The organism is Alteromonas sp. MmMcT2-5 (assembly GCF_022348315.1).
Taxonomy (GTDB): Bacteria; Pseudomonadota; Gammaproteobacteria; order Enterobacterales; family Alteromonadaceae; genus Alteromonas; species Alteromonas macleodii.
In genome coordinates, this window is the sequence record NZ_JAKRFB010000019.1 from 1 (window position 1) to 57,671 (window position 57,671).

The following is a 57,671-nucleotide window of genomic DNA, read 5'->3' on the forward strand; positions in this document are numbered from 1 at the left end:
ACAAACGACCTGACAGGTATTACCCCAGAGTAGTGAGGAAAAGACCGACTAAATACCCCACAAAGAAAAATGCCAGTCAGCTTAACTGACTGGCATTAGACTTAACGTCGGCTTTTTAATTCTTGTTCATGTAGAAGGGTTAGTTGAACATATCAACTAACGGGGAAACTTCTACTTAGCGCTAAATTACAAGATAAAGCGCGACAGATCTTCGTTATCTACCAAGGTTTCTAGGTGGCTGTTAACGTAGTCTGCATCAATCACGAATGACTCACCGCTCTTTTCAGAGGCGTCAAACGAGATGTCTTCCATAAGGCGCTCTAGCACGGTGTGCAAACGGCGGGCACCAATATTTTCAGTGCGCTCATTCACCTGCCATGCCGCTTCGGCTATACGCTGAATACCAGAATCGTCGAAACTAATATCCACGCCTTCTGTCTTCATTAGCGCAATGTACTGGTGAGTTAATGACGCATTCGGCTCGGTAAGAATGCGCTTGAAGTCACCGACTTTAAGGGCAGATAGCTCAACGCGAATTGGAAGACGCCCCTGAAGCTCTGGAATAAGGTCAGACGGCTTGCTCATTTGGAATGCGCCCGAAGCGATAAACAAGATATGGTCAGTTTTAACCATGCCGTGTTTTGTCGATACCGTTGAACCTTCCACAAGTGGAAGCAAGTCACGCTGAACACCTTCGCGAGACACATCGGCCGACGAGTTGCCCTCACGCTTACAGATTTTGTCAATTTCGTCGATAAACACAATACCGTGCTGCTCTACCGACTCAATGGCTTTTTCTTTCAAATCTTCTTGATTCACAAGGCGTGCAGCCTCTTCTTCAATAAGTAGTTTGAACGCTTCTTTAATTTTCAGCTTCTTCTTTTTCTTTTGCGAACCCGACAAGTTCTGGAACATGCCCTGAAGCTGATTGGTCATTTCTTCCATACCTGGAGGCGCCATAATTTCTACGCCCACCTGCGGAAGTGCCACATCAATTTCAATTTCTTTGTCGTCTAAGTCGCCCTGACGAAGCTTTTTACGAAATGCTTGGCGCGTACCGCGATCTTCAACGTTTTCCTTATTACCCCATGCATCTTCTGGTGGAGGCAGCAAAACGTCTAAAATGCGCTCTTCCGCAGCTTCTTCTGCGCGGAATTTCACCTTTTTCATTTCATTTTCTTTCGTCATCTTCACCGCAATATCAGCAAGATCACGAATGATGGTCTCAACTTCTTTACCTACATAGCCCACTTCAGTGAACTTAGTCGCTTCAACTTTAATGAACGGCGCGTTAGCAAGTTTTGCTAAACGGCGGGCTATTTCAGTTTTACCCACACCCGTAGGGCCAATCATCAAAATATTTTTTGGCGTAACTTCTTGGCGCAGCTCAGGTTCAAGCTGCATACGACGCCAGCGATTTCGAAGTGCAATAGATACAGCGCGCTTGGCATCTTGTTGACCAATAATATGTCGGTCTAACTCGTGAACAATTTCTCTTGGTGTCATTTCAGACATGAATAAACCCTTTTCTAACAGCGCTTGCTGTACTCAAATTCATACGAGCGACAGCAAGCCGATAACAGCACTCAGCTATTACTTAGTAATCTAGTACATCAACCGTTTGGCTATGGTTAGTGAATACGCAAATATCACCCGCTATGGTCAGTGCTTTTTCAGCAATTTCTTTCGCGCTTAGCTCTGTATTTTCAAGTAGTGCAGTAGCTGCAGCTTGCGCGTAGTTACCACCAGAGCCAATCGCAATAAGATCTTGTTCTGGCTGCACCACATCACCGTTACCGGTAATGATAAACGATGCGGTTTCGTCTGCTACGGCAAGCAATGCCTCTAGTTTGCGAAGCGCCCTGTCAGTCCGCCAGTCTTTGGCAAGCTCTACCGCCGCTTTGGTCAAATGGCCTTGGTGGGCTTCAAGCTTTGCTTCAAAGCGCTCAAACAGCGTAAATGCGTCGGCCGTGCCACCAGCAAAGCCCGCTAAAATCTTGTCGTGGTATAAACGGCGCACTTTGCGCGCATTACCTTTCATTACGGTGTTACCCAGTGATACCTGTCCGTCACCGGCCATAACCACTTGATTCCCACGTCGTACAGATACAATCGTTGTCACGTTAATTCCCCGTTTAGCTGGGCGCCGCTGCGTTTTTCGTCTAGCAAAGGCAGCAGCGTTCAAATTCAATAACAAATAAGTGGGGGAAGGCTTTGTAATTTCAAGGGTAAGACAAAAGAATGTGCGCTCAGAGCTGCCTACTATATGGGCTTAGCGTGTTCGCTAGTGTATTGAATACACCATTTATTGAGTGCATACTCTCGCCAACACACTCTATGGCCAAGTGAAATAATGCCTAGGTGATAGAGCACAGATAAAGTAGCAAAAATGAAGACGCTACATAATGGTTTTAAAGGAGTGGTAGTGAAGTATCAGGGAAGAATTCAACAGTGGGATGATGCTAAAGGTTATGGTTTTGTAGAACCTAACGGTGGAGGCACGCGCGCGTTTACTCATATCAAAGCGTTTAAACAACGCTCTAGGCGCCCTGTTAATGGCGACATTATTGTTTATGAAGTTGAGCAGGATAGAAATGGTAATCACCGCGCCTGCAACATCAGCTTACTCAAGGATCACAAAGCAAAACGTTTACGCGCCAATAAGCCAACCTCGCAAAGAAAACGTAACGTTATCGTACTGAGTATTTTCTCCGGTGCACTTGCGTTATTTACATTGTCAGGTCGGCTACCGTTTATAGTACCTATCGTTTATGGCGCGGTAAGTTTGCTTACCATACTGTTTTACGGCATAGACAAATCGGCTGCAAAAAAGGAAAAACGGCGAGTTTCAGAAGCAAAACTGCATATATTAAGCCTATTGGGAGGTTGGCCTGGCGCATTGCTTGCCCAGCAGATGTTTAAGCACAAGCGTAGTAAATCGTCATTTATGAGAGTTTATTGGGTAACGGTTTTGGTTAATCTCATTTTGCTTGGGCTAATTGCATTTGAAGTGATTAGTACGCAGGAATTCATGGTTGAAATTTAGCGAAATCGATACCCTTCAATGTCAAAACCAAAACCACTTTCGGAGCCCTTAACATACACCCATCCTTTATTTGGTAAGCGTTTGTGCTCACTTTGATTTAAGCATAATCGCCCATCTGACAAGGTACCGCTCTCTTTTAACAACAGTGAGTGTCGACAGTGTTTAGAGCCGCTGCCTTTTTCATAAGCAAATTTCAGTTCCGTTTCTTGTTTTTCAGACGCTAAGTGAAGCGTGTAGGGCAATGCCCTATCAATAAAATTCCAAGTAAAAATAAGCCCCAAAAACGGCATGGTGAAAATTGTTACTTTTCCACGCCAATCTTTCATCACAAATTGCGCTTGTCGTTTATCGATGGAAATAGACAGGTAATAAAAGGCACAATAAACAAAAGTAAATAAAACAATGGCCCATGTTGAATTATTTAGCCATGCGTTAATCACGATAAAGTTGGTGAATGCCGATACAATCAAAGCGCCAATAAGTACTAAAAAAGCGCCGTTACTGATACGTGTTATTGGATGAAGCTCAGACCACTTAGGTCGAGTAAAATGCTCATCTTGATGGGCGCTATCCGTATCATTCTCAGGTGGCAGCGTTGCCCGCTTAGCAGCGAGCTCATTTTTTGCTGCCTGATAGCGTTCTGGAAAGGCCTGCTTATCAATATTTTCCAGAACGTCCTCAAGCTCTTCTACGCTATAAGCGGCGTAATTGGGTTGCTCGGTGATGGCAATACTCATTGATACTTCCTTGTAAACGCATTCTTTCTCTACGCGCTATTTCAGCGCCATATGCACCGCATTAAGTGTTACCTACAATAAACTGCTACAAATTCCAGTACCAAATTTGGCATGTCGCAATGTTCACTTTACGCAGACTGTGCTTGGCTTTTTCTGCATCACGCTTAGACTCGTAAGGGCCCAGAATAACGCGGAACCAATCGCCGTTGCTGCCAGTGCTGTGTCTGATAAGCGCCTCTAAACCTTGGAATGCAATTTTGGCTTTCATCTCTTCAGCCTGCGCGCGGGTTCTAAACGAGGCGCACTGCATTAAATAGCGTTTGTCAGATTTTTCTTGCTCTTTGACCTCAACTTCTACTTCATATCCTGGAAGGGTCTTAATGTACTCCCATTCTTCTTCAGGAAGCTCAGGTAACGTCTCTTCTGTAGGAGCTACAGGTCGTGAAGCTTGTGTATCCACGTCGTCTTCTACATTGTCTTTTATTGACCACAAAAATGCACCAAAGCCAATCACCAATGCGAATACGCCAACAAGGCGCACAATAGGAAGTTTTCCAGAAACCGGGGCGTTAGATTGCGCATTTGATTGAGCGCTTCTGGCCGGTTTTCTACCTTTACCAGCAGGCTTCTTTTTTTGAGGAGAGCGTCCACGAGAGACATAATCGCGTTGAGCCATAGTCGGCAATATTCCTACTTGTTATCGTTGTTTGTATGCGTAAGAAAACGTCATATACCAAATCTTTATGAAGCAGCAGCTTTCCTGCACTTCAATCCTGCAGAAATTTTAACGTATTGCTACCCAACAAGCTAACTGAAATCGGTAGGATCAATATCTATCGACCACCTTACCTTCATTGCCTGTGGCAACGCCTGTAAAAATGGCAGCGCCAAACGCAGCGCATTGTGAAGCGGCGCACGCTTTTCATGACTGCATACCAGCATAAACCGAAACCTGCCTTGCCGCTTTTCAATCAAACAAGGAAACGGGCCATTTAACGCAATAGCATGCTGCTGGTGAAATACTTGCTTGCTGTCTTGTAAAAAGCGATAGGCCAAACTGCTGTCGGTCGCTTCTGCGCGAATGACAAACTGGCTAATAAAAGGGGGAAGCCCTGCCGCTTTTCGCTCCATTAAAGCGTGTCTGGCGAAATGCCCATAGCCGTTATGTACTAAATCTTGTAGCAAAGGATGGTGGGGATTGTGAGTTTGCAGCCACATTTCACCGGGTTTACTAGCGCGCCCTGCTCTTCCTGCAAGCTGAGTTACAAGCTGAGCGAGCTTTTCTGGTGCTCTAAAATCGGCACTAAAAAGTGCGCCATCACAATCTAGCACCGCCACTAAGGTTACATGCGGAAAATGGTGACCTTTTGATAGTATTTGGGTACCTACCAGCAGCTGGTACTCTTGGCGGTTTATTGCTTCTAGCGTCTGGTGCAGTTTGTCTTTGCCCCGCACGGTATCGCTGTCTATTCGTACCTGCTTAACACCGGGAAATAAGCTTGCAAGACCTTGCTCGACTTGCTCGGTGCCCGTACCCGCCGTAACTAATTCATTGTGATGGCACGCTTCGCAGTTTGATGGCATTGAGCGCATGCTGCCGCAGTGATGACACTGCAAACGGTTCTGCGCTTTATGCACCGTATACGGGCGGTCACAACGCTTACACATGACGGTTTCGCCGCAGTGATGGCAAAGCAGCGCTGGCGCATAGCCTCTGCGATTCACAAACACCAATACCTGATTTCCCGCGTTGATATGCTGGCGCATTATCGTTAGCAAGCCTTGCGAAATACCGTAGTGAATGGGTTGGTCACGCGCGTCCAACACATGCTGATACGTGCTTTTCGCCCCTCCCGCTCGCTTAGTTAACTGCAAATGGGCATAGCGACCGCTTAGCGCATTATTAAGTGTTTCGAGTGCGGGCGTGGCGCTGCCTAATAAAAGAGGAATATTGTGCTGCTTAGCCCGCATGGCTGCTAGGTCACGGGCGTGATAGCGAAGTCCATCTTGTTGTTTAAAAGACTCGTCGTGCTCTTCATCCACAATCAGCATGCCGGGGTTGTGCAGCGGCGTGAAAATAGCCGAGCGGGTACCGATGATTATCCCGAGTTCACCAGCTCTTGCTCGCTGCCACACCTGTAGCCGTTCTTTATCAGAAAGCTGAGAGTGTAAAACGCCCACTGCAATACCAAAGCGCTTTTCAAAACGTGACACCGTTTGCGGCGTAAGCCCAATTTCTGGCACAAGTATAAGCACTTGTTTTCCGTCGCGCAGTAAGGGTTCGATGGCTTGAAGGTACACTTCCGTTTTACCGCTACCGGTAACCCCTTCAAGCAAACTTACAGCGAAATTGCCCTGCTGACGATTAAGTGCGGCAATGGCAACCGACTGCTCAGTATCTGGAATTGGCTTTTCAGACACCGATAACGAGGCAAGCCAACTGCCTGACTTAAATTCAGGCGCGACTTCTTCAATGCTTATCAATGACTTTTCGACAAGTGCTTTGACCGCAGGTGCGCCATACTGCTTGCGCGCTTGGGACGCTAATAAGGCACCACCGGCCAGTGCAGTAAAACAGGCTTGTTGTTTAGGCGCCCGCGATAACGTGTCTGCAGTCGTTTGCTTACCTTCTTCGGTAAGCATTAGCATGTCTTGAGGTGTTGGCGCTGCTGACTCGCCTTTGCGCAATAAAACAGGCAGCATGGCGTGCAGCACTTCACCCGGCGCATGATGATAGTACTGCCACAGCCATTGGGCCATTTTCAGCAACACCTCGTCTATAATGGGGGTATCGTCCAGTACCGACTCAATGGCTTTTAGCTTGTTGGAGTTTTCAATGTCGCTTTCAGGTTTGTGTAGGGTTTCAACAACTACGCCCACAAGTTTGCGCGGACCGAAAGGCACAACCACTCTTACACCCGCACTTAGTGCGTTATCGTGGGTATACGTGAAAAGTTGGCGCAGCGGCACTGGCACGGCAACTTGGATAAAGGCCATTGCGAAGGTTCTACCTTATTTGACGATTGTTACAGCGCGTAATGCGCTTACTAAGCTTCTTATGTTGAAACTAATTATACTGAGGCTTCTTGCAGACCTATACGTTACAGCAGTTTGCGCTGCTAACAGCTAGCTACACATTTTGCTATTGGCGCATGATTTTGCCACTAGAGCATCTGGCCCAGCCTTGAAAGACAAATATTTAAACATACTTTACAGGTAAGCATAAAAGGAATGTTTTTTGTTTGGCCTTTTTATACGGCTACCTTTTTATACGGCTACCTTGTCTAGCTCTCTTGTTTAGCATTTGGCCAAAAACCGCTTGATCAAGGCCCTGCCATCCTTTATTATGCGCCGCTCTTTTGCGATAGGCTGTTCTTTGAACGACTTATCATTTGAATTAAGTAACGTATGGTGTGCGACTTCGGGTTGTATAGCGATACGGCCTTATTATGTGAGGTAACCCAATGAAACAAGATATCCACCCAAAATACGAAGAAATCACAGCAACTTGCTCATGTGGTAACGTAATGAACATTCGTTCTACGCTTGGTAAAGACATCAACCTAGACGTATGTTCTTCATGTCACCCATTCTACACTGGTAAGCAACGTAACGTTGACACTGGTGGTCGTGTTGATCGCTTCAAGAAGCGTTTCGGTGCATTGGGCAAAAAGTAAGCCTGATATCGAGTTCGAAAAAAGCGCCTTTATGGCGCTTTTTTATTGCTTAAAATTCACGCTTCACACAAATAAGGTGTGCCAAACAGCGCTTTACCGCCGTTATCCTACGTCAGGCCAGTACCTAGCCAGTGTATCAAGCCCTGCAATTCGCCTTTCTAAAAACGTTTTTAGCTTAATTTACAACATCCAGCGTGACCTGAACTCAGTGAAGGTTTTTAACCTTAGATAAATACCTATCCCAATTGCCGCCACTCACTTTTTTACATTGTTCTTCGCTATCAAAATAAATACCAACGGGTGCTGACTTAATTGACGCCAAAGCAATATTCACTTGGCTTATGAAGTCTATATCCCAACCATTAGTCAACGCCCGCTGCTTCTCCTGCTCAGTATTAAACACGGCAATCACTTGCGGCGCTCTCCAATGCCCTACGTGAGTTAGCCAAACAAAACCATTATTGGTAGATTTTACGCTTTCGCACACATCGGTTAGCACGGTTATTAGTTTTCTTTCTGTCATATCCTCGCCTTCAGCGCGAATTTTGAGTGGGCTTTCACAGGATTTTATCAGAAATATTGGATGGAGAATTAACGAGGTGTCTCCCTGCGTTCTATTTTCCTGATTTGGGTTTCTGTCCAATGCATTTATGAGAACGTAGATCCCTTTGATAGCTTTGTTTTTATCCTCCACACAATAGACCTACAGAATGGCATAACAAGTCAAAATAAATAGTATGAATGGCAATTATAGCCCCATTTTACTGGTCTAATTAGTATGCCTAACCTACATTGGTATATGAGAATTCTGATCAGATATGTACACAGTGATTGGCTGTGTTAGAGTTGCGATCGGCACTTTGATAGTGAGCATTAATTCTGTGAATAATGCATTACTTTCAAGACTTGTGGCGCTTTTGGGTACATAAACCTGAGGCTTGTATCCATTAAGGTATGTGAACAAAATCAGTAAAGGTTAACGCCTAGTCTGCTTTTTCCACATGCCACCTTAGGGCGTATTGATGATTGCTGTAAAACAAAGATCAACAAGCCCTAGTGCTAACAACTATTTATAATCACTTTTGTCATTACTTGGTTGTAACGCGCTTACGTTTATCTACCTATAACTATAACGACAATAAAATAGCGACAGAGCGTGAACGAAAACACCGATGAACCCTACATCTAAGGATACCTTTTTACATGTCAGATTTTAGACAACGCGCACTCGACTATCACGCCAAACCCACACCTGGAAAAATCCGCGTAGAGTTATCTAAACCAGCCGACAGCGTCGATGACCTTGCTCTTGCCTATAGCCCAGGCGTTGCCGAGCCGGTCAGAGAAATTGCTGAAGATGCAGATAACGCCTATAAGTACACGGGTAAAGGAAACCTGGTTGCCGTTATCAGTAACGGAACCGCGATTTTAGGGTTGGGTAACCTAGGCCCACTGGCATCGAAACCTGTTATGGAAGGTAAAGCCCTTCTGTTTAAACGCTTTGCTGGCCTGGATGCCATTGACATTGAAGTGAAGCATCGTACGACCGAAGAGTTCATTAATACGGTAGCGAATATCGCCGACACATTTGGCGGCATTAACTTAGAAGACATTAAAGCGCCTGAATGCTTTGAGATTGAACAAGAGCTAATTAAGCGCTGTAAAATTCCGGTATTTCATGATGATCAGCACGGTACCGCTATTGTAACTGCAGCGGGCATGCTTAATGCTCTGGAAATTCAGGGTAAAAGCATAGAGAGCGCTAAAATTGTGTGTATGGGTGCCGGTGCGGCAGCGGTCGCTTGTATGGAACTGCTTATAAAGTGTGGTGCCCAGCGTGAGCGTATTTATATGCTAGACAGAAAAGGCGTTATCCATACTCGTCGCGAAGACTTAACTGAGCACAAAAAGCTATTTGCTAACAATACTGACAAGCGTACGCTTGAAGATGTAATGGAAGGTGCGGATATTTTTGTTGGTGTGTCAGGACCGGATGTTTTACCACCAGAAACACTGGCCTTGATGGCTGAAAACCCAATTGTATTTGCATGTTCTAACCCAGACCCTGAGATAAAGCCTGAACTTGCTCACGAAGTACGTAAAGATCTTATTATGGCTACCGGACGCTCGGACTACCCTAACCAGGTTAACAACGTACTGTGTTTCCCGTTTATTTTCCGTGGAGCACTAGATGTTCGTGCAACGGCTATTAACGATGAAATGAAAGTAGCGGCAGTAGAAGCCCTTCGTGCTATCACGAAAGAGCCTGTACCAGAAGAAGTACTAGCTGCCAGTAAGAGTACTAGTCTGACATTTGGTAAGGAGTACATTATTCCTAAACCTATGGACCCGCGTTTATGCGAGCGTATTGCTACCGCCGTATCTAAGGCTGCGATTGAATCTGGCGTTGCACGCGTGCCTGAAAGCCCAGAAGAATAAAATTCTGGCGCATAAGGCAAAAAAAATGGAGGGGCTAGTGCTCAACCTTTATATTTGCTAAAAAGTGCGCTTCGAGAATACAAGTACATAAAAAACGGCGCCGTGTTGTAGGTTACCAACTAGCAATAACTTACAACAAAGCGCCGTTTCTCTTTAATACCAAATATCAGTCGTCTTCCGACACATCGTTTTCGAAGCTTGGATCAATGCCCATTTCTTCCATAATGCGTCTTGCTTCAGCCGGTACGCGATTGGGATTGTCTTTGCGCAGGTCATCATCGTTAGGCAATGGTTGACCGGTAAACGCATGCAAAAATGCTTCGCACAACAGTTCTGAATTAGTGGCGTGACGCAGATTATTGATTTGGCGGCGAGTACGCTCATCAGTAAGCGCCTTAAGCACATTAATAGGTATAGAGACAGTGACTTTCTTTACCTGTTCGCTCTTCTTGCCATGCTCTGCGTAGGGGTGAATATATTTACCGTTCCATTCTGCCATTGTACTAACTCGGTCTACTCTTTTTTATGTTATGAAGAGAAATTCTAAACAAGTTCACGAAAAGGTCAATTGAGCAGTGTAAACCTCTTGACGTCTAGACATATATTCTTTAATTTAGACGTCTAAACGTCTATAAGAATACATTTTTGAGAGAAAAAGCCATGGTTTCTTACGCACAAGGTATCGATGCATTAAACCAGTCCCTGTCGGAACTGCGTGATATTGATGTATCTTTTGAATTCTTTCCGCCTAAAACGGAAGCCATGGAACAGACCCTGTGGAAGTCAGTTGAACGTCTCGCGCCACTAAAGCCAAGCTACATGTCGGTAACCTACGGCGCGAATAGCGGTGAGCGTGACAGAACCCACGACGTTGTAAAACGCATTCAGCAGCAAACCGGTGTAGCAGCTGTTCCTCACTTGACCTGTGTTGATGCTAGCCGAGATGAACTTAAACAAATTGCTAAAGACTACTGGGATTCAGGCATTCGCCGTATTGTTGCGCTTCGTGGCGATTTACCGCCAGGAGTAGAAAAGACAGAGATGTATGCCTCTGATCTTGTTGCCTTGCTAAAAGACGTTGCCGATTTTGATATTTCTGTTGCTGCCTATCCAGAGAAGCACCCTGAAGCACCAAATGCGCAGTTTGATTTACTAAACCTTAAGCGCAAAGCAGAAGCAGGTGCCACAGAAGCGATAACCCAGTTCTTTTTCGATACGAGTGTGTACCTTCGATTTAGAGACCGTGCAGCCGCAGCGGGTGTCGACTTAGATATCGTTCCGGGTATTTTGCCGGTAACCAACTACCAAACACTGGTGAAATTTGCGGGGTTCACAAATGTTCATGTGCCGGGATGGTTACACAAAATGTTCGACGGCCTTGATGCCGACGACCAAGCTACCCGTAATCTTATAGGCGCTAACATTGCTATGGACCAAGTTAAAGTACTCGCTAAAGAAGGGGTAAAACACTTCCATTTCTATACTTTGAACCGTAGTGAATTGAGCTACGCCATCTGCCACATGCTCGGCGTGCGTTCAGGCGCTTAATAAATAACGACAATCAGGACCGTGCTTACGTTGTTTAATGAAGTACTCCACAAAAGGCGCAGTCAATGCGCCTTTGTTGTATAAAGCCTGCATTAAACTTTGCCACCAAGGCCGCCCGCAGTTACCATCTGATATAACATGTAATGAACTATCGATGCTTTATAACAGTACGCATAGATAAAACCGCGCTGTTTACCATTTACACGGTATCGTCAGGAGAAATTGAGTGGATTTAGACAAGGTTAAAGCCTTATATAACAATGTTACTCCTCAGGTTAGAGATCTCTTTAACATCTTCATAAAGCGCTGTAGAGAAGACAATATTACTATCTCTGCTGGGCACTTAGCCTATGTAACTTTATTATCTTTAGTACCATTTATCATGGTGACCTTTACCATTATGTCGGCTTTTCCTGCCTTCGCATCTGTGAGAAGCAAGCTCGAACATTTTGTTTTTAGCAACTTTGTTCCCACCGCCAGTGATGTGGTGCATAAATACATGACCGATTTTGTAGGCAATGCCTCACAAATGAGTGCTATTGGTATTTTGTCGCTGCTGCTCGTTGCGTTAATGCTTATATCAAACGTAGATAAAACCCTGAATAGAATTTGGCGTACGCAAAGTGACAGACCTATTGTGTATACCTTTGCTATTTACTGGATGGTGATCACTCTTGGTCCAATGTTAATCGGGTCCAGTGTGGTGGTCAGTTCTTATTTAACTGGATTAGCGGCATTCACCGAAGAATACACACCAGGTCTTGGTACCTTCTTACTCAGTCTTGTACCAAGCGGCGCAGCCATGCTTGCTTTCACCATTTTATACATGGTGGTTCCTAATAGAAGAGTCTTTGCTCGTCACGCACTGGTTGGCGCTATCGTGGCTACTATCGCTTTTGAAATTACCAAGTCAGGCTTTGCGCTTTATGTTACGAACTTTCCTTCGTACGAACTTATTTACGGCGCGCTTGCGGTGGTACCTATTCTGTTTTTATGGGTGTATTTGTCGTGGGTAATTGTGCTGTTTGGTGCTGAATTTACCTGCAGCCTAGGTGAAGCGTTTGAAAACAGAAAAGCAGAAAACGAACCCCGCAAGGTACCTCAAGAATAATCAGCCCTACAGGTTTAAAATAAAGAAGGGAGCTTCTCGCTTCCTTTCTATTTATTACTGCTTAAAAGCTAGTTTTTCATTGAAGAAATAAACGCATCAGACTCGGCAATAGCAGAATTCATTTGTCTGATAAGCTGAGCGACGTTGTTCTCAATGGTAGAGAGCTCGCCCTGCAGCGCGCCTATCGCGCTGGCATTTAAGTTATGTTTCAAGTACAGCACATTATCTTGAAGCGCGCTTAATACCGGCGGCATTTTACTTTCCGCTTTGCGCATAGCCGTCATTAGTGAAGAGTAACGACGCTTAGTTTCGCGAAGCTTCGCCGCACTATCCCGCTTCAGCGATGCGTTCTCATACTTCTCTAACTCTTCAGACCATTCATCGAATAAAGCCTCAGCTACACTTTCCACCTTGTCTATACGTGAACTCACTTCTTCCGAGGCGGCAACACTATCTTCGTACTGACCGTTTAATCGATTGTAAACATCTTCAAGCTCACCGCCATCAAATGCAACGGCCGCGCTGAATGCCTCAAGCGCCGAATTAAACTGCTCTTGAGCGTCCTCTTGTGATTCTTTCGCGTTTTCAACGCGGTCTACTAAGATATCACGCTTTTCAACGCCCACCTTTTCCCATGCTGCGTAATATGCAGACTGACACCCACTAAGGGCAAGGATAGCAACAAATGCTGATGCAAGTAGCTTCATGCGGTTACTCCACCTCTAAAGCGCGCTGCGCTTATAATACTGATTAAATGCAAAATGGCACCTAATGGCCAGAATACGATAGCAAGAACGACGGTCGCAGCTAGGGCATAACAGACGCCTACGGTAATGAAATAGAACAGCGCGCCCAGTATTCTGCCTTGAACCAAATGACCTAAACCAGGAATAAAGAAGTTACAAATTGCGGCGATTACATTACCGCCCGATCCTTGACCTGCCATATAAACCTCCTCGCATTTATGACTATAATATGATTAGCTAGCACGTAATGACACTTGTTCTATAGTATACACTTAAGATTTATCGCTTATTTTACAAGCATAAACAGCGTTAAAGCAGTCAGCACGCAACCGTTTGTATAACAATAAACTAAACTAAAACAGGCACTCACACAACGCGCAGAAACAAAATGAAACGACTTTACCCCGATGTTACCTACTATGAAAATGGATTTATCGAAGTGGGAAGTGGGCATTCGCTTTACTTCGAGCAAAGTGGTAATCCAAACGGCATCCCTGTGCTCTTTATTCACGGAGGCCCAGGTGCAGGCTTACCCCCTAATTACAAATGCTTTTTTGACAGCAATAAGTATCGCATTATCGGCTATGAGCAACGTGGTTGCGGCCGCTCTACGCCTATCGCTGACACGCTAAACAACGACACATGGTCGAATGTTGAAGATATCGAAGCATTACGTACACACCTTTCAATTCCAAAATTTCTCTTGTTTGGCGGTTCGTGGGGTTCGACACTCGCCCTGCTCTACGCGTTAAAGTACACGCCGCGAGTGACAGGACTCATTGTACGTGGCGTATTTTTAGCTCGACAGGAAGACAGGGATTGGTTTTTATCGCCAAATGGCTGTGCAGCTCAATTATTTCCCGAGTATTACCGGAAATTTACAAAAGATGTGCCTAAGCCTGTGACCTCTAATTCAGTGTGTGATTTCTATAGTGCAATGGTGCGTTCTAGCAATGATGTACTAAGACATTCAGCGCTTAAAAGATGGTACCAATGGGAAGAGAGACTTTCTCGTATAACGCTACCACCTGGTGTGGGTGACTCGACAACTAATTACCCTATGCAGCTGGTCACCTGTTTAGCCACATTGGAATGCCATTTCCTATCTAACCAATGCTTCCTAGACGAAAACTATATTCTTGAAAACATTAGCAAAATAAGTCATATTCCTGGAACAATTGTACATGGTCGTTACGACATGATCTGCAAAACAGAAGCGGCGGAGGCACTTCACAAAGCGTGGCCTCAAAGTCAGCTACAAATTATCCCCGACGCGGGGCACAGTACTTCCGAGCCTAGTATAGGTTACGCACTCTGCCGTGCTACCCGCGACATGTCTCGCTTTATTCAGGAGTCGTCAAAGTGATAGGACTAATTCAACGCGTATCGGAAGCCAATGTCACCGTTGCCGGTAATGTTATCGGCGAAATTGGTAAAGGCATGCTGGTGCTCTTGGGTGTAGAGAAAGAAGACGGTGACGCGGAGATTGAGAAACTAGCAAATAAGCTCTGTCGATATCGCATGTTCAGTGACGAAGACGGAAAAATGAATCTAAATGTTGAGCAAGTGGGAGGCGAAATACTGGTGGTCTCTCAGTTCACACTCGTAGCCGATACGCAGAAAGGTAATCGTCCTGGTTTTTCACGCGGCGCATCGCCAGAACACGGCCAAGCCATTTATGAAAAGTTCGTTCAGTCTCTAAAAAATAAAGGTATGGTGGTGGCCACTGGCGAGTTCGGCGCTGATATGCAAGTAGGCCTAATTAATGACGGCCCCGTCACCTTTCAATTTAGCGTTTAGCGGGTAAAATCGTACGCTTCGTCAGCATCCCAAACTTGCTTACATAATTAAGCTTGTACCGCATGTATTCTTACGTTTAAATACTCGTTCATTCATTTAAGAAGGCCGGTTTATTGTGTACAAGGTAGTCACACCAAAAAGCGATGCCGAGTTTGAAGCCTATTTTCATTTTCGGTGGGAACACTTACGCCAGCCATGGAATTTCCCTCCAGGCTCTGAAAAAGACGAATATGAACAAGTCGCAGAGCACCGTATTATTACTAACCGAAATGGCGAAATTGTAGCTTGCGGCCGTGTGCATTTGAACACAGCCGAAGAGGCACAAATTCGTCATATTGCGGTTCACCCAGGCCATCAACGCAAGGGCTTAGGCCAAATGATCATGGCCGCACTAGAAAACGTTGCGAAAGACTTGGGCGCCGAGCGCGCTGTAACGAACAGCCGCGAAATATCTATCGACTTTTTTAGCGCATGTGGCTTTGAAGTTGAGCGTGAAGCGCCTAACGAGCTAGGCATGCTTAAACGTCAACAAATGGTCAAGAAGTTCACTGAAAACAACACATTGGTACTTCACCCTAAGTGGTGTAAATCGCTGCAAGAGACATGGTCTGAGACCATTCCCATTACCGAGCACATGGGAATTAAGCTTTACCAGTACACAGGCCGCACGCTTGAAACCCGTGCATCATTAAACAAAAACATCAATATTCACGGCACTATGTTTGCTGGCAGTATTTTTTCTTTAGCTACACTAACTGGCTGGGGCATGATTTACTTGCAGCTTAAAGAGCGTGGATTAGACGGTGACATTGTATTGGGCGATGGTGATATTCATTACCATAAACCCATCACGATGAAGCCAAGGGCAATCTGTAATATTGAAACCTTGTCTGGAAAGTTCAAGCCGCTAGAGAACGACAACAAGGCAAGGTTTGAGCTGAGTGTGGCAATTTTAGATGGCGACACCCCTGTGGCGGAATTTGAAGGGGTATTCTACGTACTTCCTCCCTCTAAAAATGAAGAAGAGTAGCGTTACGGATTAGCGATCATCACTAATTCGTACGAGCCGTCATTAAGAACAAAAATCCACTCATAAAAAAAGCGCCGTTAAGGCGCTTTTTTCGTCGTTAAGCTATTTGTAAGCTATGCACTGCGTGTACTACGCGACCATAGCTGCTTGAAGCTTTTTCATCGCGTTCTTTTCAATTTGACGAACACGCTCTGCAGAAACCTGATATTTATCAGCTAAGTCTTGCAGAGTAATCTTGTTGTCTGCTAACCAACGAGTTTCGATGATATCTTGGCTACGCTCGTCTAGCGTTTTAATCGCTGAGTACAAGCGCTTGCTCGCCGCTGTATCCCAGTCGTTGTTGATTACGTCAGTTTCAACATCTGAAGATTTGTCTTCTAAATACTGAACTGGCGCAAAATTGCCTGTTTCATCTTCGTCCGCAGTTAAATCGAACGCTTGGTCTTGAGAACTCATACGCGCTTCCATTTGAAGCACTTCTTTTGTACTCACGCCCAATTCGTTCGCTACCGTTTGCACTTCGTCATGAGTAAACCAACCAAGACGCTTCTTCGCCTTACGAAGGTTAAAGAATAGTTTGCGCTGCGCTTTGGTTGTCGCAACTTTCACTATTCGCCAGTTTTTAAGTACAAACTCATGAATTTCAGCTTTGATCCAATGTACCGCGAAAGAAACCAAACGCACGCCCACGGTTGGGTCGAAACGCTTAACGGCTTTCATCAGACCGATGTTACCTTCTTGAATTAAGTCGGCTTGTGGTAAGCCATAACCTGAGTAAGATTTTGCAATGTGCACAACAAAACGAAGATGTGACATTACTAGCTTACGAGCGGCTTGTAAGTCTTCGTCTTCGCGAAGGCGCACTGCCAACTCGCGCTCTTCCTCAGCGCTAAGCATATCAATGCTGCTTACAGCTTGGATGTAGCCTTCAATGCTACCGCTGTGTGGCACTGACAGGGCCATAGATTGCAAATTGTTGCTCATTGTTCACCTCATTTATTGCCGCTTCATATTAGCAAAGTAACCGAAGCTGCGCGAGACCTAATTAAGATATGAAGCCTAACCGATATGTAGGTATAGTGACTATTTCTACAATATCAAGACCTAAATAAAGAAAAAAAGTTCAACTCTTAAGCTTGCGGTCCATTTACGAAAGCATTCACCGCAAACACTAAGCCTAGACTATCGACTTCACATCGAATGACACGCTGCATTTTCTGGCGTCGTGCCTTTGGGTCGGTCATTTAACCACTACATCATTATACTTTAATTACACATACCAAAGTGAAGGCTAATCTCACTGGTATGAAATCCAACGCTTATTAATTACACGCTAGTTACCCGAAACATAAGATTTCCACTATCTCTAAGATAAGTCAGCGAGGTGCCTACGCGTCAATACAGTATGTAAACCTTGTATATGTCATCTTATACCTTGCTTTTCTGGCTGGAAACTGAAAATAATAGATTGAATTAATCGATTTTGCACTACAACCGCTGTACAGCATTTTCCAGACAACAATTATAAGAGACTGGAGGGGAAATACTTAAGGAAAGGAGTAAGGCAAGTGAAGCAAAGAGGATCTTGATGTTTGCTTACGTCGCTAGACAGCCAATATTTAATGTAAACAGAGAAGTTTACGCCTACGAACTACTTTTTCGTGTTGGAGAAGATAACTGCTTTCCCGATATACCTCCTGACGAGGCTACCTCGAAAATTCTTACCTCTACCCATTTAAGCTTAGGTATTGAAGAGATAACCGGAGATAAGAAAGCCTTCATTAACTTTCACCGCGACACACTTATGTTTCGTTTTCCGACCTCTCTGGATGCAAGCAAAGTGGTCATTGAGATTGTAGAAACCGTTGACGTTGATGATGCGCTGGTAGCCGCTTGCAAACATATTCGAGGTCTTGGCTATCCTATTGCTCTTGACGACTACGACATGAAAGGGAAGTGGGAAGCATTCATTCCATTTACCAGCATAGTCAAAATTGACATTACAGAGATCCCCCACGACAAAATTCCCGCCCTTGTCGAACGCTTCAAATCGAACAAAATACAGTTGGTTGCAGAAAAAATTGAGACCTATGAAGAATTCAATAAATTCAAAGATATGGGTTTCGACTATTTCCAAGGATACTTTCTAGCTAAACCCGAAATCGTAAGGCACAGAAAGTTAGGGCCCAGCAGCCTAACCATGATGGAGTTACTTACGCTAAGTAGCCAGGCAAAGCTTAATTTCGATGAAGTAAACAAAATCATTGAACGAGATCCCTCGCTTACCTACTTGCTGCTGCGGTTTATCAACAATCCTCTGGTCAACAAGCGATATAAAATAACTTCACTTAAACACGCGTTAACCTTTATGGGCGAAGTAGAAGTGAAGAAGTTCATATCATTGCTGGCTCTTGCAAACCTAAGCGATGGTCAACCTACTGAGCTAATGCAAATGGCGCTTGTTCGCGCTAAGTTCTGTGAACTGGTCTACACCCAGCTTAAAGATGCCGATGACCCGTTAAAAGGTTTTCTTACTGGCCTGCTTTCTTTGCTTGATGCCATGATGGAACAGCGAATTGACGATTTGGTCAGCAAGGTTCCAATTAGTGACGACGTTAAAGATGCCCTGTGCGGTAGCCCTGGTATGCTTCGCAACTGTCTGACACTGTCACAATTCTTTGAAAGAGCTAAATGGACGGGCATTCAGCAATTCGCAACAAAGTATGGTGTTAAACAGAGTCTTCTGCATAGTTATTACAACGAAGCGATAAAGTGGGCTAAATACATTCATAAGGCCGCTTTGAACGACAACTAAGCCTACGATTACGCCAGTTGATGTGAAATTAATCGTTGAATAGTTGTTAGATTGCGCTTACATATCATAGACTAGGGTCAGTTCTTTTGGATGACACATTAAAGAACACCTAACCTTAGCGTGTGACGTAGCGCTAGCTAAGCCTCTAAATATAACAATAAAAATAACCTTAACCGTGTTGTATCAGGAATAGATTATGTTCGCGTTTATAGCTCGCCAGCCTATTTTAGATAAAAGCAAAAGTGTTTTCGCCTATGAGCTTCTGTTCAGAGATGGCAAGTCTGGTGCTTATCCGGAACATAACGAAGAGAAAGCTAAGTATATTTCTGAGCACTTCCATCCACTTGGGCTTGATGATATCAGCGGCGAAAAAACGTCTTTTATCACGTTCTCGTCAGATACAATTATTTCCCGCTTTCCTACATCGCTGAACCCTGAGTCGGTAGTGGTTGAACTGGCTGAACCAACCGACAACACCAGCGGCCTATTCGAAGCATGCCAGCACATAAAGCAACTTGGCTTTAAGCTAGCTATCGATGACCCTATGATGGTGGGTTCAAAACACGACATATTTCCTCTTATCGATATTGTGAAAGTCGATGTGACAAAAACCCGCTTTGAAACCATTGAAAAGCACATTCCGCGCTATCACGATGCGAACGTGCAATTAGTGGCGGAACAGGTTGATACACAAGATAATTTTTCAACGTGCGTAGATTTGGGTTTCGACTTCTTCCAGGGTTATTTTTTCTCGCAACCGGAAGCACGTATTCTACGACAGCTTCCAGCGTCTAAAATGAACATTGTTGATTTGATGGGCGAAAGCTCTAGCAGCGACTTTGACATAGACCGTATCAGCCAAATTATAGAGCGAGACGCCACCTTAAGCTTCTTATTGCTGAAGTTTATCAATAACCCCACTATTAATAAGCGTTACAAAATTACATCACTAAAGCACGCGCTTAATTACATGGGTGAAGTAGAGATTAAGAAATTCATCGCTTTGTTAAGTTTAACGAACTTAGGCGATGAAAAGCCCCTTGAAATCATTCATATGTCTTTAGTTCGCGCTAAGTTTTTCGACTTACTTGCTGAGCGTAGAGGTCTTAGAAATAATCCGCCCATCTCCTTTTTGGTTGGTTTATTTTCGCTTCTTGAAGGGTTACTTGATCAGTCTATGACAGACATTGTAAAGCAGCTGCCGCTTTCCGATGAGGTTAACGATGCACTACTTGGCAAGAACTTAGAAATGAACAGCTATATGACTTTGGTTCGCGCCTTTGAAAGCGCCCTTTGGATGAATGTCATAAAACAAGCTAAAGTGCTTAATATTGACCAGAAGCAGCTGCATATGCTGTATAACCAAGCCATCATTTGGGGCAATGGAGTGCGCAGCGCTATCTCCTCACACTATCCCCGTGCGATAGCTTAAGTACAAAACTAAGAACACGCCTACTTACCGCCAATAACGTCATACAGTGACTTATATATTTCGCACTGTAGGCGTGTAAGTATACTCACGTCTACGACTACTTGGGCTCTATTTCCCTTACATGACGCTGCACAGAGATAAGTGAGCCCAGTAAACCGAGCAGCACCGATAGTCCCAGCATAGTCAGCAATGCAGAACCGGTTAATCCGGTAATGTTGAAATCCTTCTGATACATAGCGGCAAACGTAGTGATGCTGCTATCCATCCACCATAGTATGATAATAACGGCAAACCACGCCATTAGTCCGCCCAATAGGCCATACCAGAAGCCTGTATATAAAAACGGGCGATGGATAAACGCATCGGTTGCGCCAACCAGCTTCATCACTACGATTTCGTCATACTTGTTCAAAATATTCAGACGAATGGTGTTACCAATAATTAGTACAACGGCGATGAAAAGTAGTAATCCTATTAGCGTAACCAAGTCTCTGGCAATATCGATAACGGCATATAAACGCTCTAACCATTCGATATCCAGTTTACCTATATCAACTTCACGCTGCTGTCGCAGTTTATCTAGCAGTGCTTTCGCTGCCGTCGGCGACGCGTGTTTTTCGTTTGGCGTTACTAGCACTACATCAGGCAGTGGGTTTTTCTCTAGATAGGCGATGGCATCGCCCAACCCTGACAAGTGCTGAAATTCTTTAAGCGCATCATCCGCTGGAATATAAACAACGCTGTCTATTTCAGACCAGCTGTTTAATCGTGCCACCAGCTGTTGCGAACTTGCCGCGTTGATATCTGGCTTTAAAAACAGAGATATTTCTGACGCCTGATCCCAGCCTGCTGTAATTTTCTCAGTATTTTTCACCATGATATAAAGCGTACTAGGTAGCGTAATACTCAGGCCTAGCACCCCAATAGTCATTAAAGATGCCAGCGGCTGACGCCACAGCTCTCCAAGACTCGCCAGCGCTTGGCGTACATGGCTGACAAAGAACATCACAATAGATTGGACAAAGCCTACTCTGGCAGAAGACGCCCCTTTTGCACGCCCTTTAAACAAAATGCTCATGACCAGTCTCCTTCACTGCTGGCTGAACTTGTGCCATCAAGGTCGTCAGTAAGGCCATCGGTGATCATTTGACCATTTTTGAGGGTCAACGTGCGATAACGCATGCGAGCAATCAGCCCTAAATCATGGGTTGCAATAAGTACTGACACGCCCGCTTGATTGAAGTCTTCAAAAAGGCGAATGATTTCCATGGAAAGCTTGGGGTCGAGGTTACCGGTCGGTTCGTCTGCCAGCAGTAACGGGGGTTTATTTACTACTGCTCGCGCGATCCCCACTCGCTGCTGCTCACCACCAGACAACGTAATAGGCAGGCAACGCGCTTTATCTCTTAGCCCTACCATTTCAAGCGCAGCTTCTACGCGCTTGCGAATTTCTTTGTGGGTGTAACCCTCAATGACTAGCGGTAACGCCACGTTGTCAAAAACCGACTTGTCCATCAGCAGCTGGTGACTTTGGAAGATCATGCCGATATCGCGGCGTATATAGGCAATATCTCGACGGGTAATAGCGTTAAGATCGTGGCCATTAATAAGAACGCGCCCTACTGTTGGGCGCTCCATTAGGCTGATAAGTTTAAGTAGCGTGCTTTTTCCTGCGCCAGAATGCCCTGTTAAAAAGGCCATTTCACCCGGCGCAATATGAAAATTCACCTTGCTTAGCGCACGTTGTCCGCCCGGATAGGTTTTGCTTACCTGCTCAAACTTTATCATTATTTTTCCCTACCGCTTTGCTGGTTTTAGCTTTCAGGTGTGTCCATTTCGCTAAACAACGCATCAATAAATTCTTGTCCATCAAACTGGCGTAAATCATCAATACTTTCGCCAACACCTATATACCTTATAGGAATTTTAAACTTATCGGCAATAGAGAATATAACGCCGCCTTTCGCTGTACCGTCTAACTTGGTAAGCGTGATGCCTGTTAAGCCCACGGCTTCATTAAACAACTTGGCTTGGCTAATGGCGTTTTGCCCTGTACCTGCATCCAATGTAAGCATAACTTCATGAGGCGCATTCGGATTAATTTTCTTCATTACGCGAACCACTTTCTTAAGCTCTTCCATCAAGTTGTTCTTATTTTGCAAGCGCCCTGCCGTGTCGGCAATAAGGATATCTGTGCCGCGCGACTTCGCTGCTTCTAGTGCATCGTAAAGTACAGACGCACTGTCAGCGCCGGTGTGCTGTGCTATTACAGGAATATCGTTGCGTTCGCCCCATACTTGAAGCTGTTCAACCGCCGCCGCTCTGAAGGTATCACCCGCAGCAAGCATCACTTTCTTACCTTCTTGCTGGAACTGCTTAGCCAGCTTACCAATAGTCGTGGTTTTACCTACGCCATTTACGCCAACCATTAAGATAACGAACGGACCTTCACTGGAATCATGGGCCTGCATCACTTCTGACAGAGGCTGATTCACTTGAGACAACATGCCAGACATTTGCTGCTTCATGATCTCCAGCAAGGCTTCGGCATCTTTTAAATCTTTTCGAGAAGCACTATCGGTTAGGTGATCGATGATTTTTTGCGTAGTATCCATGCCCACGTCAGCAACTAACAGTTGTGTTTCAAGATCTTCGTACAGCTCGTCATCGATGGTTTTGCCTTTAAACAGGCTAACAATACCACTGCCTAGGTTTTCTTTTGTACGAGATAGGCTTTCTTTTAAACGTGCAAATAACGACTTTTTCTCTTTAGGCTTTTCTTCGGCTTTGGCTTTAGCCTGTGCTTCTGCTTTAGCGCGAGCCTCTTCTTCCGCTTGCGCCTTCGCCTGTGCTTCAGCCTCTGCCTTTGCACGCGCTTCTTCTTCCGCTTGCGCCCTCGCCTGCGCTTCAGCCTTTGCGCGCGCTTCTTCTTCCGCCTGCGCCTTCGCCTGCGCTTCAGCCTCTGCCTTTGCGCGGGCCTCTTCTTCCGCTTTAGCCTTCGCCTGCGCTTCAGCTTCTGCCTTAGCGCGAGCCTCTTCTTCCGCTTGCGCCTTCGCCTGTGCTTCAGCCTCTGCCTTTGCGCGGGCTTCTTCTTCCGCTTGGGCTTTCGCCTGTGCTTCAGCTTCTGCCTTTGCACGCGCTTCTTCTTCCGCTTGTGCCTTCGCCTTTGCTTCAGCCTCTGCCTTAGCGCGGGCCTCTTCTTCCGCTTGCGCCTTCGCCTGTGCTTCAGCCTCTGCCTTAGCGCGGGCTTCTTCTTCCGCTTGCGCCTTCGCCTGCGCTTCAGCCTCCGCCTTTGCGCGGGCCTCTTCTTCCGCTTGCGCCTTCGCCTGTGCTTCAGCCTCTGCCTTTAAGCGGGCGTCTTCTTCCGCTTGCGCCTTCGCCTGCGCTTCAGCCTCCGCCTTTGCGCGGGCCTCTTCTTCCGCTTTAGCTTTCGCCTGCGCTTCAGCTTCTGCCTGTAAGCGAGCTTCTTCTTCCGCTTGGGCTTTTTGTTTATCTGCTTTTTTGTTCTTACTGAACCAGCCAAAAAGTTTCGACATCGTTAGGACAAATCCTTATAAATTCTTAGCAATTTCGGCTACACTTGCCGCCTAATGTATGAACGCATGATACCATTGTCAGCCACTATGAAGCGAGTTTCTCGCCCTACTCGGGCACCATCTTCTGCAAAAAAACCTTATTCATCCCAAAAAGGGAAAAAATCAGGGAAAACCCAAAGCACAAATAGTCCTGGGCAAATACGCATTATCGGTGGCCAATGGCGTGGTAGAAAGTTACCCGTACTAAATGCAGAAGGGTTAAGGCCAACTACAGACAGAAACAAAGAAACCTTGTTTAACTGGTTAATGCCGTACATAAACGATGCACGCTGCTTGGATGTATTTGCGGGTTCTGGTGGACTAGGTTTAGAAGCTCTGTCTCGCTATGCAGCACATTGTGATTTTATAGAGCTGGATAAACAGGCAGCAAGCCAGCTTAAAAGTAATCTTACCTTATTAAAAGCAAATGAACTGGCGTCAGCAACCGTTCATCAAGGGGACGCACTAGGTATTTTAAAAGGCATCAGCCAAGCGCCTTACGATATTGTTTTTGTCGATCCGCCTTTTGCGAAATCATTGGTAGCACCTACGCTGGCTGCGCTAGAAGATAACAAACTTGTTCATAGTGGTAGCGTGGTGTATTTAGAGCACGAAAGTGCGCTAACAACGCCCGCTCTCCCCGCCCATTGGCAAATTATTAAAGACAAACAAACTAGCGCGCTGCGCTATATGTTAATTGAGATATGTTGATTGATAACGATTGAAGTGCCTCAATTGAGGAGAGATAAGCCGTGACCTTTAACTAAGTACACGGCTTTTATTGAGCATAAGAGCTAAGGATCTGTTGCTCGTTTTACCTAAGCAAGATCAAGTTGCATTGTCATTAAAGCTCAAGACCAATATTGGAGATTCCAGCTTCCAAGGCAAGTGCCTTCATTTCGTCTGCCGCTTTCGCTGGGTATTTGGCTTGCTCTACATAATCAAGCAATTCGTTTTGTACCTCAACTTCAAACTCCATCAGCGGATGCCCTTTTACAGTCTCGTCATCGGCTTCTTCGCTTTCTAGCAAATAGGCTTCTACGCTGCCTTGCGATAACTTGCTGATGACCACTGCGCCTTGCGGATCGTCGCCTGCCATCAAATTTAGCAAACCAGCTAGACCAATAGCTGCATCAATTGCTGGATAAACGCCATAGTTGTCATGCTCACTGGTATCAGGTGTAGCCACTTCAACTTTCTCAAGCTGTACCGCAATGTTGAATTTGCTCTTGGGTGATTTCAACGTTTCCCACACCAAATTCAAACAGTTGCGCAATGCGCTTGCATCACCACTTTCCGTTAATTCACAGAAAAGCGTGTAGTTGGGTAGCATACGCTCAAGTAATGCAGCACCGAATGCAACGGCTTTCCAGCCTTCCAAGGCGCGAACGCGCCCAAAGGTATTAAGTTTTTGCTTTGCCATTTAAAGGGCTCCAGTGGCATGCATGAAATATTGGGTAACGCCATCCAGCAACATTTGGATAGCAATCATAACTAGGATCATACCCATTAATCGCTCCATCGCAACTAGACCGCGCTCCCCCAGAATTTTATGGAACACATTTGAAAATAGTAAGATCACTGCGCTTATCGACCATGAAGCCGCAAGCGCAATCGACCAGTCAGCCATTCTGTCTGGCGCTTGGTTGGCAAGAAGAATAAGCGCAGCCAGCGTTGAAGGGCCCGCTATCATAGGAATAGCTAGAGGTACTAGAAAAGGTTCTTCACCTACAGCTAATCCACTGGGGTTGCCAGATGATGGAAAAATCATTTTAAGCGCAATAAGGAACAGAATAATTCCCCCAGCGATACTTACTGTCTCTTGTTCCACGTTCAGAAAATTGAGAACCGATTGGCCACTGAACAAAAAGAGAAACAGGATGCCAAGAGCAAATAATAATTCTCGAATTAGGATGACTTGACGACGCTTTGGTTCTATCGATTTGAGTACCGACATGAACACAGGGAGGTTACCTAAGGGATCCATGATCAAAAAGAGCATGATGGCAGCAGACCAAGTATCCATTTTTTTACTGTCTCCGGTTGTGAGGCTAAGCCCGTTTGCGCGTAAACCATTGAGTATAACTCAAAGTTCTTACAGATGGTCGTTTTAGGCGCGCAATGGTAAACCAAGCTGACTTAGTTAAAAACACCTTTTAAGGCATGATTGTTTTTCATTTATCTAGAGCCTACAAAAAATACTCGAAAAATAACGAAAGTGCGCTTTACTAAAGCGTAGGGAGAAGTGTTTGTCATTTCTAAGCGGTGTTTTCGCCTTATTCACGGTCAGAATTCAAACAGCCCAATTGGCTTTTTCTACACCTTTTGGATAATGTCTTATCTCCAGAGCTTTTGATGTAATAGTGAGTAACATCATTTTGTTTAACGTTTTGTTCTGCGCATTGTTCGGCGTTGGAACCTGTTAATCCTCAATAAGAACAACCAAAAATAGGAAATATTGCAATGAGTTTGATGACTGTTAAAGAAGTGGCTGCTTTTCTTGGCGTACAAGAAGTGCGCGTAGAGCGCCTTGAGCGTGAAAGCCTTTTGGTTTCGAAAGATAAAGACACCGACGGTAACCCACTTTTCGACAGTGGCGACGTTGAACGCTATAAAACGCTAGCTGAGCGTTTAGGCGGGATCTAATTTACAGAAAAAGGGCGTGATTTTTTGCAAAGTCACGCCCTTTTTATTTTTTTGCGCGAAGCGACGTTAGTTCAAGTAACGCTATTCGCTTTGCCTCTACACATCCACGTGGCACAACGTGCGACGTTTAAAAATAGAGCAGCGTTCGACAGCCGTTAGGGCGTCGAACGCTATTTTATTTATGCACTGAAGTCTTTCAGCATTCTCGCAATTGAGCGAATACCTTTCGCTGTTGCCCCTACCGGCATTTCAGATGTTGCCCCGCCATGGTAAGCAGCGGCTAAATCCAAATGTACCCAGCCTTCTGGCTTAACAAAGCGTGATAAGAAGCCCGCAGCGTTTGATGCACCGCCACCACCGCCACCTTTCATCGGGCGACTGTTTGCTGTATCTGCGAACGCCGATGGACAGCGCTCTGCGTGGAAATCTTCAAGTGGTAGCGGCCAAAAACGTTCGTTTTCTGCCTTTGCTGCTTTAAGCATTTGTTCGCGGGCATTATCATCTAACGAGAATACGCCATGGTAATCAGAACCCAGTGCAACCACTGCAGCACCGGTTAGTGTTGCTGCATCAATAATCAGCGGTGCGCCCGTTTCTGTTGCCGCCATAAGGCCATCAGCCAACACTAAACGTCCTTCAGCATCGGTATTAACCACTTCAACGGTTACCCCATTTTTATAGGTAAGCACATCACCCAACTTATAAGCGTGACCGCTAATAAGGTTTTCTGCACAGCACAAAATAAGCTGAATACGCTTTTCACTGCCTTGAGAAATAGATAGCCCTAATGCCCCTGTTACCGTCGCTGCGCCGCCCATGTCACATTTCATATCTAACATGCCTTCGCTTGATTTAATGCTGTAGCCACCGCTGTCGAACGTGATGCCTTTTCCAACTAGCACGGCATCAACCGGCGCATCCGTATTACCTGTTGGGTTGTAATCAAGTACCAGCATTGCAGGCGGACGTTCACTACCGCGGCCCACATTATAAATGCCAATCCAGCCCTGCTCTTTAAGATCTTCACCTACCGTCATTGAGTAAGTGACCTTGTCACCACCCAGTGACTTAAGCCACTGTGCTGCTCGGGTTGCTAAGGTTTCAGGGCTTAGATCTTCAGGTGTTTCGTTTACCAGCTGACGGGTAAATAGTAACGCCGCATATTCTTGCTCTAGCGCTTCTTTGTCAGCCGTTTCGGCCCATTTTATTAACGCTGGTTTGCGCGCACGCGTGAAGCTAAGTGCAAAAGCCCACTGCTGCTCTTTGTGCCAATCACCGCTTAGCGTAACTGCTGGCAGGCTTAAGCCATCTAGTTTTCTTGCCGCTTGCTGAATTAAACGCTCATTAAGCTTGTCGTCAGGCAGGTGAATAACTGCACCTGATTCAGTGAAAGAAAGCTTAGCACTCTCGCCCCACACTGCTTCAGCACTGTTTCTAGAAAGGCTAACGGTAAATTCTGCCATCGCGTTTTATTCCTTATTACATCGTTATATTATCGCAAAGCGCTTTTTGCGCTTGCACAAATGTTTGTTACTCTTTGGCGCCTTGTTTACTGCGCTTGTTGTTCGCTAACCACATACGCTTTGTTCGCTAAGCGCATACGCTATACGTGCTCGTTCAAAAGCACACATATCAATTAGCGAAACACACTAACGTGTTTTCACCTACATTCTAAAAAAGGCGACACATGAAGTTTTCACCTTCCTTATTACGCGGCACCCTTATAAAAAGGTACAAGCGATTTCTTGCCGATGTTGAGTTAGACGACGGCACTATTGTAACTGCACATTGCCCAAATACTGGCGCTATGACTGGCTGCGCTGTTCCTGGATACACTGTCTTTTTAAGTGAGTCCACCAACCCAAATCGAAAACTCAAGTATACATGGGAGCTAGCCCAAACATTTGATGGTCACTTCATCGGCATTAATACGCACAATGCTAATAAACTGGTGGCGGAAGCGCTAGATAACAAGGTGCTAAGCGAATTTTCAGACATCACAGATTGGAAAGCAGAAGTAACACCTCCTACCGCCAATAGCCGGTTCGACTTTGCATTAACTCGAAAAAATGCCGAACATCAGAGTGTTACTGAGTATATGGAAGTTAAATCCGTCACCTTAGCAGATGAAAACAAAGGGTTCTTCCCCGACGCAGTCACGCAACGCGGCGCGAAGCACTGTTTAGAACTTGCTCGTTTATCTGACAGTGGTATAAAAACCAATCTATTATTCTGCGTACAACACACCGCCATCGAAAGTGTACAAGTGGCCGAGCATATTGATCCAACTTATACAGAAAGCGTAAAGATTGCCGCAAACGCTGGCGTAACGGTTTTGGCGGCAAGCTGTATAATAGACGAACAAAAAATCCTATTAAATCAAACACTCCCTTTGATTTTATAAAAAATAGGTTGATTTTTTTCATTTCGCCTTCATATTTGCGCCTTGTTTTAGTGGGAGAACGCACTAATGCGTTTGCTGGTAGCCAGCGGGCTAAATGAAAAAACACCTGGCTAATTTATGAAAGCAATACACCAGCATAATAATTACATAGACACGATTGATTGCCTGAAGTTGTCGAGTCTGATATAGATATCGGTCCAATCAGGACAAGATGGATGTCGTAGTGTAGGAGATGTGGCAGATGCCAACAGGAAAAGAAACAAAATCCCTAGGACTATTAGCGCTGGCAGGTTTACAGCCGTACGAGCCAAAAGCTGACGAAGAGTACATGGGCGAGCCCCAAATGGAACACTTCCGTCTATTGCTTAAAGCATGGCGCAACCAACTTCGTGAAGAAGTTGACCGTACAGTAACGCACATGAAGGATGAAGCAGCAAACTTCCCTGATCCTGTAGACCGTGCAGCTCAAGAAGAAGAGTTCAGCCTTGAGTTACGTACACGTGACCGTGAGCGTAAGCTAATAAAGAAAATTGAAAAAACGCTTAAGCGAATTGAAGAAGACGATTTCGGCTTCTGTGACCAGTGTGGTATCGAAATTGGTATTCGTCGCTTAGAAGCTCGTCCTACAGCAGATTTATGTATCGACTGTAAGACCATGGCTGAAATTAAAGAAAAACAACTTCAAGGTTAAGTTACTAGCCTCGATTACGTTGATATAGAAAGCCTCATCCCGAAAAGATGGGGCTTTTTGTTAAGCCTTTATTATGCATAACCACTATGTAGGGCGCTTTGCTCCCTCTCCATCCGGCCAACTTCACTTCGGTTCGTTAGTTACCGCTGTTGCCAGCTACCTAGATGCCAAAAGCCATAACGGAAAATGGCTGCTACGTATGGAAGATATAGACGAGCCGCGCTGTATTAAAGGTGTAGATAAAGACATACTCACTACCCTAGAAGCCCACGGCCTGTATTGGGACGGCGACGTCATCTATCAAAGCCAACAACATGCCCGTTATCAAGCGGTTCTCGATGACTTACTTACACAACAAAAAGCCTATTTTTGTACCTGCACACGTAAGCAAATTAAAGCCATGGGCGGTGTTTATAACGGCCACTGTCGAACTGAGCCAGTGCACTCCAACACACAGGATTGTGCAGTTCGTTTAAAAGTAGATACTCAACTTGAAGCCTTTGATGACGTGCTTATGGGCAAAGTTATGCCCTCTAATTCAAGCTCTGATTTAATAGCCGAAGACGTAGTGCTGAAACGTCGAGACGGCTTATTTTCGTATAACCTTGTCGTGATTTTAGATGACGTATTTCAGCAAGTTAACCATGTCATTAGAGGGTGTGATTTAATTGATGTCACGCCTTTACAGCGCGCCGTATATCACACGCTGGGCTATTCTACTCCTGAATACGGTCACGTGCCGGTCGCTGCCGTGGCACCAGGCAGAAAACTAAGTAAACAAAACCGTGCAGCGCCAGTTAAAAACGAATCAGCTTTAGATAATCTCGTGCGTGTGATGCACTTTTTAGGCTTTTCCTTTCCAAATGCGTCAGAATTTGGTGATATTGATTCGGCGCTTAAGACGGCTATTTCAATGTGGAATAGGAAAAAAGTAGTGAAAACACCCGAAATTATTGTTCCACAGCATGAATCCACTTATTATAGCGAACCTTTATAGTCTGCGGAGATACCATCATCATTCATCGTGTTTTTAAATCTGTTAAGCGCGCTTTTTCAAAAGAGAGTTCGTCTCCTAACGCTTTAAAGCCAAGGACTATGACCCGTGGAGAACACGGTATATCTCGCGAAGACGTAAGCGCAAATGCATTGAAAGTAATGTATCGCCTTAATGGAGCTGGCTTCGAATCCTATTTGGTAGGAGGCTGTGTACGCGACATTTTGATGGGTCACGAACCAAAAGATTTCGACGTGGTGACGAACGCCACACCTGAACAAATTAAAGGCTTGTTCAGAAACTGCCGCCTTATCGGCAGGCGCTTTCGTTTGGCCCATATTGTGTTTGGCCGTGAAATCATTGAAGTAGCCACGTTCCGCGGGCACCACCAAGAGTCAGACGAAGACGAAAACCTTCCCAAGGGCAAGGCTGTCGCAAAGCGCGACGCTCACGGTCAATTAGTACGCGATAACGTATTCGGCACCATTGAAGAAGATGCTGAACGCCGTGACTTTACCTTTAACGCCATGTATTACAGCGTGGCAGACTTTACGGTAAAAGACTTTGCTAATGGCTTAGCCGCCATAGAAAAACGAGAAGTTGAGCTTATTGGCGACCCGGAAACACGCTACCGTGAAGATCCGGTACGCATGTTACGTGCGGTGCGCTTTGCCGTTAAGCTTGGCATGCGCATTGAAGCAAAAACTGCTGCACCGATTAAATCTCTGGCCAACCTTTTACAGAACATTCCACCTGCGCGCTTGTTTGAAGAAACCCTTAAACTGTTTTTATCGGGTAAGGGAGAAGAAACTTTCTTAATGCTGCACGAATACGGCTTAATCGAGCCTTTGTTCCCTCAGCTAACGCCGTTTTTGAAAGATGAAAACAGCCGTGAAATGCAGTTTGTACGTCGCGTACTTGCCAATACCGACGAGCGTATTAATAGCGACCAGCGAGTTACGCCAGCGTTCCTTTACGCCGCACTACTCTGGTATCCAGTTGAGGAAGAGTCACAACGCTTACAAAGCGAGTCTGGCTTAAATGCTCACGATGCATTTAATATTGCGTCAGGCGAGGTTATCTCACGTCAAACACAACGTATTATGATCCCTAAACGCTTCTCTACCGTGGTTCGGGACATCTGGATTTTACAGCAACGCCTACCTAAGCGCTTTGGCCGTCGCGCTTTCCAATTGCTTACGCACCCTAAATTTAGAGCAGGCTATGACTTTTTGCTTGCCCGAGGCCAAATTGAAGGTGGCGATCTATTAGAGCTAGCTCAGTGGTGGACGCACTTCCAGCACGCTGACAACGGTAAGCAGAAAGGCATGCTTAACGCCCTTCGCAAAAGCGAAGGCGGCGCAAAAGGTGCCCCGCGTAAGCGCAAGCGTAAACCAGCGAAGCGAGGTCCTGATGCATAAAGAGCACGTGTACATTGGTGTAGGTAGCAACCTCGGCGATAGCCAGGGAAAAGCCCAGCGCGCGTTTGATGCGATAGGTCAAATAGAAGACACCCGCGTACTTAAAACCTCTTCACTTTATTCCAGTAAACCGATGGGGCCGCAAGACCAACCTGACTATATTAACGCGGTGTGCTTAATTGAGACCTCGTTAAAGCCCCACGGCTTATTGAAGCAGCTGCAACGCATTGAGCTGGAAGAAGGCCGTGAGCGCAAAGGTGAGCGCTGGGGACCACGCACGTTGGATTTGGATATTTTGTTGTACGGCAGCGAAACTATCGACACCGCAGACTTAATCATTCCTCATTACGGCATGGCAGAACGCGAGTTCGTTATGGTGCCGCTGTTTGAAATTGCGCCCAATATGGTTATGCACGATGGCAAACCCATCTCGGCATGGGTCGCTAACTGCTCGCTGGATGGACTTCGTCGCCTGCGCTCTTCCAATTAGCGGCAAAATCCGTATAGTTCGCCACACGATACCAACAATATCAATCTGAGACATGTCATGAAGAAAGTAACTGTATCGGGCTTGCTTAAGAAAAAGCAGGCCGGGGAAAAGATCACCTCTTTAACCGCTTACGACGCCAGCTTCGCCAAAATGTTCGACGAACAAGGCGTTGACGCCCTTCTTATCGGCGACTCTTTAGGCATGGTCCTTCAAGGTGAAGACGACACCCTACCGGTAACCATCGATGACATTGCCTACCACACGAAAAGTGTGCGTCGCGGCACTGAACGCGCCTTCGTATTAGCCGATATGCCGTTTATGTCTTACGCCACTCCTGAGCAAACCTACGCCAATGCAGCAAAGCTTATGGCTGCAGGTGCAAGTATGGTTAAGATGGAAGGTGGAAGCTGGTTGTGCGACACCATCAAAGGCTTAAACCTGCGCGGCGTCCCTGTGTGTGGCCATTTAGGCTTAACGCCTCAGTCAGTGCACGTATTCGGTGGTTTTAAAGTACAAGGCCGCGAAGCGAGCCAGGCTGAAAAACTGCTTAGCGAAGCGAAAGCGTTGGAAGAAGCCGGTATTCAGTTATTAGTGCTTGAGTGCGTGCCTTCATCGCTAGGCAAAGCGGTTAGCGAAGCCCTAACCATACCGGTAATCGGTATAGGCGCAGGCAAAGATACCGACGGTCAAATTCTGGTGATGCACGACATGTTTGGCATCAGCGCAAACTATATGCCGAAGTTCTCAAAGAACTACCTTGTAGAAACCGGCGATATGCGCAAAGCCGTATCAAAATATATTGAAGATGTGCAAAGCGGTGCGTTCCCATCGGCTGAACACAGCTTCGAGTAACGAGGTAAATTATGAAGGTGGTTGATAGTATTTCAGCATTACGCAGCACGGTGAACGCATGGCGACGTAATGGTGAAACCGTAGGTTTTGTACCCACTATGGGCAACCTGCACGATGGTCATCTCAAACTAGTTAAAAAAGCGAAAGCGCACAACGACAAAGTGGTGGTTAGCATTTTTGTTAACCCCATGCAATTTGGTGCGAACGAAGATTTAGACGCGTATCCACGCACTATCGAAGAAGATAAAGCTAAGCTTATTTCTGTGGGTGCAGACGCCGTGTTTTTACCTAGCGTAGCGGAAATGTATCCGGCAGGTCTGGATGCGCAGACGTTCGTTGAAGTGCCCGGTATTTCAGACTCGCACTGTGGCGCCAGTCGCCCTGGCCATTTTCGCGGCGTCGCTACCGTGGTGACCAAGCTTTTCAACATGGTACAGCCAGACGATGCGTTTTTTGGTGAAAAAGACTTCCAGCAGCTACAAGTTATTCGCGCGTTAGCTCGCGATTTATCAATGGCAGTGAAGGTTCACGGGGTGCCTACAGAGCGCGAAACGTCAGGCCTAGCAATGAGCTCTAGAAATGGCTACCTGACAGACACTGAAAAAGCGACGGCGAGTGCTATTTTTGCAGAAATGCAGCGCTTAAAAGCGGGCATAGAAAGTGGTAACACCGACTTTGTTCAGCTTGAAAATGCCATGGTCAGTAACCTTGAAGCAAAAGGCTTTAAGAAAGACTACTGTCAGGTAGTTAACGCCGCCACCTTTGAACCAGCTAACGATAGCGACAAAGAATTAGTTCTGCTTGTTGCTATGTTTATGGGCAAGACACGCTTAATTGATAATATGCAAATTACGCGAGATTAAGCGTAATACCAATCCTCGCGGATAGTCTCGAACTACAAAAGAAAACGCCCGATGCATGACTCCTAAACAGAGCCTGTATCGGGCGTTTTTTTATTTGTTGCTGCTGAAGTCTTTAAGACGCAACGGTTTCTGTTTCGCGAACGAAATCCATTAGCTCTTTCCAAGCCTGAGTCTCTTTCGCAATTAAGTGTTGCTCAGCCAAAATTGCGGCCAAGTCGTTATGGCTAGTAAGCGGATTCGCTAACACTACGCGAAACACGGTAATACACTGGGAAGGGTAATCCGGCGCTTCCAGGCGAGTACGAGACACAAAAGACTTACCTGCTTCACGCTGCTGCTTTTGTACCGCAACAACAAGGGCGTCAACCTTCTCATTAATAGCGTTGCGGGTTTTAGCATTCACATGCTTCAGCTTTTCCTGCACTTCAGCGGGACAAACGCGATAGGTCAACAGTGATAGAATAGGTGTAGTCGTCAATTCAAAGTCTTGGGCTTTATCAATCATCTGCGCAAAGTCTTTGGCTTTATCAATGCTGCGATCAATTAGTAGCTCGTACCCTTTGCGACCGAATATATGCAGCGCCGAGTACACCATCATGGCCATACCGTTTCGGGAGCCTTCCAGCGTGGTAGCCCCTAAGTCTTTAGAGCCTGCACGCAAAATATATTGGGCGTGATGTCTTACCGCATTGGCATTTTGTGGGTCTTTGAAAAGCGCCATTCCTGCGCCCATTGGCACGTACATTTGCTTATGCGCATCAATAGTCACTGAGTCTGCGCGCTCTATTCCCTTTAATCTGTCGCGATAGCGCGCCGAGAATAGCGTAGCGCCGCCCCAGGCTGCGTCTACATGGAACCAGCAGCCTAACTCTTTGGCTACGTCAGCAAGCTCGTCTAGCGGGTCTACATGCCCCGTTTCAGTGGTGCCGCCTACCCCAACAATTGCCAGAAGTTTATTGCCTTCCTCTTGATAACGTTTACCAATGCGAAGGGCTTTTGCTGGGTCTAGGGTTTGTTTTGGCGCGGGCACAGTTAATAATTGTTCACGACCTAGCCCCAATACATCCACAGCCTTTGACAGCGAGTAATGCCCACGTTTACTGCACATCACGCCTAAATTGTTAATATCGTAGTGACGATAGGCAGCGGCAAGACCTGCTTTAGCCACGCCTGAAAACCCTTTTTGTGGGCCAAGTAATTTGTTGCGTGCCACCCATAAGGCGGTGATATTGGCAATGGTTCCGCCAGAGCAAAATGCCCCCAAAGAATGGGCCGCACTGTGTAGATGGTTGTCGTAAAAGCTTTGAGGCTGATCGTACACAAGGTTGTGCATCATACCCAATACTTGACGTTCTAGCGGCGTGAAAGCTTTAGATGTTTCTATTTTAACCAAGTTCTGGTTAAGCCCGACCATTAACTTAGAAAGCGGCAGGTGAAAATAGGGCAACGCTGAGGTCATGTGACCAATAAAGGTAGGCGAGTAAGTATTGACTGAATGCGCAACAAGCTTATCTAACAAGCTTTCAGCATGAGTAGACACAAACTCGGGTGACTCAGGCACCTTGGAGTCTGAAAAGTCTTTTTCAATTTCTTCTAACGACGTCTTTTTTGTCACTACGTGCTGCGACAAAAAATCTAAGATATTGTCAGATAAATGCTGCTCTATTTGAGCCAGCTTTGAGTCTTTGTGTTCAGGCTTGGTAAAGACCCTAAACAGGTGCTCTAAACTAACTTGCGCTTCACCCACTCAACACACCTCATACTTAAAACAATCACACATTTCGCTTACATTTATTGGGCGAAATCAACAGGCGGTTTTGTAGGACACCGGCCTGACACTTACTTTTCCTTTTAGCCAAATAGCATTCGACACAATTACTTTGCGACTGGTGCAGCTATTTATCCAACATATCCCTTAACGGTACATCGGCTGGGCTAATGCGCGTTGACGCGGTCCATTCGTTGCCAAACCTGAAAACTTATCACAATACTTTCAGGGTGTCGCACTTTACATCAGATTGCAATGCTCGCCAAGGGTTAGCGCACGGCATTTAAGCGACTATTAACGTTTTATTACATGCAAAAAACTTATGAAGCGGTTAACTCTGCACACGTATTTAAACGAATTCCCCCGAATTTTGTACCGCAAATTTTATCAGTCTCTACTATATTTAATTTATGAATAGTACCAACACGAGTCTCTCGTATTGGTTTTCCATCTTCTAATTGCGAGCCTAAGTAGCCATTGAACTCACATTCAAGCATTCATCGCTGCGATAAAGTACTGCTTCAAAGCAAGGGGGTCTGTTTATGCCCATTCGTGAAATTTCCGAGGATTTCTCTATCGATGATATCGTGCCTTATTTTCAACCCATCGTTGACTTACAAAGCCAAGGAGTATGGCGCTACGAGTGCCTGGCACGCTTGATAACCCGAGGTGATAAGACTTTTTTACCTAGCGAATTTCTCTACCTTATAGAGCGCGAACAACACGTAAATACGCTTGCAGCGAGCATGTTTGTGCAATGTGCCAGCTATTTTCACGACGTTAATATCCCTTGGAACATCAATATAACTGCCAATGACCTTCACAATGTAGAGCTTACTAATACCCTCATCACCCATTTAGCAAGCTATCCCACGCCGGAGCGTGTAAGTATAGAAGTGAGTGCTTCTACTGCCCTATCCAATCCGAAAAGCCTTACCGCATTTATCGAAAAAAGCATGCATGTGGGGCTGGGCGTTTTCATCGACAACGTTGGATCATGCCCAGGTAACATACGAGCGCTTATGAACTTGCCGGTTCGGGGGATTAAGCTCGCTGGCGGGCTAATTAAACACTATGACGAACAAGAGGCAGTGAGGGAATATGTAGACTATCTGCTGTCGCTATGTGAACGCCATGGAGTAAGCACTATTGCCGAGCACGTAGAAGATGAGGCGCATCTAGAACGCGTAAAACGCCTGCCCATTCGTTATGCACAGGGATATGTGTTTAGTCCGCCCATGGCGAATGTGCGAAGTGCCACTGCGCGCCATTAACAAGCGAATTATACAAATTTGAATAACAAACGGGGCGAGCTTTTCATCTCACCCCACTTTTACAGCTTTCAGTATTTCTTGCTGCTATAGCAGACTCAGCCTTCTTCGCTACGGCAGTTAAGCTGCCAGCACGATTGACCGCTCCCTCGGTACTTTCGCTCAAACGGCGTCATGTGATCATCGCCAGTAACTTCAGATAAATCAGATACCATGCCGTAATGTTTAGCCGCTTGCGCAAATTCCATTAGATAAATAAGCCAGTTGCTACGCACTTCAATATTTGGAGTGATCGCCATCAGGTCCACCATGGCCGCACTACCGTGCCAGCGCTTTTGAACTTGGGTCTTTTTGGGGTACGGATTGGGATACAGCAGAAAGTGCTGAGTCACGTTCCAATTAGACTGCTTTACTAAGCGCCAAAAGTCGTTCACATCGGCACGAATGACCCGATAGTTATCTTGCTGTGCACTGTAATATTCATGTTTATCCACCCGCAGCGCCGACTTATCGATACCGATAACACGCGCATCGGGGTTTGCTCTTGCAATATTCGCCGTACTTTCGCCAACGCCGCAGCATGAATCTAAAATGATCTCGCCGCTAAAGCCATCAAGCCACGCGCTGACATCATCAAACGCGGCTTGTGTATGGTCGCTAATCGGTCGCTTATTTTCACTCGCTTGGTACTTTTTCACTAAGTCGTCTAACTTATCGTGAATACCTACCTGCGATGTTGTGATTTCTCTAGAATTACCGCTGGCCATTAGCTACGAATACCTTTACCCGTTTTAAGTAGGTAGTACGCCACACCAAATAGCAGTGCATTAAAGCCCACTAACAAGGCAAGCGACAAGGTTACATTTACGTCAGAGACCCCTAAGAACCCATAACGAAACCCGTTGACCATATACACAACAGGGTTCGCCTTACTCACCCACTGCCAGAATTCAGGCAATAGGGTAAGTGAATAAAACACACCACCTAAGTAAGTTAACGGTGTTAATACAAACGTTGGAACCACGCTAATATCATCAAAGGTCTTCGCAAATACCGCATTAATTAAACCCGCAGTCGCAAACAAGGTAGAAGTGAGTAACAACGTGAGCGCAATAATGCCCAAATTGTGTATTTGAACATCAACGAAAAACAGCGACACTAAGGTAACGATAATACCTATAAGTATGGCGCGGGCCACGCCGCCGCCCACATACCCAAGAATGATGACCGAAGTGGGTACTGGTGACACCAACAGCTCTTCAATATTGCGCTGAAATTTAGCACTAAAAAATGAAGAGGACACGTTGGCGTAGGAGTTTGTGATCACCGACATCATAATAAGGCCGGGCACAATAAACTCCATGTAAGTAAAGCCGCCCATTTCGCCGATACGGTTACCGATGAGGCTACCGAATATCACGAAGTACAAACTCATTGTAATAGCTGGCGGCACAAGGGTTTGTACCCAAATGCGCAAAAAGCGCGTACATTCTTTTATCCAAATAGTGGTTAGCGCCACATAGTTTTGCTTAAACCAACCCACGTTTTCTTCTGTGTTCATTTGTGTACTTTCAGTTTTCATGTTTTTCACCTTTACCTGCTGTGGGTTTAGCCAGCTTGCTTCGCTGATTCAACTAAACGCACAAATAGCTCTTCAAGGCGATTTGATTTATTGCGCATGCTCATCACTTGAATACCCTTTTCACTTAGCTGGGTGAAAACCGGGTTCAATCCTTCCGTTTTCTCAACATCAACTTCAAGGGTATGGTCGTCAATCAAACGGTGTTCAAAGCCTGTTAGTAGGTCGTCTGTCGTCGTCATGCCCTCAGGTATTTTGATATCCAATACGAAGGTTTCTAGGCTTAATTTAGACAATAAAGCTTTCATGCTGGTGTTCTCGACAATGGTGCCCTTGTTAATAATGGCGATATTGCGACACAGCATTTCTGCTTCTTCAAGATAGTGAGTAGTGAGGATGATGGTAATCCCCTGACGGTTAATCTCTTCCAAGAAGCCCCACATAGAGCGACGAATTTCAATATCTACGCCCGCGGTAGGCTCATCTAAAATAAGCAATTTCGGCTCATGCATGAGTGCTCGAGCAATCATCAGTCTTCGCTTCATACCGCCCGATAGCTCACGCGCGCGGGCATCACGTTTTTCCCACAGGTCAAGCTGAGCAAGGTATTTTTTAGCACGCTCTTTCGCAATACTGCGCGGCACACCGTAGTAACCTGCCTGATTCAATACAATTTGCAGTACAGTTTCAAATTGGTTGAAATTGAACTCTTGTGGCACCAGACCAATACAGGCTTTGGCTTGCTCTTTTTGCGTTGTGAGGTCATAACCAAACACCGACACACTGCCATTGGTTTGGTTTACAAGTGAACTGATAATACCAATAGTGGTAGATTTACCCGCCCCATTTGGGCCAAGTAATGCAAAGAAGTCTCCTTCTTGTACTGTAAGGTCGACGCCTTTTAGTGCCTGTACGCCACCTTTGTAGGTTTTGGTTAACCCTTTAATGTCCAACGCTTTCATGATTTGCCCGTAGTGAGAGTGTGATCACTAAGACGTATTGACCTTTGATGCAAACCAAAGGTCAGCACGCCCTAATTAACTTTAGTGAGATGCAGTTATCTGTCGCTAACAACTTACAACCAACGAAGTGTAACCTAGTTCATGCTATTAAATGAATACACTCGCGTTTAGTGGTTGCTTTAAACAGTTTAAGCTTTCGTCTTCTAAATGAGAGCGAAAACGCCTTTTTTCAACCCCAATAAAAAAGCGCCGCGTACCGTTGGGGTAGTACGCAGCGCAAAGGGTAGCTTAATACCAGTCTGAATAGATAATTAAGACTTTTACGTAGAAGTTCAGCCTTACCGCTTCCACGGCACTGTTTCCCCTCTCCTAGTCTTTGAAGAGGCTTCTACAGTGCAATCCGTCTATCTTGCTTGGCACTTAAAAAAAGCAATGCACTAAACTCGACGGACAAATACTATTAAACCCGTTATTCATGGCAAAAAAAGCGCGTAATTGTGGAAATGTGGTGGTGATTTAGCTTTCCTATAGATTTAGCACGTGAAGCTGCACGCCAAGCGTTTTATTAATCCGCGCTTCGGGACGTTGTGTGGGGCTGCCGCCAAAGATAAAGTTCACGATAAGCCCCTCAAATATGGCGTAAATGAGGCAGGTTTGAGGATTTTATGCCGAACTTAGGCAATAGCTGTCATTCATAGGTATAGTGTGCGCTCTATCAGAATTATATTTGCGGGTTAATGTATGCCAAAGACAATTGCATTAGTGGAAGATGACGCGGCCATTCGCGAAAATTACATTATGGCGCTTAAAGCGCAGGGCTATAGCGTGAATGCCTATGAGGACAGGCCTTCTGCTGCTGAAGCGTTTAACCACACCTTACCCGACTTAGCCATTATCGATATTGGTTTGAAAGATGAAATTGAGGGGGGCTTTATGCTGTGTCAGCAACTGCGAGGCCTATCACAAACCCTACCTATCATCTTTTTTACTGCACGAGATAACGACGTAGATACTATCAGCGGCCTTAGAATGGGCGCGGACGACTACCTGACTAAAGATATTAGCATGGCTCATCTGCTAGCACGCATTGCAGCCTTGTTCAGGCGTACAGACTTACTTGCTGCCCCCACAGAACAAAAAGATGAGCTAAAAGTGGGCGACTTAAAAGTAGACGTGTCGAGAATGACGGTAAGCTGGCAGAACCAGCCCGTTTTGTTGACGGTAACAGAGTTTTGGATGCTGCATGCGCTCATTAAGCGCCCAGGTCATGTTAAAAGCCGCCAACAGCTCATGGATGAGTCCAGAATGGTGGTAGACGACACCACCATTACTTCGCATATCAAACGTATGCGTAAAAAGTTTGTGCAGCTTGACCCAAACTTCGATCATATCGACACCGTGTACGGCATGGGATATCGCTGGCAGCTGTAGCGGGCTTTCGACTAAAACTGCGTTTCGTCTGATTAAAAGATAAGGGCAACCGACTAAAAACATGGGATTTCGCTTTTCAATACGCCTTCAGCTTATGGTGCTGTCGCTGTTCTTATTCACCATACCCTACTTAGGTTATAACTATGTGTGGGAGCTTGAGCAGTATCTGCGAAACGGTCAAGAACAAACCATGATTGGCACGGCACGAGCTGTTGCCACTGCACTACACGAGCGTCCCGCTTTATTTGATAGCCAATCGGCGTATCTTCAAGACGTGCGCCCCGGAACAGATCTTTACGCGCCACCTATCCCGTCCCCCATTCGACTTGATGGCGAACTTAACGACTGGCAGCAAGTCAGCGAGTTAATGAGTGAGTATGGCAGTGGCGAAGTTATTGAGTACTACAATGGCTACGCGGGAGAACCTACCAGCTTATCGTTCAAGCATATGGTGGGGCGCTACGGTCAATTTCTGTATGCCATGTTTGAAGTCAGTGATGACGTACTGCTGTGGCGGCAACCCAATAGTTTAAGCGTGGAGACAGGCGACCACCTGCTTGTGGGCATGGAAACTCCACAGGGAGAATTAGCAAGATATGTTGTCGCTCCTTATGAAAGTGGCTGGGTAAATGCGTACAAGCTGGCAGATAACACAACGACAACTCGGGCGGTAGAGAACGCGCTCTCTATTCAAGGCCGATGGCAAGAGACTGCCACGGGCTACAACATTGAACTGCGCTTTCCGCTATCTATGACCACAGGCGGCTTGGCATTTTCAATTGTCGATGTGGACGACAGGGCAAGTCGATTGAAGCAGTACGCGTTAGGTACGGCGAATACAAAAGAGCTCGCTGAATTAGGTACTGTTATCACTCCTTCCCCTGAAATTGAGCGCATTCTGGCAGGTTTAAAATATGCCGATTCACGGGTTTGGGTTGTAGATAAGCACAAGCGGGTACTCGCCCGCGCTGGTGACATTCAATCGGCCACTGGTATTGAAGTAGATGAAAAAGAAACCTCTTCAAATGCAATTTGGCACTGGGTTGAGAGTGAGTGGTTACTTCCACTTTATTATCAGATTCTTACGCGGCCACCTGCCGACTTTATTGACGAGCTAGACGATGCTTATGCATTGGTAGGGCAGGATTTAGGCACTGCGCTGAAAGGCCAACCCGATTCACTATGGCGTTTGTCACCCGATAACAAAGCCATAGTACTTTCCGCTGCCTACCCTATTTTTATTGAAGGCAACGTAATGGGGGCGGTTATTGTAGAGCAAACCACCAATGGTATTCGTACGTTGCGGAACCGGGCGTTAGAACAGCTCTTTCACGTGATTTTAGCAGTGATGACCATAGGTACTTTAGGGTTACTGCTGTTCGCTACGCGAATTTCAAACCGCATTCGCTCCCTTCGCGATAATACCGAAGCGGTGATAGATGATAATGGCAAAATCATTGGCACCCTTCCGGTTTCAAATCAGCGTGATGAAATTGGTGATTTATCCCGTTCATTTGCGGATGTGCTTTCACGGTTACAGCAGTACAACTCCTATTTAGAAAACATGGCATCCCGCTTATCTCACGAACTTAGAACGCCCATTGCCGTGGTAAAATCGTCGCTGGATATGCTGACTCAGGTGAATGACGCCGACCAACAAGCCGTTTTTGTTGAGAGGGCGCAATCAGGGGTGAACCGCCTAAGTACAATATTAAACAGTATGAGTGAAGCCACCCGATTAGAGCAGGCCATTCAACAAGAAGATTTAGAACCATTCGACTTAGTTAAGGTGATATCTGGGTGTATTGCTGGTTATGAACATGCCTATAGCCATCGACGCTTTAGTTTTACCCACAATGCTGATACTGCGCGCATACTTGGCTCCCCTGAACTTACGGCTCAAATGTTCGATAAAGTTATCGCTAACGCCGTAGATTTCAGTGAAAAAGAAAGTGAAATCCAAGTCAGTATTACGGTTAAGGACAAGCAAGCTGAGTTAACCATTAGTAATACCGGGCCGCTTCTTCCTGAAGGAATGAGGTCTCAGTTGCTTCAGTCTATGGTGTCGGTGAGAAAAGAAAGCGATGTGCAAAATGCCTCTTCGCCGCACTTGGGGCTAGGGCTTTACATTGCCAACATCATAATGACCTTCCACAAAGGTCAGTTGTCGTTATCCAATCGGAAGGATAGTACAGGTGTAGTCGTCAGCGCGCGCTTTCCTTTGATGTAAATGAATGAAAAAAACGTCCAACTCGGTCTATAGTTAGAGTCTAATAAACTTTACTACATAGATAGCGAAAGCCGAGCACATACCTTATACCAGTCCGCATAGATTATTATCTATACGGATTGGTATTAAATAGGCTATACGTAGTCATATGCTTTCGTGTAAACAATGGACGCATAGCGCTTTGTCTTTCTGTCTAAGGCTAAAGCCATTATAAAGAATGAATTACAATGCAAAAAAACAACACGTTATTGATTAAATCCATGTCATTTGCGCTTTCTATTTTCTTTACTTCTCATCGAAGGGCGAGCACGTTCAACATAACTAGTTTTATCACAGGTACATTCACATCGAGCGCTCTCTTACTAGCCGGCGCTACCCTTTCATGGGCACATGCCGCTGAGACATCCTTATCAGCAACGCCAACCATTTCGATATACGTTAGCGACGCCAATGGGGAGCCTGTGAAAGATATGGTGTTAACCCTAACGCCTAACTTTACGCTTGCATCAACGCCACAGCGTGGCGAAGAGCCCGCCATAATGAATCAAATCGATAAACAATTTGCGCCTCACGTGCTTGTTGTTCAATCAGGCACAGATATTTCGTTTCCAAACGCAGATAATCTTTTTCATCACGTGTATTCTTTTTCCCCTACAAAACAGTTTGAGCTAAAACTCTATAAAGAGTTTACCGCTGAACCGCTTCGCTTTGAGCAAGCTGGTATTGTAGATATTGGCTGCAATATTCACGACTGGATGCTGGGCTATATTGTGGTAACCGACAGCCCATTTTTCGCAAAAACCAATGAAGAAGGCGTAATGAATGTTTCACTTCCGGTAGGCGAGTACAGTGTTATGACCTGGCACCCGCAGCAACCTGATGTGAAACTATTTAACAGCGCAACATTGCATATCACCAACTCACAAGAATACAAATTTGTTCTTGATGCAGTTTTCAGTGACGATGACTTCGACGAAGGATTTGGCGATTATTAATGCGTAATGTCTTTGCCTTAACCGTCTGTTTGCTTTGCACGAGTTTAACACTTCAGGTTCACGGAGAAACCAAGGCCCTAGTAAGAACAAGCTTTGTGGCAAAAGATGATTCGCGAAGCTTTCAGCAAATGGGGACCGGCCATCAGCGTTATGAAAGTAACGGCATACAGCTCTCTCATGCTGTAGTGATAGCTGACTTTATGTTAGCGGATAGTTGGTCGGCAGTTGGCGTCATCAATGGTTATAGCGATGGGGAACAAAAGGTTGGATTCTCCGAACTTTATTTAAAATATCGCCCGTTAGTCGCATCCAGCATAAAACCTGAAGTAAAAATAGGGGCATTTTTTCCTGCTCTCTCAGCGGAAAATACCGACGCGGGTTGGTTATCGCCTCACTTTCTAAGCAACTCAGCAATTAATAGTTGGGTGGGTGAAGAACTAAGAACAGGCGGCATCGAAGTAAGTCTGCGACAAAATGGCAGGCAAATAAGAAGCCACTGGTCATGGAAAGTATTGGGCAGCGTGTTCAAAGGTAACGATTCCACCGGCACTCTGCTTTCTTGGCGAGGGTTTGCCCTTCACGACAGACAGTCCGTTTATAATGATCGCGTAAACTTCCTCCCCATTCCCGGCGTCGTCGATGAAGATAAGTTAAACGCACCGGCATGGACTGAACCCTTCAGAGAAATTGACAATCGGTTTGGGTACTACGTAGGAGCTCACTTAGCCTATGCTAGAAAGGCCGAGTTACGTTATTACTATTACGACAATAATGCAGACCCGAACATTGTTGACCCAGACCGCATTTACGCCTGGCATACGCGCTTTCATTCATTAACACTGCGATATTTACCACGACCTGAGTTAACGGTGTTTTCTCAAGTGCTACTAGGTGACACTTTGATGGGGGAGCATATCGTAGACAACGATTTTTCCAGTGCGTATATCGGTGCGGCATACAACCTAAAGCAATTAGGCTGGGAAGATTTAACTTTAGCCATGCGTGGGGACTGGTATCAGGTGGTAGATAACGATGATGTTGTGCATGACCCGAATGGAAGCAGAGGTAACGCCTTTACCGTTAGCGTAAGGTACGACATTACCGCTTATTTATCCGTTAGCACAGAGTGGCAATTAAATTCAGGACATCAGGAGAATTTGCGTTTTTTCCAATCCGACGAGGACTATAGAGAGCAACTATTTCAACTGGCATTCACTGTAACTCTGTAGCGAAGCGACTGGTGTTCGTCCTACCCTTTCGCCACTTCAATTAAATCAAATTTTGTTTCGCTGTCACCTTTCACCATCACCTGACACTGTCCCCAAGAGTTTGGAATTTGCCAGACATGCGCTTCGGCAACCGTGAATTTTTCTCGATGAGTATCACAACGGACTTCAACGGTATCAAGCTCGCCTTGGATGTTGCCAAAAGCAAACTTACTTCGCACAAGAGTATGGAACCAATTCCCATCACTTCCTATCGTTACGGGCACGGTCAAGTTTTGCTCAGATGCAATAGATTCTTCAATCTGACTAATTAGCGGCGCGATCTCGTCAATACGCGTTTCTTGCGCTTCCATGTCTTGAAGTGTGGTGTAGGATTTTAATGCTTCTGCATAGTACCCACGCTGAGCATCGAGTATGATTTTTCTTTGAAGGGCGTATGCCACATAATCTTCATCAAACACCATGTTATTGAAGCGCTTACTACCGTTGCTGGCAAGTAACCGCGTTAGGCTTTGCGCTTCCCTCTCTACGTCGCCTTGTTTGCTCGCTATATGAGACTCCAAGTTTAGCAACCACGTATTTTCATAGCGGTTTAGCGTATCCCAAGCTAGAAGCTCTTTAAGTGCTTCATCAGCCGCGTCAACATCACCCGCATTAAATCGCTCTTCTGCATCTTTATAAGCTTTAATAAATTTGCGTGTGGCTCCGCTTTTTCCGCTTATAGCGAAATCCATTTGGACTGCTTGATGACACTGCTGGGTAGGTTCGCCATCTTTGATCGCGGGGTTATATTGCCATTTCTTAACCGCTGACAGTGCACTGCGTTTGAAAGAAGGGCTTCCAAAGAAGTCTTCTACAACAGGGTCTTTCACTCTGCCTTCTTCGTCGATAACGTAGCTTAGCCTAACCCAACCTTCTCGGCCTTTTCTAATGGCTTGAGATGGGTATCTAGGATCGACACGTTTCAAAGGCGTCGCTGGTGTAAATGCGCTTATGCGCTCTACTTCATCAGCTTTCGATTCTGCGAGCGCTTTTTCTTCAAGATCATCACATGGGATACTCAGTTCCTGTGCAGCTGCACTTGCCGTGAAACCTGTCGCGAGCAAAGCCGCTAAAACGAGCGATGGTTGGGTTCGCTTAACAATATTTTCGTGGGCTGAATATTCTGTTCTCAATGCTTTTTTCCATAAATCCTGTTTCATATTTATCATCCTTAATAATGGCTAAACATTACGAGTGAATTGGCGCTAATTCTATTTTTTAGACGAACTCTCAAGTGACGCATCGGGTACGTTTTTGATCATCATTTGTTCTTTGCGTTTCATCATCATCTTGGCAAGCCTACGCATGCTCACCGTGGTGTCTTTTTCATCTACGATATCGACACCTAGCAAGCGTTCGAGCAGGTCTTCTAGCGTAAGCACCCCTTCTAAACCGCCGTACTCGTCAACCACCAACAACATATGCACGTGCTTATTGATGAAGTGCTCGAAGGTGACTGACAGCGGCATAGTGTTTAACACGGTAACCATATCTTTTGCGTATTCAGAAAGCGGCTTATCAGTGTTACCTCTGGCTTGTGCCACCAATAAATCAGAACGCATAACAAAGCCGGTAATGTTTTCTGAGTCGCTGTCTTCAAACACAGGGATACGAGAAAATTCTATATTGGCGTGCTTGTGGAAAAAGCCTTCTACCGTCATCGACTCCGACACTTTAAATAGCGCCGTGCGGTGGGTAATCGCATCTTTCACTTTCAGCTCGTGCAAACTTAACAAGCTTTGTAGAAACGCCGCTTCGTGATTCGCTAGCTGACCTTCTTGCCCCGACAACTCTGCCATGGCGTGAAGCTCACTACGGCTTAACCCGCGAAGTGGACTGTCTTCTTTAAAGCCTTTCGTCATTAGCTCAGACATTTTAACGAACGGCATGAGTACAATTGAAAGGTATTTAAGAAAATATGCGGTTACTGGCGCTAGTGTTCGCCAATAGGTTGCACCAAGTGTTTTAGGGATAATCTCAGAAAAAATAAGAATAAGGAGTGTAAGGACTGCTGAAATAACGCCTAGATAGGCGTCACCAAATACTGCTGCCGCTTGCGCACCTGCCCCGGCAGCCCCCATAGTATGAGCAATAGTGTTCAGCGTTAATATTGCTGATAAAGGCGTATTTATATTATCGGTTTGCTTACGTAGTAGCGCACCACTGGCTTTGCCCTCTTTCTCTAACACAGAGATATAAGCGGACGAAACACTCAGAATCACAGCCTCTGCAATGGAGCACAAAAAAGAAAAGCCCAGTGCAATGAAGACGTACACAATAAGTAAAAGCATGTAGTTATTCCAAGCGTCCTTGTAGGTTTAAACGCGTTTTAATTTTAATAAGTTGAACGACTATTATGGATAATAGAGCGGGATATACAAGCGCTCTATGAATATCATTTGAGCGCTTTATTATGAAAGGCATCCGCTGGGCTACTGTTAGCCGCAGCACGCCGAATGTTGCTCTTGGTTATGACGGTGTTGCTGCAGCTTTTTCAGACCCAGCCTTAACATTAACCCCGCCAATAAAATCGCGCATAGCCCATAAATCACCTGAACGTCTGCACCGTGCTCATGAACATGGCTTTGCGTTTTGATCATAGAGGCTAAAGAAAACGAAGCTACTAGGTAGTTCAGTGCGTAACCAAAACCAATACTCGCAGAGATAACACTGAAAAGGTAAAGCACTAACGTTCGCGTGCCCATTTCTTGTTTGATCATTCCCATCGTTGATACGTTAGTGGCGGGCCCCGCCATTAAAAACACTAAAACAGCACCGGGCGATAACCCCGCCGCAAGAAACCCAACCGCGAGTGGCGTTGATGCTGTAGCACATATGTACATAGGAATGCCGATTAGCGCCATCACTAGCATGGCGACCACGCCATCACCCCATTGCGTTAAAAAGTCGGTGGGTACCCACGTTTTAATTGCCGCGGCAAGTGCTAATCCAATTAATAACCATATCACAATGTCTTCAAGTAACTTGCCACTGGCATATGAAAGCACGCTTGTGATTTTCGAAGGCGAAGACTCTTGTTTGGGCTTGTCTGTGCTTTCGTGGTTATGAGCATGTGTTTTTTCGCTTGCACAACAGGACGTGCTGGCCTGTATTTGCGGCTCTGATTTAGGTGCTTGCTTTGAACCACAGCACGATGACTGCGTCACGTCAGATTGTCGTTGTTGAGCCTCTTCTGCTTCCGCGAAAAAACGCACCATCAATCCAGCATAAATAGCGCTTGTAATGGCCGCGATGGGTCTAACAATGGCATACAACGGTCCAAGCAATGCGTAGGACACAGAAACACTGTCTACGCCAGTCTCGGGCGTAGACACTAAAAACGAGATAGTGGAAGATTTAGATGCACCGCTACGCCTAAGCCCAAGTGCCGCTGGGATAACGCCGCAAGAGCACAGAGGTAAAGGCGCACCAATAACCGCGGCCTTTGTAATTGAGCCAAACGATGAGCTGCCCATGTGCTTTTCCAAAAACGAAACGGGTACCAATTCGTGCATGATACCCGCCACCAGCAAACCGAGAAGTAACCAAGGCGCGGATTCAACGAAAAGTGCTAGGAAATTTTGTCCAAGTAAAATGATATCTGACACAAAGCCTCACAGGTTATTTTGTTGAAAGGTCACGTTGAAGAACGCGGCTTTTGACAACAAAGATAACGGTGTTTTAGAACGGTAAGTATAATAACAGATATGCTGTATGACAGAAAATCAGCAAAACTGATTAACCTGATTTATGCGAGTGCGTTTTGCTTTTAAAGGAAAGAAAAATGGCCAGTACAAATGCACTGGCCGAATGTTGACTGTCTCGAAAGTGTAATTTTAAACCACGAGGTCAACCATGAAAGTTTTTGTCGCTAGTGACTTATCCGTTGGCTTGCTCTTTTTTAAGCTTCGATTCCTTTTTGAGTTTTGACACCACAGAAAAAGCTTCAAGCATAACAAGCACAGACACAATAAGTACTACTGCGTCTAAGAATACCAATAGATAGTTACCTTCAACGTAGTATTCTTTAAGTTTAATAAGCCCGGCAAAGAAGGCCATAATCAGTACAAACACCATTGGAATCAGCGTATATTTCGCTGGTCGACCTAATTTAATCAGCATAACCGAGATTACTAACAGGGTTAAACTGGCTAGTATCTGGTTAGTAGAACCAAATAACGGCCAAATAATCATACCGCCACTGCCTGACGCACCACCTGCACCGAAGGCCAGCAATAAACAACATCCAACAGCTACAAGCGTTGCAACCACGCCGTTCTTAAGTGCACCAATTGAATAGATATCGCCCCATTCTTGGATTATGTAGCGCTGCAGACGCACACCCGAATCCATGGTGGTGCCAGCAAATAGAACAACCATTACCGCAAGGATCGTTGACGAGAAATCTACCGGCAACCCCCAACCCTGCTGAATTAGGTTCGCACCACCAGTGATAAATGCACCCACGCTACCCGCACCCAAATGGCTGTATACTTCGTGCCATTCTTCTGGAGAAGCTGCAAACGCAACGCCGCTCACAGCGACAATGGTAATAAGTGCTAGTGAGCCTTCACCGACCGCGCCTAGATAACCAACAAAGCGTGCATCGGTCTCTTTGTCTAGCTGCTTAGAGCTGGTACCTGAAGACACAATACCGTGGAAACCAGAAACAGCGCCACACGCAATAGTAACGAACAACAGCGGGATTAGACTTGGAGAATCGACAGCGGTTTGAGCGTTAAACGCTGGCGCCGTGATATCCGGCATAGCAAAGAACACAGCACCATAAAGCAGGAACAAGCCAACAAGTAACTGCATACCGTTAATGAAATCACGAGGCTGTAACAGCATCCAAACTGGTAACAGCGATGCAATAGCGGCGTAAATAAATAAGATAATGATCCAGTTTGCTTTATCTGCTAAACCAAACATGGTTTCCGGCAGACTTAGTGGGATATAACTGCCCGCATACACCGATGCGTAAAGCACAATAATCCCCACAATACATAAGGGTATGAGGCTGAAATTACGTTTAAGCAATTGACCTATGACTAATGCAACTGCGATTGCCATCCAAGCTGGGAATACCGCATTGGGTTGGGAGACAAAAGAGTTCGCGATAACCACGCCAAATACCGCATTAACCATTAAGAGTACTAGGAAGATCACTATCATAAATAGTGAACGAGAGCGTTTTCCGATGACGGTCTCAGACAGCGCGCCCATTGATTTGCCTTTGTGGCGTGCGCTGGCCCATAAGGCGCCCATATCGTGCACACCGGCAAATAATATCGTACCGAACACAACCCAAAGTACCGCAGGAACCCATCCCCAGTAGACAGCAATAGCTGGACCTACAATGGGTGCTGCCCCCGCCACGGAAGTGAAATGGTGCCCCCACAATACAACTTTATTGGTGGGAACATAGTCCACCCCATCTTTCATTGTATGGGCTGGTGTTACAAAACTATCATCCAACTTAAATATACGGCTCGCAATAAACTTCGAATATACGAACCAACCGAGCAACATTCCGATGATGCCCAGTATAACAATGGCAATAGACTGCATACTGTCGTCCTAATTTGTTTTATCGACAGGCCCTAGGGCCTATTGTTCTTTGATGTACGAATTTTGGTTTAAACGTACAACAAAGGTCAGCAGCCCCTAGCCTGTTGATTTTCTTATTTTCAGTTCAAACATTACACCAATTATCGGTGGCGAAAGGTCATACCTGAATAAGAAAACACCTATTTAAGGTATGCCCAACGTACTGTTGCGCATATTTAAACATGCGACAAGGCAAGGGCCTGACACATTAGACTAAAGTCTAACTTAAAGTTTGGGATTTAGCTGTAAGGCTTTTGAGGTTTATTAGCGATGATTCAGCGGTGAAACAGGAAAGCGTAAAACAGACATTAATTGCCTGTTGCTCTCCACATTAGTATAGGTCGCGGTGATAACGTCCTTCGTCAGCTAACGCATTGTAGGCTTGCGCTTCAAGTATGGACTGCAAAGCCATGTCAACGCCTTGGCCCATTCCCTCAAAATGCCCACATACGTATACTTGTCCGGTATCGCCTAAGAAGGATTTGACCTCGTCTCGCTGCTCAACAAGACGCTGTTGAACATAACCACCACCTTTCTGTCGGGAGAAAATAACTGACTTTTTAAAAATACAGTCACTATTCTGGAAAGGCGATAGCGTTTTATCAAGCACATCATCTTGCATGGGATGACGTTCGCCAAAAAATATCCAAACTGGCCCAGCGTTCTCAAGCAATGCGCGTTTTGCAAGCTGAGCTCGTACCCCCGCAATGCCGCTACCCGCAGCAATTAATAACAATGGGCACTGAGTATTAGTAATAATTGCGCTGGTATTTTTTCGAATGTAGGCCTGTACAGGCTGAGATACAGGTAAAGAACGGGTAAGTAATCCAGAACCTAGCCCAAGTTGGCCGTTGTCTTTAACCAGCTGTCGAACTACAAGCTTTACGTCGTGTTCTTGTGGTACCGACGCAATGGTGTAGCTTCGGCTTACCATCGGTGACTGCCCTTGCGGAGGAATAAGGACTTCCAACACGTCTCCCGCTTCCCATTGTTCATGTAATTCTTGTGTCTGATTAGAATGGTCAACGTTCAAAGACAAGCCGAACAGGCCTGGCGACGCTGGGTTTGAAGGTCTGCTCTCAGAGTGGTTAGAGGGTTCGTTTGAAGTCTCGCCAGAAGCTAGACTTATTTCATTTAATTGAACCCGATTTTTCAGTGTGAAAGCATGGGTAGGGTGCTGCTCATCCTGTGGCAACGAACCAAGCAAAGACAAATGCTCACCTTTCCCTGAATCTAATGTCGTTAGCGGAGAAAGCGCACGTGCGCCTAGTGCACTGATATTATCAAACAACGTGACTGCGAATTGGCAAAACGCGGCGTATTGCTTATCGCCTAATCCCACCACTTCAAAAGACAGATGGGAAAGGTAATCAGATTGATTCGACGACGCTTTTTTTAGCGCTTTACTAAAGGTTCTACCCGCATCAGGGGGCTCGCCTTCACCGTAGGTACTCACAACAAAAATGACTTTCGACACACTACTTAACGTATTGAGTTTCAAAGATGCCATGGACACTACCGACGTTTGCTCTTGCTGTGATAGCGCCGCAGCTTTTGCGCGGGCAATTTTTTCAGCCGTACCGGTTTGGCTTGCGTATACGACAAGGGTCTCCTCGCCTGATACCGCATAGTTGTATTGCTTTCGATGTTTAAAAAATAACACCGCTACCCACAGCATATACAGGCCAATGCTTACTATTGCTATGAGTAGACGGTGTGTTTCTGTCATGTGCTTAACTTTTATGCCGTTGTATTGAAATAGCTAGAAACTTAAGAGGCTGTTGCTCTGTGAGTATTCAAAGAACGTTTACAGCCCCTAGCTGCGCAATAACGTACGGTTATTACAGCGGAAGTACTTCAAATGTGCCTGAGTAGCTACCGTTACGAGACGTTGCAGGCTTTTGCGCTTTATCGTCTTCATAGCCAATTTCTACAAAGTACATACCGGCTTGCGGCCATGTAATTTCAATCTGACCATTTTTGTCAGACGTGACTTTAATCGTTTCCTGATCATTTCTGTAGCGCATACCACCGCGCACAACTTCCACCTCGGCGCCAACCGCAGGCTCACCGTCAATAAGTAACTTGAACGTTGCCGTTTCGGTGGCAAATAAATCATTAGGGTGAGTCACTGGCACTAGCTCCAAACCCACGTTATCAGGCGTGAACACCTTATCCGATGGCGCACCAAGAGTAACAAACGTTTCTACGCGGCGAGAGCTTTGCATTACGCGAAGATCTTTTGCTTTCTTAGGCACGGCTGTTGCGAACTCTTCCGGCTTATATTCTTCACCACGGCCCGGCCACATCTTGCGCTTGCCTTCTTCATCTCGCCAAAATGCGCGAATACCATTGCTGGCAGACGTCAGTTTGTATGTACCTTCTTTGTTTAATTTCAAATCAAAGGTGGTTCGGTACTTACCGCGTGCCATATTTTCTACGTCTACGGCTTCACCTTCTGGCGATTGAACCACTAAGTTACTGGCGTTCATTGCGAAGTGGTCAGGGTGAAAAATAGTATTTGAAATAGCAGCATCAAACGTCACGTAAGCTTCTTCACCTGATAGTACGGTAGAGCTAGGAAGTAACCACGCGCGATGCGCACTGGCTGAAAATGACACGGCAAGTGTTGCTGCTAGCGCAATGGCTGAAGCTTTTACTGATAGTTTTTTCATAATGTCCTCTTATTGGATCTCTACTGAGTGAGCGTTGAATTAGCGCCTCAGCAGATTAGTCTTCCAGACGCAGTACTACACGCCCAAGTTCTGAATTTCCTTTCACTTCTACCGGTAGTGACGCAGCAGATAGCGGTAATGAAAATGGCAGAGACAGTACTTCTCTTCCGCCTACTTCTCGTGATGCCTCAACGCGAAGCGTGTAATCGCCCTCTGGCAGTTCTGCTAGCGCTTTATTTAACTGCGAATCAAGGCTGTAATCGCCTGGGCCTTTTGTTGCACTGGTAAGTCCGTCATAAGGCAAATCAAGGCTTCGCCCACCACGACGCCACCATTGGCGCAAGTCTTTAAGCCACTCTTTCCCTTTGTCTTCACGCATTTCAACGTCGTACCATACGGCGACTTGAGTAGCCTTGCGTTTACTGTCTTCAATCCACACGGCAAGATAAGGTTTGTGATATTCAGCCACATCAAGTTGCGGTAAGGCCACGTCAAGTTTGGCTTGGCTTGCCGCGTGAATAGCGCCAGAGGCAAATGTCATACTTAATAAAGTCGATGCGATCACTGCGCCTTTTCGCATTTTCATGTAAACACTCCTTAAAATTGTGTAGGTAAGTGCCACTAGCGTCGCGCTAGTGCACAAACAGTAAAATAATGACAAACGGGATGAGCACACCGAGCGTAGTAATGGGCCAAGTAGACGCGCGCGTTTTCGAGTGACGCATTAATAGTTGCAGCCCTGTTACGCTAAAAACAATGCAGGCAACAGCGAAGATATCGATAAACCAGCGCCAGGCATTTCCCGTGTTCCGCCCTTTATGCAGGTCATTGAAATAAGATATCCATCCTCTATCAACGTTTTCATAAGTCACTGTGCCAAGTTCAGCATCTACTGCTATCCAACTGTCAGCACCGGGTCCGGGCCAGGCAGCATAAAATTCAATACCATCCCACTCTCCCGTCACCGATGAAGGTAATGAAATGCCCTCTTGCGACTGCATAAACGCGACGAGTTCGCTTGGAATGGCTATGTCACCGGTGTCCAGAGAAACCAATTGTTCGACAACCAACGGTGGTAAGCTTGATTCAGCTGACGTTACAGTTCTGTTCGCTGGAATGTCTGCAGCGTGATTTAGCGTAATCCCCGTTAGGGCAAATAACATCATCCCGACCAGACAGACTGCGCCACTAATCCAGTGCCATTGGCGGATGCCGCCTAAAGAAAAACTCATAATTTCGTTGCTAACTCTCTGTACTACTCGGTGATATTGATTAATTCAACGGGCTAGATAATACAGATATTTCCACCCTTTTCAATGTAAATGAGATTTATTCTCATTATTGTATTTTTTGCTCAACAACCTTTAAGTATTGCTTCACTTTTCGCGTAAACGAGGCCCCCAAAAAGCGACAAGCAATAGGTAATTACACACCACGGTGTAAAGGGTAGGTAAATAGGTAAACGTTGCTGAAACCAGCACGCTTGCAAGCTGTAAAAGCCCAATCCACACCACCACGCCTATTTCGGTCTTCCACACGTCTATGCAGTTCATGAGGCTTATTGCCATAAGCAAATACGCTAAACTATGAAGCACAATTAAAAGTAGTGGTGAAGGTGTGCTGGTCAATCGGGTGATACCGGCATGCTTCTTGTTGCCAAGCGAGAGCAGTAAGAAACTCAAATAAATAAGCACAAATGCGAACACCACATCCAGAATGATACTCATATTAATGCCTCGCTGTTGTCACCTTGCGGCTTATCTTGGCGAGCTCTGTTTTTTCGCTTAGGTGACAGTGTGCTTTTCACCCGTTTTGCTTTCACGGCTTTGGCTTTGTTGACGTGGTAAGCAGCATAGCCGAGTACTGCCGCAAGTGTTATGCACATAAGGTCAAAGCCCACTCTCAGGCTATCACCATTTGCAACCGCGAAATCTAAGCCTGTTGCTGAGGTGAGGTGGTCAAGCAAAGGGACAAGCGCAAACAACGCTGCTGCAAAGCCAAGTTGAATTACCCACCCTTTTTTGTCTCGCCAAATAAACCCTGCAACCACACACACCAGCCATATTGCGAAAAACACCTTAATTTCCCATAAGCTTCGAGACGTTAGATCAGCAGGAAGTAGTCTATTTACCCAAAAGTAGCCGCCGGTCGCACACATTAACCCTGCAATGCTGCCTATATTGCTGCCTCTGACCAATTCAAAACCAAATTCTCCAAGCTGTTGCTTTGCCCGTTTCACTACCCACAAAACAGAGCCCGTTCCCACCATAATGGTACCCAGAATACCGGCAAAAAATAGTAACCAGCGAGTGAGGGTATCGGCGAAGCGCGCTTGATGTAACATATCCAAATAGTTATACGTCGCCTGGCTGGCGTTAGCGGCCACTGACGCTGGGCGCTCGTTTATGACTTCGCCTTGTGCGTTAAATACCAGTGCACTACTTCCCCCACGCCCCGCACTTAACTGCGTTCGATTGTCCCCACTTAGCGTAAACTGAGCGTTAGCTTTACCCGGGTGAGTAATAGATAAGTTTTCAACCGGCACCTGCCATGTATTTTCGGCGTGAGCAATCATCGAAGAGATAGGTAAGGCCAATAAGGCATTAATGTCTGGCGAAGCTAGATTTTGCTGCTGCGCATTCTGGCGTACTTCTGTACCTTGAGGACGGTGCCGCACGCGCTCCTCGCTGTTAAAAGGCAATAGCGTGGCGCCTAATAGAATCAAACCAGAAAAAGTGATCATGATATGAAATGGTAGTGCTAGTACCGCACTAATGGCGTGCCCATCTATCCAGCTCAGCAGCTTCTTCTTTGGCCTGAACATAAAGAAATCGGCAAAGATTTTTCTGTGCATGATGACGCCGCTGATAATAGCAACAAACATCATCATACTGACTACGCCTACTATCCAGCGTCCAATGGTTCTGTCGATACCGTATAACTCGAAATGAAAACGATAAAGGAAGTTGCCACCGGCCGTTTCCCTTACTTTTATCTCTTCACCCGTGGACGGGTTCAACATGACCCGTGGTCCTCGACGACGCTCGTTACCTGCATTAGCGTCGCGCCACGACAAGTCGAGTGTATTCGAGCGCGCATCTGGTAGTGAGAGTTGCCATTCACTTGCATTGGGCGCATTGATCGCAAGATAACGTAAACCGTGCTCTAGCGACTTTTCGCTGGGTACTGCGGCGTGTTGTTCTGGCTGCATCCAATAGGTTATTTCGGTTCTAAAAAACGACAGCGTCCCGGTGAAAAAAATAGCAAAGAGTAACCAACCAACAAGTACCGAGCTCCAAGTATGAAGCCACGTCATAGACTTTCTGACATTCCCTTTCATGTTAAAGCCCTGTACTGATTGAATAAAGACATAAGGCTAACGCAGAGAGCGCTGTCATTACGATGGACGCCTTTTTCGTCGTATCAAAGATGAACGTAAAAAGGATGAAGGTGCAGTAAACACAAAAGAACAGCATTCTTACCAGCACTTCGTGCTCTCGTCCGTCAGCCCCTATAAAATTGGCAATGGCGCTGCTTAGCCACGCTGAAAAAGCGTAGCCCAGTG

At 45.8% G+C, this 57,671-nt stretch carries 55 protein-coding genes (1 of these 55 running past the window's edge); 24 read left to right on the plus strand and 31 right to left on the minus strand.

Translation table 11 applies throughout. The annotated features are described in order from the left end of the window. Positions 1-186: 186 nt before the first annotated feature. Complete coding sequence (gene hslU, locus MHN09_RS09850) at positions 187-1,515, minus strand: HslU--HslV peptidase ATPase subunit (protein ID WP_014950968.1); 1,329 nt, start codon at positions 1,513-1,515, stop codon at positions 187-189. Positions 1,516-1,597: 82 nt separating this feature from the next. Next, positions 1,598-2,122 (minus strand): ATP-dependent protease subunit HslV, encoded by a 525-nt coding sequence (gene hslV, locus MHN09_RS09855; protein ID WP_014950969.1) that lies wholly within the window; start codon positions 2,120-2,122, stop codon positions 1,598-1,600. A gap of 303 nt (positions 2,123-2,425) precedes the next feature. Here hslV and MHN09_RS09860 point away from each other — a divergent pair, with 303 nt between their 5' ends. Next, positions 2,426-3,046, plus strand: a complete 621-nt coding sequence (locus MHN09_RS09860; protein ID WP_239240478.1) for a DUF1294 domain-containing protein — start codon at positions 2,426-2,428, stop codon at positions 3,044-3,046. On the opposite strand, the gene MHN09_RS09865 is transcribed toward MHN09_RS09860, so the two are convergent. The 3 genes from MHN09_RS09865 to priA all read right to left on the minus strand — a co-directional run bounded on the left by MHN09_RS09865 (position 3,043) and on the right by priA (position 6,780). After that, on the minus strand, positions 3,043-3,783 hold the full coding sequence (locus tag MHN09_RS09865) for a hypothetical protein (protein WP_239240481.1): 741 nt from the start codon (positions 3,781-3,783) through the stop codon (positions 3,043-3,045). The genes MHN09_RS09860 and MHN09_RS09865 overlap by 4 nt on opposite strands. An 85-nt stretch (positions 3,784-3,868) precedes the next feature. After that, positions 3,869-4,459 carry a cbb3-type cytochrome oxidase assembly protein gene (locus tag MHN09_RS09870; RefSeq protein WP_014977575.1) on the minus strand — a complete coding sequence of 197 codons (591 nt, stop codon included), beginning with the start codon at positions 4,457-4,459 and terminating at the stop codon, positions 3,869-3,871. Between the two features lie 131 nt (positions 4,460-4,590). After that, on the minus strand, positions 4,591-6,780 hold the full coding sequence (gene priA / locus MHN09_RS09875) for a primosomal protein N' (protein WP_239240484.1): 2,190 nt from the start codon (positions 6,778-6,780) through the stop codon (positions 4,591-4,593). Between the two features lie 467 nt (positions 6,781-7,247). On the opposite strand from priA, the gene rpmE reads away from it, so the two are divergent. Next, positions 7,248-7,460, plus strand: coding sequence for a 50S ribosomal protein L31 (gene rpmE / locus MHN09_RS09880; protein ID WP_014950975.1), 213 nt, complete (start codon positions 7,248-7,250; stop codon positions 7,458-7,460). A 205-nt stretch (positions 7,461-7,665) separates the two neighbouring features. On the opposite strand, the gene MHN09_RS09885 is transcribed toward rpmE, so the two are convergent. Next, positions 7,666-7,983: a hypothetical protein gene (locus tag MHN09_RS09885; RefSeq protein ID WP_239240487.1), complete on the minus strand. Its 318-nt coding sequence runs from the start codon at positions 7,981-7,983 to the stop codon at positions 7,666-7,668. Positions 7,984-8,663: 680 nt separating this feature from the next. Between MHN09_RS09885 and MHN09_RS09890 the strand changes: the two genes are divergently transcribed. Further along, positions 8,664-9,899 (plus strand): malic enzyme-like NAD(P)-binding protein, encoded by a 1,236-nt coding sequence (locus MHN09_RS09890; protein ID WP_014950978.1) that lies wholly within the window; start codon positions 8,664-8,666, stop codon positions 9,897-9,899. A 166-nt stretch (positions 9,900-10,065) separates the two neighbouring features. On the opposite strand, the gene metJ is transcribed toward MHN09_RS09890, so the two are convergent. Then, a complete protein-coding gene (gene metJ / locus MHN09_RS09895; protein WP_014950979.1) occupies positions 10,066-10,398 on the minus strand; it encodes a met regulon transcriptional regulator MetJ in 333 nt (110 codons plus the stop codon). 161 nt (positions 10,399-10,559) lie between these two features. Here metJ and metF point away from each other — a divergent pair, with 161 nt between their 5' ends. Both metF and MHN09_RS09905 read left to right on the plus strand, forming a co-directional pair. Beyond that, a complete protein-coding gene (metF, locus tag MHN09_RS09900) occupies positions 10,560-11,447 on the plus strand; it encodes a methylenetetrahydrofolate reductase (protein WP_014950980.1) in 888 nt (295 codons plus the stop codon). 226 nt (positions 11,448-11,673) lie between these two features. After that, positions 11,674-12,558, plus strand: a complete 885-nt coding sequence (locus MHN09_RS09905; RefSeq protein ID WP_168463670.1) for a virulence factor BrkB family protein — start codon at positions 11,674-11,676, stop codon at positions 12,556-12,558. 68 nt (positions 12,559-12,626) lie between these two features. Here the strand turns inward: MHN09_RS09905 and MHN09_RS09910 are convergent, their stop codons facing one another. Continuing rightward, entirely contained in the window at positions 12,627-13,265 is a 639-nt protein-coding gene (locus MHN09_RS09910; protein ID WP_061096009.1) for a DUF2959 domain-containing protein, read from the minus strand. Next, entirely contained in the window at positions 13,262-13,504 is a 243-nt protein-coding gene (locus MHN09_RS09915) for a hypothetical protein (RefSeq protein WP_014950983.1), read from the minus strand. The genes MHN09_RS09910 and MHN09_RS09915 overlap by 4 nt, the downstream gene beginning before the upstream one ends. Before the next feature lie 188 nt (positions 13,505-13,692). On the opposite strand from MHN09_RS09915, the gene pip reads away from it, so the two are divergent. From pip to MHN09_RS09930, 3 genes are all read left to right on the plus strand, one after another. Beyond that, on the plus strand, positions 13,693-14,670 hold the full coding sequence (gene pip / locus MHN09_RS09920) for a prolyl aminopeptidase (protein WP_168463740.1): 978 nt from the start codon (positions 13,693-13,695) through the stop codon (positions 14,668-14,670). After that, a complete protein-coding gene (gene dtd, locus MHN09_RS09925) occupies positions 14,667-15,104 on the plus strand; it encodes a D-aminoacyl-tRNA deacylase (RefSeq protein ID WP_039226792.1) in 438 nt (145 codons plus the stop codon). Before pip ends, dtd begins: the two co-directional genes overlap by 4 nt. A 115-nt stretch (positions 15,105-15,219) precedes the next feature. Next, positions 15,220-16,134: a bifunctional GNAT family N-acetyltransferase/hotdog fold thioesterase gene (locus MHN09_RS09930; RefSeq protein WP_014950986.1), complete on the plus strand. Its 915-nt coding sequence runs from the start codon at positions 15,220-15,222 to the stop codon at positions 16,132-16,134. A 129-nt stretch (positions 16,135-16,263) separates the two neighbouring features. Here the strand turns inward: MHN09_RS09930 and rpoH are convergent, their stop codons facing one another. After that, positions 16,264-17,118, minus strand: coding sequence for an RNA polymerase sigma factor RpoH (gene rpoH / locus MHN09_RS09935; RefSeq protein ID WP_014950987.1), 855 nt, complete (start codon positions 17,116-17,118; stop codon positions 16,264-16,266). Between the two features lie 604 nt (positions 17,119-17,722). Here rpoH and MHN09_RS09940 point away from each other — a divergent pair. Both MHN09_RS09940 and MHN09_RS09945 read left to right on the plus strand, forming a co-directional pair. After that, on the plus strand, positions 17,723-18,949 hold the full coding sequence (locus MHN09_RS09940; protein ID WP_061096012.1) for an EAL domain-containing protein: 1,227 nt from the start codon (positions 17,723-17,725) through the stop codon (positions 18,947-18,949). A gap of 196 nt (positions 18,950-19,145) precedes the next feature. After that, complete coding sequence (locus MHN09_RS09945; RefSeq protein WP_239240490.1) at positions 19,146-20,381, plus strand: EAL domain-containing protein; 1,236 nt, start codon at positions 19,146-19,148, stop codon at positions 20,379-20,381. A 97-nt stretch (positions 20,382-20,478) separates the two neighbouring features. Here MHN09_RS09945 and ftsX read toward each other — a convergent pair whose 3' ends face one another. Genes ftsX through ftsY form a run of 3 tightly spaced genes read right to left on the minus strand, consistent with a single transcriptional unit; the run spans position 20,479 to position 23,917 of the window. Further along, complete coding sequence (gene ftsX / locus MHN09_RS09950; protein ID WP_168533193.1) at positions 20,479-21,459, minus strand: permease-like cell division protein FtsX; 981 nt, start codon at positions 21,457-21,459, stop codon at positions 20,479-20,481. Then, positions 21,456-22,169 carry a cell division ATP-binding protein FtsE gene (ftsE, locus tag MHN09_RS09955; RefSeq protein WP_049589056.1) on the minus strand — a complete coding sequence of 238 codons (714 nt, stop codon included), beginning with the start codon at positions 22,167-22,169 and terminating at the stop codon, positions 21,456-21,458. Before ftsE ends, ftsX begins: the two co-directional genes overlap by 4 nt. Positions 22,170-22,195: 26 nt before the next feature. Beyond that, the gene (gene ftsY / locus MHN09_RS09960; RefSeq protein WP_239240493.1) at positions 22,196-23,917 is read right to left on the minus strand and encodes a signal recognition particle-docking protein FtsY; all 1,722 of its coding nucleotides are present in this window, start codon (positions 23,915-23,917) and stop codon (positions 22,196-22,198) included. A 66-nt stretch (positions 23,918-23,983) separates the two neighbouring features. On the opposite strand from ftsY, the gene rsmD reads away from it, so the two are divergent. Next, complete coding sequence (rsmD, locus tag MHN09_RS09965; RefSeq protein WP_039226844.1) at positions 23,984-24,667, plus strand: 16S rRNA (guanine(966)-N(2))-methyltransferase RsmD; 684 nt, start codon at positions 23,984-23,986, stop codon at positions 24,665-24,667. Between the two features lie 133 nt (positions 24,668-24,800). On the opposite strand, the gene MHN09_RS09970 is transcribed toward rsmD, so the two are convergent. Both MHN09_RS09970 and MHN09_RS09975 read right to left on the minus strand, forming a co-directional pair. Next, positions 24,801-25,379, minus strand: a complete 579-nt coding sequence (locus MHN09_RS09970) for a YjaG family protein (protein WP_014977586.1) — start codon at positions 25,377-25,379, stop codon at positions 24,801-24,803. Beyond that, on the minus strand, positions 25,380-25,982 hold the full coding sequence (locus MHN09_RS09975) for a YhgN family NAAT transporter (RefSeq protein WP_014977587.1): 603 nt from the start codon (positions 25,980-25,982) through the stop codon (positions 25,380-25,382). A gap of 437 nt (positions 25,983-26,419) precedes the next feature. On the opposite strand from MHN09_RS09975, the gene MHN09_RS09980 reads away from it, so the two are divergent. Next, a complete protein-coding gene (locus MHN09_RS09980; protein WP_014950994.1) occupies positions 26,420-26,602 on the plus strand; it encodes a hypothetical protein in 183 nt (60 codons plus the stop codon). Between the two features lie 179 nt (positions 26,603-26,781). On the opposite strand, the gene pepB is transcribed toward MHN09_RS09980, so the two are convergent. Further along, entirely contained in the window at positions 26,782-28,065 is a 1,284-nt protein-coding gene (gene pepB / locus MHN09_RS09985) for an aminopeptidase PepB (RefSeq protein WP_061486687.1), read from the minus strand. Positions 28,066-28,289: 224 nt separating this feature from the next. Here pepB and sfsA point away from each other — a divergent pair, with 224 nt between their 5' ends. The 7 genes from sfsA (at position 28,290) to panC (ending at position 34,317) form a co-directional block, all read left to right on the plus strand. Continuing rightward, complete coding sequence (sfsA, locus tag MHN09_RS09990) at positions 28,290-29,006, plus strand: DNA/RNA nuclease SfsA (RefSeq protein ID WP_239240496.1); 717 nt, start codon at positions 28,290-28,292, stop codon at positions 29,004-29,006. A gap of 241 nt (positions 29,007-29,247) precedes the next feature. Continuing rightward, positions 29,248-29,697: an RNA polymerase-binding protein DksA gene (gene dksA / locus MHN09_RS09995; RefSeq protein WP_014950997.1), complete on the plus strand. Its 450-nt coding sequence runs from the start codon at positions 29,248-29,250 to the stop codon at positions 29,695-29,697. Between the two features lie 73 nt (positions 29,698-29,770). Further along, a complete protein-coding gene (gene gluQRS / locus MHN09_RS10000; protein WP_061486689.1) occupies positions 29,771-30,694 on the plus strand; it encodes a tRNA glutamyl-Q(34) synthetase GluQRS in 924 nt (307 codons plus the stop codon). A gap of 98 nt (positions 30,695-30,792) precedes the next feature. Continuing rightward, a complete protein-coding gene (pcnB, locus tag MHN09_RS10005; RefSeq protein ID WP_239240498.1) occupies positions 30,793-32,112 on the plus strand; it encodes a polynucleotide adenylyltransferase PcnB in 1,320 nt (439 codons plus the stop codon). Continuing rightward, complete coding sequence (folK, locus tag MHN09_RS10010; RefSeq protein WP_014951000.1) at positions 32,105-32,602, plus strand: 2-amino-4-hydroxy-6-hydroxymethyldihydropteridine diphosphokinase; 498 nt, start codon at positions 32,105-32,107, stop codon at positions 32,600-32,602. Before pcnB ends, folK begins: the two co-directional genes overlap by 8 nt. A gap of 57 nt (positions 32,603-32,659) precedes the next feature. Then, positions 32,660-33,454 (plus strand): 3-methyl-2-oxobutanoate hydroxymethyltransferase, encoded by a 795-nt coding sequence (gene panB / locus MHN09_RS10015; protein ID WP_014977593.1) that lies wholly within the window; start codon positions 32,660-32,662, stop codon positions 33,452-33,454. A gap of 11 nt (positions 33,455-33,465) precedes the next feature. Continuing rightward, positions 33,466-34,317, plus strand: a complete 852-nt coding sequence (gene panC, locus MHN09_RS10020; RefSeq protein ID WP_049588997.1) for a pantoate--beta-alanine ligase — start codon at positions 33,466-33,468, stop codon at positions 34,315-34,317. A 112-nt stretch (positions 34,318-34,429) separates the two neighbouring features. On the opposite strand, the gene panP is transcribed toward panC, so the two are convergent. Further along, entirely contained in the window at positions 34,430-36,064 is a 1,635-nt protein-coding gene (panP, locus tag MHN09_RS10025) for a pyridoxal-dependent aspartate 1-decarboxylase PanP (protein WP_014977595.1), read from the minus strand. Positions 36,065-36,627: 563 nt separating this feature from the next. Here panP and MHN09_RS10030 point away from each other — a divergent pair. Continuing rightward, positions 36,628-37,359, plus strand: a complete 732-nt coding sequence (locus MHN09_RS10030; protein ID WP_014951004.1) for an EAL domain-containing protein — start codon at positions 36,628-36,630, stop codon at positions 37,357-37,359. A 95-nt stretch (positions 37,360-37,454) separates the two neighbouring features. On the opposite strand, the gene MHN09_RS10035 is transcribed toward MHN09_RS10030, so the two are convergent. Genes MHN09_RS10035 through MHN09_RS10045 form a run of 3 tightly spaced genes read right to left on the minus strand, consistent with a single transcriptional unit; the run spans position 37,455 to position 39,897 of the window. Then, complete coding sequence (locus MHN09_RS10035; RefSeq protein WP_202941329.1) at positions 37,455-38,123, minus strand: SAM-dependent methyltransferase; 669 nt, start codon at positions 38,121-38,123, stop codon at positions 37,455-37,457. After that, entirely contained in the window at positions 38,123-38,938 is an 816-nt protein-coding gene (locus tag MHN09_RS10040; protein WP_014951006.1) for an ABC transporter permease, read from the minus strand. Before MHN09_RS10040 ends, MHN09_RS10035 begins: the two co-directional genes overlap by 1 nt. Positions 38,939-38,964: 26 nt before the next feature. After that, positions 38,965-39,897 carry an ABC transporter ATP-binding protein gene (locus MHN09_RS10045; RefSeq protein WP_039226809.1) on the minus strand — a complete coding sequence of 311 codons (933 nt, stop codon included), beginning with the start codon at positions 39,895-39,897 and terminating at the stop codon, positions 38,965-38,967. 741 nt (positions 39,898-40,638) lie between these two features. Here MHN09_RS10045 and pdsR point away from each other — a divergent pair. From pdsR to MHN09_RS10065, 4 genes are all read left to right on the plus strand, one after another. Then, positions 40,639-41,328, plus strand: a complete 690-nt coding sequence (gene pdsR / locus MHN09_RS10050) for a proteobacterial dedicated sortase system response regulator (protein ID WP_014951008.1) — start codon at positions 40,639-40,641, stop codon at positions 41,326-41,328. A gap of 61 nt (positions 41,329-41,389) precedes the next feature. Beyond that, positions 41,390-43,558, plus strand: a complete 2,169-nt coding sequence (gene pdsS / locus MHN09_RS10055) for a proteobacterial dedicated sortase system histidine kinase (RefSeq protein ID WP_239240500.1) — start codon at positions 41,390-41,392, stop codon at positions 43,556-43,558. Positions 43,559-43,785: 227 nt separating this feature from the next. Next, on the plus strand, positions 43,786-44,553 hold the full coding sequence (locus MHN09_RS10060; protein ID WP_239240502.1) for a methylamine utilization protein: 768 nt from the start codon (positions 43,786-43,788) through the stop codon (positions 44,551-44,553). Positions 44,554-44,648: 95 nt separating this feature from the next. Next, positions 44,649-45,782, plus strand: coding sequence for an outer membrane beta-barrel protein (locus tag MHN09_RS10065; RefSeq protein WP_239240504.1), 1,134 nt, complete (start codon positions 44,649-44,651; stop codon positions 45,780-45,782). 20 nt (positions 45,783-45,802) lie between these two features. On the opposite strand, the gene MHN09_RS10070 is transcribed toward MHN09_RS10065, so the two are convergent. From MHN09_RS10070 to MHN09_RS10120, 11 genes are all read right to left on the minus strand, one after another. Then, positions 45,803-46,981 carry an energy transducer TonB gene (locus MHN09_RS10070; protein WP_239240506.1) on the minus strand — a complete coding sequence of 393 codons (1,179 nt, stop codon included), beginning with the start codon at positions 46,979-46,981 and terminating at the stop codon, positions 45,803-45,805. A 51-nt stretch (positions 46,982-47,032) separates the two neighbouring features. Further along, positions 47,033-48,112, minus strand: coding sequence for a CNNM domain-containing protein (locus MHN09_RS10075; protein WP_014951013.1), 1,080 nt, complete (start codon positions 48,110-48,112; stop codon positions 47,033-47,035). Positions 48,113-48,259: 147 nt separating this feature from the next. Then, positions 48,260-49,429 carry an SO_0444 family Cu/Zn efflux transporter gene (locus MHN09_RS10080; RefSeq protein WP_101566135.1) on the minus strand — a complete coding sequence of 390 codons (1,170 nt, stop codon included), beginning with the start codon at positions 49,427-49,429 and terminating at the stop codon, positions 48,260-48,262. A gap of 271 nt (positions 49,430-49,700) precedes the next feature. Then, positions 49,701-51,392, minus strand: coding sequence for a carbon starvation protein A (locus MHN09_RS10085; protein ID WP_014951015.1), 1,692 nt, complete (start codon positions 51,390-51,392; stop codon positions 49,701-49,703). Between the two features lie 370 nt (positions 51,393-51,762). After that, entirely contained in the window at positions 51,763-53,160 is a 1,398-nt protein-coding gene (locus MHN09_RS10090) for an NADPH cytochrome P450 oxidoreductase family protein (RefSeq protein ID WP_239240508.1), read from the minus strand. Positions 53,161-53,272: 112 nt separating this feature from the next. After that, positions 53,273-54,106 (minus strand): DUF4198 domain-containing protein, encoded by an 834-nt coding sequence (locus MHN09_RS10095; protein ID WP_061486698.1) that lies wholly within the window; start codon positions 54,104-54,106, stop codon positions 53,273-53,275. A gap of 55 nt (positions 54,107-54,161) precedes the next feature. Then, positions 54,162-54,692 (minus strand): DUF2271 domain-containing protein, encoded by a 531-nt coding sequence (locus tag MHN09_RS10100; RefSeq protein ID WP_014977604.1) that lies wholly within the window; start codon positions 54,690-54,692, stop codon positions 54,162-54,164. Positions 54,693-54,738: 46 nt separating this feature from the next. Then, entirely contained in the window at positions 54,739-55,338 is a 600-nt protein-coding gene (locus MHN09_RS10105) for a PepSY-associated TM helix domain-containing protein (RefSeq protein ID WP_239220284.1), read from the minus strand. A gap of 144 nt (positions 55,339-55,482) precedes the next feature. Continuing rightward, positions 55,483-55,833: a DUF3325 domain-containing protein gene (locus MHN09_RS10110; protein WP_239240510.1), complete on the minus strand. Its 351-nt coding sequence runs from the start codon at positions 55,831-55,833 to the stop codon at positions 55,483-55,485. After that, a complete protein-coding gene (locus MHN09_RS10115) occupies positions 55,830-57,446 on the minus strand; it encodes a PepSY-associated TM helix domain-containing protein (RefSeq protein ID WP_239240512.1) in 1,617 nt (538 codons plus the stop codon). The genes MHN09_RS10110 and MHN09_RS10115 overlap by 4 nt, the downstream gene beginning before the upstream one ends. 1 nt (position 57,447) lies before the next feature. Further along, positions 57,448-57,671: the 3' portion of a hypothetical protein gene (locus tag MHN09_RS10120; protein ID WP_014951021.1), read on the minus strand. It continues 79 nt past the right edge of the window; only the last 224 of its 303 coding nucleotides appear in the window; its start codon lies beyond the right edge, outside the window — the gene reads right to left on this strand; its stop codon occupies positions 57,448-57,450.

Bases quoted from the DNA above. Each gene is read 5' to 3' on its own strand.
- hslU (WP_014950968.1), bottom strand. From the start codon at position 1,515: ATGTCTGAAATGACACCAAGAGAAATTGTTCACGAGTTAGACCGACAT.
- MHN09_RS09865 (WP_239240481.1), bottom strand. From the start codon at position 3,783: ATGAGTATTGCCATCACCGAGCAACCCAATTACGCCGCTTATAGCGTA.
- MHN09_RS09870 (WP_014977575.1), bottom strand. From the start codon at position 4,459: ATGGCTCAACGCGATTATGTCTCTCGTGGACGCTCTCCTCAAAAAAAG.
- priA (WP_239240484.1), bottom strand. From the start codon at position 6,780: ATGGCCTTTATCCAAGTTGCCGTGCCAGTGCCGCTGCGCCAACTTTTC.
- rpmE (WP_014950975.1), top strand. From the start codon at position 7,248: ATGAAACAAGATATCCACCCAAAATACGAAGAAATCACAGCAACTTGC.
- MHN09_RS09885 (WP_239240487.1), bottom strand. From the start codon at position 7,983: ATGACAGAAAGAAAACTAATAACCGTGCTAACCGATGTGTGCGAAAGC.
- MHN09_RS09890 (WP_014950978.1), top strand. From the start codon at position 8,664: ATGTCAGATTTTAGACAACGCGCACTCGACTATCACGCCAAACCCACA.
- metJ (WP_014950979.1), bottom strand. From the start codon at position 10,398: ATGGCAGAATGGAACGGTAAATATATTCACCCCTACGCAGAGCATGGC.
- metF (WP_014950980.1), top strand. From the start codon at position 10,560: ATGGTTTCTTACGCACAAGGTATCGATGCATTAAACCAGTCCCTGTCG.
- MHN09_RS09910 (WP_061096009.1), bottom strand. From the start codon at position 13,265: ATGAAGCTACTTGCATCAGCATTTGTTGCTATCCTTGCCCTTAGTGGG.
- MHN09_RS09915 (WP_014950983.1), bottom strand. From the start codon at position 13,504: ATGGCAGGTCAAGGATCGGGCGGTAATGTAATCGCCGCAATTTGTAAC.
- pip (WP_168463740.1), top strand. From the start codon at position 13,693: ATGAAACGACTTTACCCCGATGTTACCTACTATGAAAATGGATTTATC.
- rpoH (WP_014950987.1), bottom strand. From the start codon at position 17,118: ATGAGCAACAATTTGCAATCTATGGCCCTGTCAGTGCCACACAGCGGT.
- MHN09_RS09940 (WP_061096012.1), top strand. From the start codon at position 17,723: ATGTTTGCTTACGTCGCTAGACAGCCAATATTTAATGTAAACAGAGAA.
- MHN09_RS09945 (WP_239240490.1), top strand. From the start codon at position 19,146: ATGTTCGCGTTTATAGCTCGCCAGCCTATTTTAGATAAAAGCAAAAGT.
- ftsX (WP_168533193.1), bottom strand. From the start codon at position 21,459: ATGAGCATTTTGTTTAAAGGGCGTGCAAAAGGGGCGTCTTCTGCCAGA.
- ftsE (WP_049589056.1), bottom strand. From the start codon at position 22,169: ATGATAAAGTTTGAGCAGGTAAGCAAAACCTATCCGGGCGGACAACGT.
- ftsY (WP_239240493.1), bottom strand. From the start codon at position 23,917: ATGTCGAAACTTTTTGGCTGGTTCAGTAAGAACAAAAAAGCAGATAAA.
- rsmD (WP_039226844.1), top strand. From the start codon at position 23,984: ATGATACCATTGTCAGCCACTATGAAGCGAGTTTCTCGCCCTACTCGG.
- MHN09_RS09970 (WP_014977586.1), bottom strand. From the start codon at position 25,379: ATGGCAAAGCAAAAACTTAATACCTTTGGGCGCGTTCGCGCCTTGGAA.
- MHN09_RS09975 (WP_014977587.1), bottom strand. From the start codon at position 25,982: ATGGATACTTGGTCTGCTGCCATCATGCTCTTTTTGATCATGGATCCC.
- MHN09_RS09980 (WP_014950994.1), top strand. From the start codon at position 26,420: ATGAGTTTGATGACTGTTAAAGAAGTGGCTGCTTTTCTTGGCGTACAA.
- pepB (WP_061486687.1), bottom strand. From the start codon at position 28,065: ATGGCAGAATTTACCGTTAGCCTTTCTAGAAACAGTGCTGAAGCAGTG.
- sfsA (WP_239240496.1), top strand. From the start codon at position 28,290: ATGAAGTTTTCACCTTCCTTATTACGCGGCACCCTTATAAAAAGGTAC.
- dksA (WP_014950997.1), top strand. From the start codon at position 29,248: ATGCCAACAGGAAAAGAAACAAAATCCCTAGGACTATTAGCGCTGGCA.
- gluQRS (WP_061486689.1), top strand. From the start codon at position 29,771: ATGCATAACCACTATGTAGGGCGCTTTGCTCCCTCTCCATCCGGCCAA.
- pcnB (WP_239240498.1), top strand. From the start codon at position 30,793: ATGACCCGTGGAGAACACGGTATATCTCGCGAAGACGTAAGCGCAAAT.
- folK (WP_014951000.1), top strand. From the start codon at position 32,105: ATGCATAAAGAGCACGTGTACATTGGTGTAGGTAGCAACCTCGGCGAT.
- panB (WP_014977593.1), top strand. From the start codon at position 32,660: ATGAAGAAAGTAACTGTATCGGGCTTGCTTAAGAAAAAGCAGGCCGGG.
- panC (WP_049588997.1), top strand. From the start codon at position 33,466: ATGAAGGTGGTTGATAGTATTTCAGCATTACGCAGCACGGTGAACGCA.
- MHN09_RS10030 (WP_014951004.1), top strand. From the start codon at position 36,628: ATGCCCATTCGTGAAATTTCCGAGGATTTCTCTATCGATGATATCGTG.
- MHN09_RS10035 (WP_202941329.1), bottom strand. From the start codon at position 38,123: ATGGCCAGCGGTAATTCTAGAGAAATCACAACATCGCAGGTAGGTATT.
- MHN09_RS10040 (WP_014951006.1), bottom strand. From the start codon at position 38,938: ATGAAAACTGAAAGTACACAAATGAACACAGAAGAAAACGTGGGTTGG.
- MHN09_RS10045 (WP_039226809.1), bottom strand. From the start codon at position 39,897: ATGAAAGCGTTGGACATTAAAGGGTTAACCAAAACCTACAAAGGTGGC.
- pdsR (WP_014951008.1), top strand. From the start codon at position 40,639: ATGCCAAAGACAATTGCATTAGTGGAAGATGACGCGGCCATTCGCGAA.
- pdsS (WP_239240500.1), top strand. From the start codon at position 41,390: ATGGGATTTCGCTTTTCAATACGCCTTCAGCTTATGGTGCTGTCGCTG.
- MHN09_RS10060 (WP_239240502.1), top strand. From the start codon at position 43,786: ATGCAAAAAAACAACACGTTATTGATTAAATCCATGTCATTTGCGCTT.
- MHN09_RS10070 (WP_239240506.1), bottom strand. From the start codon at position 46,981: ATGAAACAGGATTTATGGAAAAAAGCATTGAGAACAGAATATTCAGCC.
- MHN09_RS10075 (WP_014951013.1), bottom strand. From the start codon at position 48,112: ATGCTTTTACTTATTGTGTACGTCTTCATTGCACTGGGCTTTTCTTTT.
- MHN09_RS10085 (WP_014951015.1), bottom strand. From the start codon at position 51,392: ATGCAGTCTATTGCCATTGTTATACTGGGCATCATCGGAATGTTGCTC.
- MHN09_RS10090 (WP_239240508.1), bottom strand. From the start codon at position 53,160: ATGACAGAAACACACCGTCTACTCATAGCAATAGTAAGCATTGGCCTG.
- MHN09_RS10095 (WP_061486698.1), bottom strand. From the start codon at position 54,106: ATGAAAAAACTATCAGTAAAAGCTTCAGCCATTGCGCTAGCAGCAACA.
- MHN09_RS10100 (WP_014977604.1), bottom strand. From the start codon at position 54,692: ATGAAAATGCGAAAAGGCGCAGTGATCGCATCGACTTTATTAAGTATG.
- MHN09_RS10105 (WP_239220284.1), bottom strand. From the start codon at position 55,338: ATGAGTTTTTCTTTAGGCGGCATCCGCCAATGGCACTGGATTAGTGGC.
- MHN09_RS10110 (WP_239240510.1), bottom strand. From the start codon at position 55,833: ATGAGTATCATTCTGGATGTGGTGTTCGCATTTGTGCTTATTTATTTG.
- MHN09_RS10115 (WP_239240512.1), bottom strand. From the start codon at position 57,446: ATGAAAGGGAATGTCAGAAAGTCTATGACGTGGCTTCATACTTGGAGC.